46 protein-coding genes and 1 tRNA gene (1 of these 47 cut by a window edge) are annotated in these 57671 nt (G+C 40.2%); 27 read left to right on the top strand and 20 right to left on the bottom strand.

What is annotated here, in order from left to right:
- The 7 genes from alaS to BSCG_RS07265 all read left to right on the top strand — a co-directional run.
- A protein-coding gene (alaS, locus tag BSCG_RS07235) for an alanine--tRNA ligase (RefSeq protein WP_004305396.1) crosses the window boundary here: on the top strand, window positions 1-1710 show its 3' portion. The gene continues 909 nt to the left of window position 1, outside the view; only the last 1710 of its 2619 coding nucleotides appear in the window; its start codon lies off the left edge, out of view; it ends in the stop codon at window positions 1708-1710.
- 338 nt (window positions 1711-2048) lie between these two features.
- Window positions 2049-4286 carry a GH92 family glycosyl hydrolase gene (locus BSCG_RS07240; RefSeq protein ID WP_032849661.1) on the top strand — a complete coding sequence of 746 codons (2238 nt, stop codon included), beginning with the start codon at window positions 2049-2051 and terminating at the stop codon, window positions 4284-4286.
- A 29-nt stretch (window positions 4287-4315) separates the two neighbouring features.
- On the top strand, window positions 4316-4873 hold the full coding sequence (locus BSCG_RS07245; RefSeq protein ID WP_008776778.1) for an RNA polymerase sigma-70 factor: 558 nt from the start codon (window positions 4316-4318) through the stop codon (window positions 4871-4873).
- Between the two features lie 34 nt (window positions 4874-4907).
- Window positions 4908-5915, top strand: coding sequence for a FecR family protein (locus BSCG_RS07250; RefSeq protein WP_032849654.1), 1008 nt, complete (start codon window positions 4908-4910; stop codon window positions 5913-5915).
- A 44-nt stretch (window positions 5916-5959) separates the two neighbouring features.
- Window positions 5960-8266 (top strand): GH92 family glycosyl hydrolase, encoded by a 2307-nt coding sequence (locus BSCG_RS07255; RefSeq protein WP_008776776.1) that lies wholly within the window; start codon window positions 5960-5962, stop codon window positions 8264-8266.
- A gap of 106 nt (window positions 8267-8372) precedes the next feature.
- The gene (locus tag BSCG_RS07260; protein ID WP_008776775.1) at window positions 8373-10643 is read left to right on the top strand and encodes a GH92 family glycosyl hydrolase; all 2271 of its coding nucleotides are present in this window, start codon (window positions 8373-8375) and stop codon (window positions 10641-10643) included.
- Between the two features lie 170 nt (window positions 10644-10813).
- The gene (locus tag BSCG_RS07265) at window positions 10814-11248 is read left to right on the top strand and encodes a DUF6078 family protein (RefSeq protein ID WP_008776774.1); all 435 of its coding nucleotides are present in this window, start codon (window positions 10814-10816) and stop codon (window positions 11246-11248) included.
- Window positions 11249-11608: 360 nt separating this feature from the next.
- Here BSCG_RS07265 and BSCG_RS07270 read toward each other — a convergent pair whose 3' ends face one another.
- The 4 genes from BSCG_RS07270 to BSCG_RS07285 are packed head-to-tail and all read right to left on the bottom strand — an operon-like array spanning window position 11609 to window position 17017.
- The gene (locus tag BSCG_RS07270; RefSeq protein ID WP_032849653.1) at window positions 11609-13195 is read right to left on the bottom strand and encodes a BACON domain-containing protein; all 1587 of its coding nucleotides are present in this window, start codon (window positions 13193-13195) and stop codon (window positions 11609-11611) included.
- Between the two features lie 19 nt (window positions 13196-13214).
- Complete coding sequence (locus tag BSCG_RS07275; protein WP_008776772.1) at window positions 13215-14744, bottom strand: BT_3987 domain-containing protein; 1530 nt, start codon at window positions 14742-14744, stop codon at window positions 13215-13217.
- An 8-nt stretch (window positions 14745-14752) separates the two neighbouring features.
- Window positions 14753-15805 carry a glycoside hydrolase family 18 gene (locus tag BSCG_RS07280; RefSeq protein WP_008776771.1) on the bottom strand — a complete coding sequence of 351 codons (1053 nt, stop codon included), beginning with the start codon at window positions 15803-15805 and terminating at the stop codon, window positions 14753-14755.
- A gap of 27 nt (window positions 15806-15832) precedes the next feature.
- Window positions 15833-17017 (bottom strand): LamG-like jellyroll fold domain-containing protein, encoded by a 1185-nt coding sequence (locus BSCG_RS07285; RefSeq protein ID WP_032849659.1) that lies wholly within the window; start codon window positions 17015-17017, stop codon window positions 15833-15835.
- Window positions 17018-17282: 265 nt separating this feature from the next.
- Here BSCG_RS07285 and BSCG_RS07290 point away from each other — a divergent pair, with 265 nt between their 5' ends.
- The 6 genes from BSCG_RS07290 to BSCG_RS07315 all read left to right on the top strand — a co-directional run bounded on the left by BSCG_RS07290 (window position 17283) and on the right by BSCG_RS07315 (window position 27591).
- Entirely contained in the window at window positions 17283-20609 is a 3327-nt protein-coding gene (locus BSCG_RS07290) for a TonB-dependent receptor (RefSeq protein WP_008776769.1), read from the top strand.
- Between the two features lie 11 nt (window positions 20610-20620).
- Window positions 20621-22243: a SusD/RagB family nutrient-binding outer membrane lipoprotein gene (locus BSCG_RS07295; RefSeq protein WP_004323634.1), complete on the top strand. Its 1623-nt coding sequence runs from the start codon at window positions 20621-20623 to the stop codon at window positions 22241-22243.
- 99 nt (window positions 22244-22342) lie between these two features.
- Window positions 22343-23428, top strand: a complete 1086-nt coding sequence (locus BSCG_RS07300) for a glycoside hydrolase family 18 (RefSeq protein WP_032849651.1) — start codon at window positions 22343-22345, stop codon at window positions 23426-23428.
- A gap of 11 nt (window positions 23429-23439) precedes the next feature.
- Window positions 23440-24606: a DUF1735 and LamG domain-containing protein gene (locus tag BSCG_RS07305; RefSeq protein ID WP_008776766.1), complete on the top strand. Its 1167-nt coding sequence runs from the start codon at window positions 23440-23442 to the stop codon at window positions 24604-24606.
- A gap of 25 nt (window positions 24607-24631) precedes the next feature.
- The gene (locus BSCG_RS07310; protein WP_032849650.1) at window positions 24632-26056 is read left to right on the top strand and encodes a BT_3987 domain-containing protein; all 1425 of its coding nucleotides are present in this window, start codon (window positions 24632-24634) and stop codon (window positions 26054-26056) included.
- Between the two features lie 32 nt (window positions 26057-26088).
- Entirely contained in the window at window positions 26089-27591 is a 1503-nt protein-coding gene (locus BSCG_RS07315) for a BACON domain-containing protein (protein WP_008650576.1), read from the top strand.
- A gap of 267 nt (window positions 27592-27858) precedes the next feature.
- On the opposite strand, the gene BSCG_RS07320 is transcribed toward BSCG_RS07315, so the two are convergent.
- Window positions 27859-29277 (bottom strand): ATP-dependent RecD-like DNA helicase, encoded by a 1419-nt coding sequence (locus tag BSCG_RS07320; protein ID WP_008776764.1) that lies wholly within the window; start codon window positions 29275-29277, stop codon window positions 27859-27861.
- A 95-nt stretch (window positions 29278-29372) separates the two neighbouring features.
- On the opposite strand from BSCG_RS07320, the gene BSCG_RS07325 reads away from it, so the two are divergent.
- Genes BSCG_RS07325 through BSCG_RS07335 form a run of 3 tightly spaced genes read left to right on the top strand, consistent with a single transcriptional unit; the run spans window position 29373 to window position 31353 of the window.
- Window positions 29373-30059, top strand: coding sequence for a hypothetical protein (locus tag BSCG_RS07325; protein ID WP_008776763.1), 687 nt, complete (start codon window positions 29373-29375; stop codon window positions 30057-30059).
- Window positions 30059-30829, top strand: a complete 771-nt coding sequence (locus BSCG_RS07330; RefSeq protein ID WP_008776762.1) for a DUF3822 family protein — start codon at window positions 30059-30061, stop codon at window positions 30827-30829. Before BSCG_RS07325 ends, BSCG_RS07330 begins: the two co-directional genes overlap by 1 nt.
- The gene (locus BSCG_RS07335) at window positions 30820-31353 is read left to right on the top strand and encodes an RsmD family RNA methyltransferase (RefSeq protein WP_004314595.1); all 534 of its coding nucleotides are present in this window, start codon (window positions 30820-30822) and stop codon (window positions 31351-31353) included. The genes BSCG_RS07330 and BSCG_RS07335 overlap by 10 nt, the downstream gene beginning before the upstream one ends.
- 24 nt (window positions 31354-31377) lie before the next feature.
- Here the strand turns inward: BSCG_RS07335 and cls are convergent, their stop codons facing one another.
- The 3 genes from cls to BSCG_RS07350 all read right to left on the bottom strand — a co-directional run bounded on the left by cls (window position 31378) and on the right by BSCG_RS07350 (window position 36359).
- A complete protein-coding gene (cls, locus tag BSCG_RS07340; RefSeq protein WP_004301164.1) occupies window positions 31378-32817 on the bottom strand; it encodes a cardiolipin synthase in 1440 nt (479 codons plus the stop codon).
- 132 nt (window positions 32818-32949) lie between these two features.
- Window positions 32950-35871, bottom strand: coding sequence for a TonB-dependent receptor (locus tag BSCG_RS07345; protein ID WP_004305411.1), 2922 nt, complete (start codon window positions 35869-35871; stop codon window positions 32950-32952).
- Window positions 35872-35954: 83 nt separating this feature from the next.
- Window positions 35955-36359 (bottom strand): hypothetical protein, encoded by a 405-nt coding sequence (locus tag BSCG_RS07350; protein WP_004305412.1) that lies wholly within the window; start codon window positions 36357-36359, stop codon window positions 35955-35957.
- Window positions 36360-36439: 80 nt separating this feature from the next.
- Here BSCG_RS07350 and aroB point away from each other — a divergent pair, with 80 nt between their 5' ends.
- Complete coding sequence (gene aroB / locus BSCG_RS07355) at window positions 36440-37501, top strand: 3-dehydroquinate synthase (RefSeq protein WP_004301156.1); 1062 nt, start codon at window positions 36440-36442, stop codon at window positions 37499-37501.
- A 112-nt stretch (window positions 37502-37613) separates the two neighbouring features.
- Here the strand turns inward: aroB and BSCG_RS07360 are convergent, their stop codons facing one another.
- The 5 genes from BSCG_RS07360 to BSCG_RS07380 all read right to left on the bottom strand — a co-directional run bounded on the left by BSCG_RS07360 (window position 37614) and on the right by BSCG_RS07380 (window position 40681).
- Window positions 37614-38483: a helix-turn-helix domain-containing protein gene (locus BSCG_RS07360; protein WP_004301155.1), complete on the bottom strand. Its 870-nt coding sequence runs from the start codon at window positions 38481-38483 to the stop codon at window positions 37614-37616.
- A 680-nt stretch (window positions 38484-39163) separates the two neighbouring features.
- Entirely contained in the window at window positions 39164-40015 is an 852-nt protein-coding gene (locus BSCG_RS07365; RefSeq protein ID WP_008776761.1) for a 5' nucleotidase, NT5C type, read from the bottom strand.
- A gap of 8 nt (window positions 40016-40023) precedes the next feature.
- Entirely contained in the window at window positions 40024-40233 is a 210-nt protein-coding gene (locus tag BSCG_RS07370; RefSeq protein WP_008776760.1) for a hypothetical protein, read from the bottom strand.
- A gap of 17 nt (window positions 40234-40250) precedes the next feature.
- On the bottom strand, window positions 40251-40457 hold the full coding sequence (locus BSCG_RS07375) for a hypothetical protein (RefSeq protein WP_008776759.1): 207 nt from the start codon (window positions 40455-40457) through the stop codon (window positions 40251-40253).
- A gap of 17 nt (window positions 40458-40474) precedes the next feature.
- Window positions 40475-40681, bottom strand: coding sequence for a hypothetical protein (locus BSCG_RS07380; RefSeq protein ID WP_032844404.1), 207 nt, complete (start codon window positions 40679-40681; stop codon window positions 40475-40477).
- Between the two features lie 209 nt (window positions 40682-40890).
- Here BSCG_RS07380 and BSCG_RS07385 point away from each other — a divergent pair, with 209 nt between their 5' ends.
- From BSCG_RS07385 to BSCG_RS07395, 3 genes are read left to right on the top strand one after another with little or no spacing between them, the layout of a single operon-like run.
- Entirely contained in the window at window positions 40891-41490 is a 600-nt protein-coding gene (locus BSCG_RS07385; RefSeq protein WP_032844398.1) for a hypothetical protein, read from the top strand.
- Window positions 41487-42281 carry a hypothetical protein gene (locus BSCG_RS07390; protein WP_008776756.1) on the top strand — a complete coding sequence of 265 codons (795 nt, stop codon included), beginning with the start codon at window positions 41487-41489 and terminating at the stop codon, window positions 42279-42281. Before BSCG_RS07385 ends, BSCG_RS07390 begins: the two co-directional genes overlap by 4 nt.
- Before the next feature lie 27 nt (window positions 42282-42308).
- Complete coding sequence (locus BSCG_RS07395) at window positions 42309-42575, top strand: hypothetical protein (protein ID WP_008776755.1); 267 nt, start codon at window positions 42309-42311, stop codon at window positions 42573-42575.
- Between the two features lie 294 nt (window positions 42576-42869).
- Here BSCG_RS07395 and BSCG_RS0127660 read toward each other — a convergent pair whose 3' ends face one another.
- The 5 genes from BSCG_RS0127660 to BSCG_RS07410 form a co-directional block, all read right to left on the bottom strand.
- On the bottom strand, window positions 42870-43208 hold the full coding sequence (locus BSCG_RS0127660) for a hypothetical protein (protein ID WP_008776753.1): 339 nt from the start codon (window positions 43206-43208) through the stop codon (window positions 42870-42872).
- Between the two features lie 545 nt (window positions 43209-43753).
- On the bottom strand, window positions 43754-44143 hold the full coding sequence (locus BSCG_RS28340) for a hypothetical protein (RefSeq protein WP_050428051.1): 390 nt from the start codon (window positions 44141-44143) through the stop codon (window positions 43754-43756).
- Entirely contained in the window at window positions 44133-44663 is a 531-nt protein-coding gene (locus BSCG_RS28335) for a phage/plasmid replication protein (RefSeq protein WP_008776752.1), read from the bottom strand. Before BSCG_RS28335 ends, BSCG_RS28340 begins: the two co-directional genes overlap by 11 nt.
- Window positions 44660-45475 carry a helix-turn-helix domain-containing protein gene (locus BSCG_RS07405; protein WP_032849649.1) on the bottom strand — a complete coding sequence of 272 codons (816 nt, stop codon included), beginning with the start codon at window positions 45473-45475 and terminating at the stop codon, window positions 44660-44662. Before BSCG_RS07405 ends, BSCG_RS28335 begins: the two co-directional genes overlap by 4 nt.
- A 10-nt stretch (window positions 45476-45485) precedes the next feature.
- On the bottom strand, window positions 45486-46733 hold the full coding sequence (locus BSCG_RS07410; protein ID WP_008776750.1) for a site-specific integrase: 1248 nt from the start codon (window positions 46731-46733) through the stop codon (window positions 45486-45488).
- A gap of 456 nt (window positions 46734-47189) precedes the next feature.
- Between BSCG_RS07410 and BSCG_RS07415 the strand changes: the two genes are divergently transcribed.
- The 3 genes from BSCG_RS07415 (at window position 47190) to BSCG_RS07425 (ending at window position 49105) form a co-directional block, all read left to right on the top strand.
- Window positions 47190-47264: transfer RNA gene (locus tag BSCG_RS07415), tRNA-Pro, on the top strand.
- A 57-nt stretch (window positions 47265-47321) separates the two neighbouring features.
- Window positions 47322-48542, top strand: coding sequence for an S-adenosylmethionine:tRNA ribosyltransferase-isomerase (locus BSCG_RS07420; RefSeq protein WP_008776749.1), 1221 nt, complete (start codon window positions 47322-47324; stop codon window positions 48540-48542).
- A 44-nt stretch (window positions 48543-48586) separates the two neighbouring features.
- Entirely contained in the window at window positions 48587-49105 is a 519-nt protein-coding gene (locus tag BSCG_RS07425; protein ID WP_008776748.1) for an NUDIX hydrolase, read from the top strand.
- Here the strand turns inward: BSCG_RS07425 and BSCG_RS07430 are convergent.
- Window positions 49083-49625 carry a glutathione peroxidase gene (locus tag BSCG_RS07430; protein ID WP_008776747.1) on the bottom strand — a complete coding sequence of 181 codons (543 nt, stop codon included), beginning with the start codon at window positions 49623-49625 and terminating at the stop codon, window positions 49083-49085. The genes BSCG_RS07425 and BSCG_RS07430 overlap by 23 nt on opposite strands.
- A 210-nt stretch (window positions 49626-49835) precedes the next feature.
- Here BSCG_RS07430 and BSCG_RS07435 point away from each other — a divergent pair, with 210 nt between their 5' ends.
- From BSCG_RS07435 to BSCG_RS07450, 4 genes are all read left to right on the top strand, one after another.
- Complete coding sequence (locus BSCG_RS07435) at window positions 49836-54161, top strand: CusA/CzcA family heavy metal efflux RND transporter (RefSeq protein WP_008776746.1); 4326 nt, start codon at window positions 49836-49838, stop codon at window positions 54159-54161.
- Window positions 54162-54223: 62 nt separating this feature from the next.
- Window positions 54224-55117 (top strand): efflux RND transporter periplasmic adaptor subunit, encoded by an 894-nt coding sequence (locus tag BSCG_RS07440; protein ID WP_008776745.1) that lies wholly within the window; start codon window positions 54224-54226, stop codon window positions 55115-55117.
- Between the two features lie 70 nt (window positions 55118-55187).
- Window positions 55188-56255 carry a sensor histidine kinase gene (locus tag BSCG_RS07445; protein ID WP_008776744.1) on the top strand — a complete coding sequence of 356 codons (1068 nt, stop codon included), beginning with the start codon at window positions 55188-55190 and terminating at the stop codon, window positions 56253-56255.
- Between the two features lie 5 nt (window positions 56256-56260).
- Window positions 56261-57055, top strand: a complete 795-nt coding sequence (locus BSCG_RS07450; protein ID WP_004311025.1) for a LytR/AlgR family response regulator transcription factor — start codon at window positions 56261-56263, stop codon at window positions 57053-57055.
- Between the two features lie 362 nt (window positions 57056-57417).
- Here BSCG_RS07450 and BSCG_RS07455 read toward each other — a convergent pair.
- The coding region (locus tag BSCG_RS07455) for a glycoside hydrolase family 97 C-terminal domain-containing protein (RefSeq protein WP_175285329.1) at window positions 57418-57671 on the bottom strand (254 nt) is incomplete at its 5' end.

The following is a 57671-nucleotide window of genomic DNA, read 5'->3' as shown; positions in this document are numbered from 1 at the left end:
CCTTCTAACGCGAAAGCTGGTTATGTGATCCGCCGTATCCTTCGCCGTGCTGTTCGTTACGGATATACTTTCCTCGGACAGAAACAGGCATTTATGTATAAGTTGCTTCCTGTATTGATTGATAATATGGGAGAAGCTTATCCTGAGCTGGTTGCACAAAAGACACTGATTGAAAAAGTAATCAAGGAAGAAGAAGAATCATTCCTCCGCACTTTGGAAACTGGTATCCGTCTATTGGACAAGACAATGGAAGATACCAAAGCCAATGGAAAAACTGAAATCAGCGGTAAAGATGCTTTTACTTTATATGATACATTCGGTTTCCCGCTCGACTTGACAGAGCTGATTCTCCGTGAAAACGGAATGACTGTCAACATTGAAGAGTTCAATGAAGAAATGCAGCAACAGAAACAGCGTGCACGTAATGCCGCCGCCATCGAAACAGGTGACTGGATTGTACTGAAAGAAGGGACTACTGAATTCGTTGGTTACGATTACACTGAATACGAGGCTTCTATCCTTCGTTACCGTCAGATCAAACAAAAGAACCAGACATTGTATCAGATTGTACTCGACTATACTCCGTTCTATGCAGAAAGTGGTGGTCAGGTAGGTGATACAGGTGTATTGGTGAGCGAGTTCGAGACGATTGAAGTGGTCGACACAAAGAAAGAGAATAATCTTCCGATACATATTACCAAAAAGCTACCCGAACATCCGGAAGCTCCGATGATGGCTTGTGTAGATACCGACAAACGTGCTGCCTGCGCAGCCAATCACTCGGCGACCCACTTGCTGGATGCTGCTTTACGTGAAGTATTGGGTGAACACATCGAACAGAAAGGTTCATTGGTTACACCGGATTCATTGCGTTTCGACTTCTCTCACTTCCAGAAAGTGACCGATGAAGAAATCCGTAAAGTTGAACATATCGTCAATGCAAGAATCCGCGCTAATATCCCATTGAAAGAATATCGCAATATTCCTATCGAGGAAGCTAAAGAGTTGGGAGCTATCGCTCTCTTTGGTGAAAAGTATGGCGACAGAGTTCGTGTGATCCAGTTCGGCACTTCTATCGAGTTCTGCGGTGGTACACACGTAGCTGCAACCGGAAATATCGGTATGGTAAAAATCATCTCCGAAAGTTCTGTTGCTGCCGGCGTTCGCCGTATTGAAGCTTATACCGGAGCACGCGTGGAAGAAATGCTGGATACAATACAAGATACACTTAGCGACTTGAAGGCTCTCTTCAACAATGCTCCTGACTTGGGTATTGCAATCCGCAAATATCTGGATGAAAATGCAGGATTGAAGAAGCAGGTGGAAGACTTCATGAAAGAAAAAGAAGCAGCGCTGAAGGAAAGACTGTTGAAGAATATACAAGAAATTCACGGCATCAAAGTGGTTAAGTTCTGTGCTCCGCTACCGGCAGAAGTAGTGAAGAATATCGCTTTCCAACTTCGTGGTGAGATTACAGAAAACTTGTTCTTCGTTGCCGGAAATATAGATAACGGAAAACCGATGCTGACAGTCATGCTTAGCGACAATCTGGTTGCGAGTGGTCTGAAAGCTGGCAATTTAGTGAAAGAAGCTGCCAAACTAATTCAAGGCGGTGGCGGTGGTCAGCCTCACTTTGCAACCGCAGGAGGTAAAAACACTGACGGACTACCGGCAGCTGTTGAAAAAGTACTGGAGCTAGCAGGAATCTAAAAGTAAATGAAAAGGAGTCTAATAAAAAGATAATAGGCTCGTTTTACATAAAGATTTAAAATTAGGCGCAGATTACGCGAATTACACGGATTTTTTATTCTTAAAACCGTGTAATCTACGAAATCCGCGCCTAAATATTACACTAATCGAGGCACCGATAAGCACTGTCCGGCACCGAGGAATATCGACCGGATGTAGAAGTCTATTTGTCTCTCTTAAAAAATATTAAGCCTATAATTTAGGCTTGTCACAGTTTTTTTCTACCTTTGTGACCAGATTAATTATTTTTCTTATCCTTCAAATAAATAAAATAAGTAATCACTAATACCTAAAGAATGATGAGAACACCTGCTTATCTATGCCTGCTGTTAACCTGCATGCTCATTTCTTGTACCCCTACGCAAGAGAAACACGAAATAGATTACACATCTTATGTAAATCCATTTATCGGAACAGACTTCACTGGAAACACTTATCCTGGTGCCCAAGCTCCTTTCGGCATGGTGCAACTTAGCCCGGACAACGGACTCCCCGGATGGGACCGTATCTCCGGTTATTTCTATCCGGATAGTACGATTGCCGGTTTCAGCCACACGCATCTCTCCGGCACTGGAGCGGGAGATTTGTATGACATCTCTTTCATGCCTGTCACTCTTCCCTACAAAGAAGCGGAAGCACCACTTGGCATCCATTCTAAATTCTCCCACAAGGATGAAAGTGCTCATGCCGGTTATTATCAAGTACGCCTGACTGATTATAACATCAACGTCGAACTGACTGCCACCGAGCGTTGTGGTATCCAACGTTATACGTTTCCGGAAGCCCAATCTGCTATCTTCTTAAATCTGAAGAAAGCCATGAACTGGGATTTTACCAACGATTCTCATATCGAAGTCGTAGACTCCGTCACCATTCAAGGTTACCGTTTCTCCGATGGCTGGGCACGCGATCAACACATCTATTTCCGCACCCGATTCTCCAAGCCTTTTGAGAAAATGGAACTGGACACAACTGCCATCATCAAAGACAATAAACGTATCGGCACAGCTGTTATCGCCCGCTTCGATTTCAACACCCAAAAGGATGAACAGATATTGGTAAACACTGCCATTTCCGGTGTCAGCATGGAAGGAGCAGCCAAAAACCTGCAAACTGAAGTCCCCGAAAATGACTTCGACAAATACTTGGCGGAAACAAAAGCAAACTGGAACCGCCAGCTCGGAAAGATTGAAATAAAAGGTGATAATGAGAACGATAAAGTGAACTTCTACACCGCTCTCTATCACTCAATGATTGCTCCAACTATTTACAGTGATGTAGACGGAGCTTACTACGGTCCCGATAAGAAAGTACACCAGACCGACGGCTGGGTTAATTATAGCACTTTCTCCCTATGGGATACATACCGTGCTGCCCACCCGCTCTTTACTTATACCGAACCCGAGCGTGTAAACGACATGGTGAAATCCTTCATCGCCTTCTACGAACAGAATGGCCGTCTGCCAGTGTGGAACTTCTACGGAAGTGAAACAGACATGATGATCGGTTATCATGCTGTTCCTGTTATTGTAGACGCCTATCTGAAAGGAATCGGCGACTTCGACACAAAGAAAGCCTTGGATGCTTGCATAGCAACGGCTAATCTGGATAATTACCGCGGCATCGGACTCTACAAAGAATTAGGATACATACCTTACAACGTAACAGACCACTACAACGCAGAAAACTGGTCGTTATCCAAAACACTGGAATACGCTTTCGATGACTATTGCATTGCCGAAATGGCGAAGAAGATGGGCAAACAAGACATTGCGGACGAATTTTACAAACGTTCTCAAAACTACAAGAATGTATATAACCCCGCTACTTCTTTCATGCAGCCACGTGACGACAAAGGCATCTTTATCAAGGACTTCAAGGCCGATGACTATACACCACACATTTGCGAAAGCAACGGATGGCAATACTTTTGGTCTGTTCAGCATGACATTAACGGACTGATCGCCCTTGTAGGAGGTAAAAACCGATTTGCCGAAAAACTGGACAGTATGTTCACCTATCATCCGGCAGCAGATGACGAACTTCCGATCTTCAGCACGGGCATGATAGGACAATATGCGCATGGCAATGAGCCAAGCCATCACGTTATTTATCTGTTCAATGCTATAGGACACGAAAATCGCACACAAGAATATGTGGCCAAAGTGATGAACGAGCTCTACAAGAACGAACCAGCCGGTCTTTGTGGCAACGAAGATTGCGGACAGATGTCAGCATGGTATGTATTCAGTGCGATGGGATTCTACCCCGTCAATCCCGTCAGTGGAAAATATGAGATAGGTACTCCCCTATTCCCGGAAATGCAATTACATCTGGCAAATGGAAAGACTTTCACCGTATTGGCCCCCAAAGTAAACAAAGAAAATATCTATATCCAATCCATCAAAATAGATGGAAAACCGTATGACAAAACATATCTTACTCACGAGCAAATCATGAGTGGAGCGACTGTCGAATTCGAAATGAGTAACACCCCTAAAGCAATTGGAGTCATATTCGAAGATAAAAAACCATAAACGAAACATGAACTTAGTCCATCGAGAGAATGAATGAAAACTTTGATGTAACCTATAAAGCACTATTTCGGCGGTACTATCCCAGCCTGATTTTCTATGCAACCCGTTTGGTGGGAGAAGAAGAAGCAGAGGATGTAGTGCAGGACGTATTTGTAGAATTATGGAAGCGGAAAGACCACATAGAGATAGGCGACCAAATCCAGGCCTTTCTCTATCGTGCCGTTTACACCCGTGCCCTTAATGTCTTGAAACACCGCAGTGTGGAAGACGGTTATTGTGTTGCCATGGAAGAAATCAACCAAAGACGCGCAGAATTCTATCAACCGGACAACAACGAAGTGATTCGGAGGATCGAAGACAAGGAACTCCGCAAGGAAATTCATGATGCAATTAATGAGCTCCCTGACAAATGCAAAGAGGTTTTCAAACTTAGCTATCTGCATGATATGAAAAACAAGGAAATAGCCGATATTCTCGGAGTTTCACTCCGCACGGTGGAAGCCCATATGTATAAGGCTTTAAAATACTTGCGTGGCCGACTTGATCCTCTTTGGACGATTCTTTTCTTATTTTTATGGCGATTATAATAAGTGTTTTTGCGTTTTGAATTGTATTACTAATATGAAGGAAAAGAAAATGAGTAATCTGAGTGAAGAAATAATAAACAGATATCTGACAGGACAGTGTTCTGAAGAAGAGCTTATCGAGGTCAATGCCTGGATGAAGGAATCGGAAGAAAACGCCCGCCAGCTCTTTCGTATGGAAGAAATTTATCATTTGGGTAAATTCGACCAGTACACTGATGAACAACGGATACTTCGTGCGGAAAAACAACTCTACAAAAAGCTGGACGAAGAGAAAGGTAAACAGAGCAAAATATTAAGCATGCATCGCTGGATGAAATATGCCGCAGTGATTGCTGTGATGTTAGTCATGGGTGGTGGAGTCGGATATTGGTTCTATCAAAGCGGAAACAATCAACAAATGATGGTTGCAGTAGCCAGCGAAGGCATTGTTAAGGAGGTAGTCTTACCGGATGGTAGCAAGGTTTGGCTGAACAATGCAGCAACCTTGAAATATCCACGTGAGTTCTCCGAAAAGGAACGCAATGTCTACCTGGAAGGAGAAGCTTATTTTGAGGTCACCAAAAACCGCCATAAGCCATTCACCGTTCAAAGTGACGCAATACGCGTACGCGTATTGGGAACTACGTTCAATTTAAAATCCGATAAGCGTTGCCGGATAGCGGAGGCGACACTTATTGAAGGTGAGATTGAAGTAAAAGGCAATAAGGAAGAGGGGCAGATTATCCTCACTCCAGGGCAACGTGCGGAACTGAACAAAAATAATGGACGATTGACCGTGAAACAAGTGGATGCCAAATTGGATGCTGTTTGGCACGATAATCTGATTCCATTCCAAAAAGCAGATATCTTCACTATCACCAAAGCGCTGGAGCGTTTCTATGATGTGAAAATCATTCTGTCTCCTGATATTCAGACAGGTAAAACTTACTCCGGTGTACTGAAAAGGAAATCGAATATCGAGTCAGTGTTGAAATCATTGCAAAACTCTATACCTATTGATTATAAAATTGTCGGAAACAATATCTTCATTTCTCCCAAATAAGAAGTAAAAGATGAACCGGCTAAAACTTAAAAGCTATTAATACCATGAAATTAAAAACATTCCTAATAGTAGGATGTTTAGGAGGTTTATTCACACTTAGCTCCTGCACAGCCCCCACTAATGTAAAAGACTATAGTGCTTACGTCAACCCTTTCATCGGTACCGGTGGACATGGTCATACCTTCCCCGGAGCGGTAGTTCCCCACGGGATGATTCAGCCCAGTCCGGACACCCGGATTGATGGTTGGGATGCTTGTTCCGGTTATTATTATGCCGACTCTACCATCAATGGCTTCTCACACACCCACGTCAGCGGTACAGGTTGTTGCGACTATGGAGATGTCTTGCTCATGCCAACTGTGGGTAAACAACAATATCGTACAACCGATCCCCAAAGCCAACGCCTAGCATACGCTTCCTCTTTCTCACATAAGAATGAAATCGCAGAACCAGGATATTATTCTGTCTTTCTTGATACTTACCAGGTGAAAGCTGAAATTTCATCCACCAAACGAGGAGCAATCCATCGCTATACTTTTCCCGAAAACGCCGAATCCGGATTTATCATCGACCTGGATTACAGCCTGCAACGACAGACTAACTCCGAGATGGAAATAGAAGTAATAAGCGATACGGAAATCTGTGGACACAAGAAAACAACTTATTGGGCTTTCGACCAATATATCAACTTCTACGCTAAATTTTCCAAGCCATTCTCTTATACGCTCGTTACGGATTCTATCACCATGGACAATGGCAAACGGCTTCCTGTCTGCAAAGCATTATTGCATTTCAACACCAGTAAAGACGAGCAGGTTCTTGTTAAAGTAGGTGTGTCCGCTGTCGATATTGCCGGTGCACGGAAGAACGTTGAATCAGAAATTCCCGGATGGGATTTCGAGAAAGTACGTAAAGACGCACGTACGGCATGGAATGAATATCTTTCCAAAATTGATATTACAACTTCCGATAAAGAAGATAAAGCCATCTTCTACACGGCCCTCTATCATACGGGAATCAGTCCAAATCTGTTCACTGATGCAGACGGACGTTATTTAGGAATGGATCTTGAAGTGCATCAAGGAGACACCCTTAATCCGATATACACTGTATTTTCTTTATGGGATACTTTCCGTGCGCTACATCCGCTAATGACTATCATTGATCCTGATCTGAATAATCACTTTATCAATTCGTTAATTAAGAAGCATCAGGAAGGTGGGATATACCCCATGTGGGACTTGGCTTCCAATTACACCGGCACTATGATTGGTTATCATGCTGTTCCGGTCATCGTGGATGCCTACATGAAAGGGTATCGCAATTTTGATGCCAAAGAGGCTTATAAAGCCTGCCTGCGTGCCGCCGAATATGACACTACCGGCATCAAATGTCCGGATTTGGTATTGCCTCATCTCATGCCTAAAGCAAAATATTATAAGAATGCCATCGGATATATCCCTTGTGACCGCGAAAACGAATCAGTGGCCAAAGCTCTGGAATATGCGTATGATGACTGGTGTATCTCTATCTTTGCAGAAGCAATGAGTGATTTTGAATCCAAAGCAAAGTATGAACGCTTTGCCAAGGCGTACGAATTTTATTTCGACAAATCAATCCGCTTCATGCGTGGACTGGACTCAAAAGGTGAATGGCGTACTCCATTCAATCCGCGTGCATCTACTCACCGCAGCGATGATTATTGTGAAGGAACAGCTTGGCAATGGACTTGGTTTGTGCCGCATGATGTAGAAGGATTAGTCAATCTGATGGGTGGAGAAGATGCTTTTGTCCAGAAACTCGATTCCTTATTCTTGGCCGATTCATCACTTGAAGGTGAGACAACCTCATCAGATATCAGCGGACTTATCGGGCAATATGCACATGGAAACGAACCAAGTCACCATGTGATCCATCTATATAACTACGTTAACCATCCTTGGAGAACTCAAGAGTTGGTGGATAGCGTTTACCGAAGTCAGTATACCAACAGTATAGACGGTCTTTCGGGTAATGAGGACTGCGGTCAGATGTCTGCCTGGTATATACTCAACTCTATGGGATTCTATCAGGTATGTCCCGGCAAGCCGGTATATTCCATCGGACGTCCTGCCTTCGACAAAGCAGTTATCAATCTGCCTGAAGGAAAGACTTTCAGTATTGTAGTAAAGAATAATGGGAAAAAGAATAAATACATTGAAAGTGTATTGCTGAACGGTAAAGCTCTAAACATTCCATTCTTTAACCATCAGGATATTGCGAATGGAGGAACGATGGAAATCAAGATGACCGATCATCCTACGAAATGGGGAGTCCTCTCTCCAGCTCTCTCCTCCAAAGAAGAGGAATGAGTTGGTACTAGCTGTTCAAATTGAAATAAAAAAAAACAAAACCTTGAAAAATAAATTGGCTCAATCGATTTCTGATTCGATTGAGCCATAAATAATAAATAAGACCATGAAAAAGTATCTCCTATTAGTATGCGCATTAAGTTGTATCGTCTTTGCAAAAGCCAAAGACTGGACGCAGTATGTCAATCCGCTTATGGGTTCTCAATCTAGTTTCGAGTTATCAACAGGTAATACTTATCCGGCCATTGCCCGTCCGTGGGGGATGAATTTCTGGACTCCACAAACAGGAAAGATGGGAGACGGATGGCAATACACTTATACGGCTAATAAGATTCGTGGATTTAAACAAACACATCAACCCAGTCCGTGGATTAATGATTACGGACAATTCTCTATTATGCCTGTAGTAGGCAAACCGGAATTCAATGAAGAGAAGCGTGCCAGTTGGTTTGCCCACAAAGGAGAAACTGCCACTCCTTATTATTATAAAGTATATCTTGCAGAGCATGATGTAGTGACAGAAATGGCTCCAACCGAGCGTGCAGTTCTTTTCCGTTTCACTTTTCCGGAAAACGATCATTCGTATGTTGTAGTGGACGCCTTTGATAAGGGATCGTATATTAAGGTTATTCCGGAAGAAAACAAGATTATCGGTTACACGACTCGCAACAGCGGTGGAGTTCCCGAAAACTTTAAAAATTACTTTATTATTGAATTCGACAAGCCTTTCACATATAAAGCTACGGTAGTCAATGGCAATCTGCAGGAAAATGTTACCGAACAGACAACAGATCATGCCGAAGCCATTATTGGTTTCCAAACACATAAGGGCGAACAAGTACATGCAAGAATTGCTTCTTCTTTCATCAGTTTTGAACAGGCAGCTTTGAATATGAAAGAGTTGGGCAAAGATAATATCGAACAGCTAGCCCAAAAAGGAAAAGAAGCGTGGAACCAAGTATTAGGCAAAATAGAAGTAGAAGGAGGCAATCTCGACCAATATCGCACATTCTATTCTTGTTTATATCGTTCATTGCTCTTCCCACGCAAATTCTACGAACTGGATGCTGCCGGACAACCTGTTCATTACAGTCCTTATAATGGGCAAGTATTACCGGGGTATATGTATACTGACACAGGCTTTTGGGATACTTTCCGTTGCCTATTCCCGTTATTGAACCTAATGTACCCGTCAGTCAACAAGGAAATGCAGGAAGGTCTGATCAATACATATAAAGAGAGCGGTTTCTTCCCGGAATGGGCAAGTCCGGGGCACAGAGGCTGTATGGTTGGTAACAACTCTGCTTCTGTCTTAGTGGATGCTTACATGAAAGGAGTGAAAGTGGACGATATAAAAACATTGTATGAAGGGCTGATTCACGGAACGGAGAATGTACATCCACAAGTATCATCAACAGGACGTCTGGGATATAAATATTACAATAAACTGGGCTACGTGCCTTATGATGTAAAAATCAATGAGAACGCCGCACGCACGTTGGAATATGCATACAATGACTGGTGTATCTACCAACTGGCAAAGGAACTTAAACGTCCGAAAAAAGAGATTAATCTTTTCGCAAAACGTGCCATGAACTACAAGAATCTTTTCGATAAGGAATCTAAGTTAATGCGTGGACGCAACGAAGATGGTACATTCCAATCTCCTTTCTCTCCGCTGAAATGGGGAGATGCTTTTACGGAAGGAAATAGCTGGCACTATACTTGGTCGGTATTCCACGATCCTCAAGGATTGATTGACTTGATGGGTGGAAAAGAGATGTTTATCACCATGATGGATTCTGTTTTTGCCGTACCTCCTATTTTTGATGATAGCTACTACGGCCAAGTGATTCATGAAATCCGTGAAATGACTGTGATGAATATGGGTAACTATGCACATGGCAATCAACCGATTCAGCACATGATTTATTTATATGACTATGCAGGACAACCTTGGAAAGCCCAATACTGGTTGCGTCAAGTAATGGATCGTATGTACTCTCCTACTCCGGACGGCTATTGTGGCGACGAGGACAACGGACAAACTTCTGCCTGGTATGTATTCTCGGCATTAGGTTTCTATCCTGTTTGTCCGGGAACGGATGAATATATTATAGGTGCTCCGTTATTCAAGAAAGCTACACTCCATTTTGAAAATGGCAATAGTTTGGTTATTGATGCTCCGAATAACAGTAAGAAGAATTTTTATGTCAATTCGATGAATGTCAATGGTGCTGATTACACTAAAAATTATCTCCGACACGAAAATTTGCTCAAGGGAGGTACAATCAGTGTTGAAATGAACAATCAACCTAATCAGAATAGAGGAACTAAAGAAGAAGATATGCCCTATTCTTTCTCTAAGCAACAATAACCCCTATTCATAATCCGAACCATATTCCGTTTTCAGTTATGCAGTTCTTTCCGAAAGCTGCTATTCATCGAAATTACAGTAAAGCAATAGCTTGAAAGCAAAGATATTCGCTTTCAGGCTATTTTTCAATTACTTTTCACTACTTTTGCTCAACAAACGACATATAAATCATGGAAGAAAAAATTGATTTTGCAAAAGTCCCTTACCAGTATGCAATGTGCCTCAACCGACAATGCCCCAAAGCAAACACCTGCCTAAGACAACTCACCGAGCAAAGCGCACCGGAAAATATCAAGCATTGGATTATTATCAGCCCCAAACATCTGGCAAGTGTGGAAGGGGATTGTCCCCATTATCGTTCCAACAGAAAAGTACGATATGCGAAAGGATTTATCGGAATCTTGGAAAACCTCCCCTATAAACAGATGCAAACCGTTATCCTGCATTTGATGAGCTATTTAGGTCGCAGAACCTACTACCGCTCCCGCAAAGGTGAACGTCTGCTCTCCCCTTCCGAACAGCAACGCATATTAAATATTCTTAAGAGCTGCGGAGTTACCGCCCCGCAAGAGTTTGATGCATATGTGGAAGACTACGACTGGTAACAGTATCCCCCAATCGACATAAACGTAACATCAGCCCGGCACAACCGTCACATCCGAATAGAACTGTCGTCACCCAGAATCGACACAAGTGTCACACGGTGATGAAACGACTGTGCCATCGGCTTGGCACAACAGTGACACAGGGATGGCACAGTTGTACCCGACCAGTGGCACATACTGTTGTCTTATTCTCTTATAACCTTTATCCCTGTTTCCTCTATCATACCTCCATATCCAACAAAGATGTCATCAGGTATTCTATCGTTATGATAAAAAAACAAAACCATGTAATCATAGGTTTTAACACCTTATGATTACATGGTTTCTTCCAAACTCACTTTATAGTATACCTAACAAAAACTAAGGAACAACCTCTAATATATCCTCTAATTTCTCGTTTAGCGTAATGAGTAATTGTCCTGCAGCAATTCTGTCTTTCTGCGCCTGCGTCACTTTTATCTTTTTCAAGATGGACACACCACTTTCAGAACGTTTACAGTTCATCTTTTCCAGATTCGGACAACCAGAAATATCAATAACCGTCAATCTATTTTGCACTTCAAAGTCATATCCATAACTAGTCAATGGTATATTAAACGTTTTAAGCTTCGTTCCTGAAACTTTGACTGATTCAGGTGACGGAAATTTATAAGTATCTTTATAACATAAGTTCTCAAAGGCAAGTTCTGTGACAGGATTATCGCCTAACATGATCTCTTCCAATGGATTAAAATCAATAGAAAGTGATGCAACCTTCTTCAGTTTACTTATATCAAATTTCGTCAGATGATTCTGTACACTACTATAAACACTGGCTGCTTCGATTGTAATCCTTTCCAAGTTTTCAAAGACCTCAATACCTTCAACACTCTTGATCTGTTTTTTGTTTTTAGCCCCATCATGATAAATTTCTGTCGCACTTAGTCCTTTTTCTGTCAACAGATATTTATCGCCATCTTGAGATATATACTCCTGTTCAACTAACCATGTACGGAAATTATCATCTACAATCGTAACTTCCGGCAAGTTCTTATTAATTTGGTTAATATCTAAAACAACATCATAAAGAACACTTTCAGGGCAATAGAACCTGATCTTTCCGCTCCGTGTAGTTTCCGACTCTTGAATTTTGAAAACAAAACGATCCGGAGTATCGGTGGATTTTTCGGCTACAATCCAGCTGTCCGATTCAAATTCATAAGGAACGCTCGCATCTACATCGACAGTCAAAGAACCACCTTCCAAACCGAACACAGTTTCATCTTCAGTGCTTAACTTGATATACTTCTTCTTCTCTTGCACAACTAACACTTCTTTAGACAATTCACCATCAGTGAATGTTACTGTACATTCCCTTGGCTCACCAGCGACATTTTCTTCTACCTTTAAAGAAATCACAATGTTACCGTTTACACTTTCTTTACGCAGAGCTTCAGAAATCCAGGTTTGTTCATCAGAATACGAAATACTCAGGTCGTCTTTACCGACTGTTCCATCTATTTTAACTTCGATATATTGCACATTCGAAAGCAATGATAGTTTTTTGGAGGAAACAATTTTCCAAGCACCGTCATCATCATCACCGCCTCCTCCGGAACCATCAGCTTCGGAAGATACCTTTAAAGAGGCGGTTGCCGTTCCCGTGAAGAATTTCAGTATACCCTTCAGTTCTTCTCCACTGGAATTAGGATCGATTGTGACGGTTATCTTATCTCCATTCTGTCCTGAATCGGCAGAGGTATGAACCCATGAGTAGTTGTTGGTCACGCGCCAATTGCCGGAACTTGTTACGACTACTTCTGTTTTAGCTCCTTCAGAGTCTGCATGAAATTTATCTGCCGATATTTCGATTGTATCCGGCACAAGACTCTTCTCATCGTCGTCACTGCAACTAGAAAGCAAAGTCGCAGTGAAAAGAGTAAATAATATAAATATCTTTTTCATCATTATCTTTATTTAGATTTACTTATTTAGGTCTACTCCAAGTATTAAGTTCGCCTAACTCTGAAATTGGATATGCTTTTGCATCGTAGTAGCTGGACAATCCCGCTCCCGGATATTGGTTTTTCTGTTTGTAATAATACTTCGGCATTGCCATCTCTTCATCATACAGTCCGATAGCTACCTCATTCAGAAGTGTCAGAGCATAAGAATAATTTTTGGTTTGAATAGCATAAAGCATCATATAACCATATCCGACATCTTTCACTTTCTTCGACTGAGAGATCATATCACCTAACCATCCCACTCCAAGCTGGTGAGACAGACCTGAACAATTTCTCAATGTCATTCCGGATAGAGGTTGGGTAGCGTATCCATAATCACCTACATAATAATCCACGAAAGAACCAAAAGGATACTCTACCCCTTCATCGACTATTTTTACTTCATTCAGACGGTCATACCTTAATTGTCCCAGCTCGTAGAATGTAACAATCTTATCGGGCATAGCTTTTTTACATTCATAGAGTAATCTTGCCGCGCTTTTCGCGTTTGATGATCCCGCAATATATTCATTTCCACCGCCTCCTCTGGTATATTCGTCGTCAAAAGTCACTCCGTCAAGTTGATAGGTATCACATATCTCTTTCAATTTTTGAGCGTAATACTTCGCTCCGGTATCTGTCAGTTTGGCTACTCCAGCCTGATCATGGTTCCCCAAGATACTCAGAATAACTTTAATACCGGCCTGGCGTAAGGGTTGCAGCAGTTCGTCACTTCTATTGAGCAGTTCTGTAACCTGTGCGTTTAGGTGCACTTTAGGTTTACCGTTTTCTTCGTTAATATTCGCAGAGAATATAACCAGTTGATCGAAAAGCATCTTTCCTGAATCTTTCAGTTTAAATTCCAGTATGTTCAGCGGATTCTCATCATTCACCTCCATATACATCACTAGCTTTACTCTGCCATCATCCGCATCGCCACCCTGACTGGGGACCGTCGGTTTTCTCCACTTATTGGTTACCAGATAAACAGCATGTTGAGTCTCTTCCGGAATGGTTATTCCATTTGTTTGAGGAGTGACTTTGAGAGGAACCATGTAGACCTTGTCTTGTTCAAGCGTCTCTCCTCCGGTGAGGATAATATCTACCCCCGGTGAATTAACGTCGTCAGGCGCAAGTGTCAGTTTTCCATCCAGTCCTATGGAGATGTACTCGGCAGGATAAAGCGGATAGTCTTTATCATTTGCCGCGTTGTATATTTCCTGATAAGTGGGGTCAAGCTCCAGTTTCACATCGACTCCTTTCTGAGGCAGCTTCGTAAGCTGGAAAAAGACGTTCAGTTTCAGCTCGTCACCGGTCAGAACTACTTCACTAAGGTTTTTACCGGTATTGCGGTCGAGCAACATTCCGTCGATACGATAAATGGCACCATAGGCCTGTTCGTCGATTTTAGCGGGCATCTCTATATCTTCCGAGCACGAAGTGAATCCCTGGCAGGCAAAAGCTGACATGACAAGGCATAGAGCATACTTCAAACATTTTTTTGTATTCATATTAACTATTATTTTTGGGGTGCATAATTCATTATACCAATAGCTCCACGAATATTCTTATATATAAATGAACTATTGAAATAGTCATCTTGAGCATTAACAATGGAAATGCCGACCTTGGTGTATTTCTTATCCAGAACAAGAACCCATTGAGCGGCACCTTTTACGGCAGTCAGGCGCACTTTCTTCTCTTCGTCTTCATAATCCGAGAAATAACCGGCATCAGAGTCGGGATCGGATATCGACGGTATTGTTACTCCGATAATAAACCGGTCGGTGGGGACACCTTCTACGGAACTTTGCACGATAGCACGTCCCAGTTCCGCTGCCATAACCGCATCATACTGAGGCACTATAATGTAAATGCATTCAGAAAGCAAATCCTTATCTGACAAATTCTGGGGATTGCCCTGGAAGAACAGAACGTTGTCTTTATGGTTCTTTTTCCACTCCTGAACCAACGATAAGAACGTACGCTGCCGTACTTCATACACCGCTTTTTCTTCTGCCGACGCACTGGATATGTCATTTCCCAGATAAGAAACCACTATGCCGTCGTAGGTGAACTTGTCACATAAACCCAGCATGGCTTGAGTCTGCTCCTTAATGAATAAAAGGAACTTGTCTTCATCCGCCGCCGCGCCTTCCGTTTCTATTTTCTGTGACCACAGTGTTTCTAACGCCTCATAATCAATGTTATAAACAACCCGTGTCCCTTTCTCGCGCACTGACGTGAATTCTTCGACCAATGCCGGATGAAGGTCGCCCGGATTGGCAAGACATATGTAATCCACGCTATCAGGATAGGCTGTCAGATGCTCATTTTGTTTCATGGGAGTCGACGTCGAATTATTAATCGTGATAATAACTACTTTATGTTCCCGCGCTTTATAGTTCCGCAAGTCTTCCATATATTGTCTGTAGAGTTCAGGATTCATTTCTTCAAATGAAGGATAATGAATATCCAGGCTTTTCGGATCCGTCCAGTCACTGCATGCCGTTGCCAGTAAAGCCAGAGTAAATAAAGCTCCTATCGTTATTTTTCTAAGATGTAAAATCATACTGTTCTTTATTAAAAGTTCTGCTAATTATTTTTTCTTCTCCGGTAGAGCTACTTGCGTCCATTTCAGTTCTTTTTCAGCAGTCAGGTCATTTCCATGGACTGTATAATCCTTTATGATTGTACCTGCACCTTCATTGAACTTCCAATATGCGACCAGCCCTTCGGAGTCCGGCTCTACCGTATAGAAATGGTCAGTTGAATTTATTTCTTCCTCGGTCAATGCTTTATTCCAGATACGCACTTCCGAAATCATGCCATCCAAATAGCGGTTATTGTCATAAGAATATCCAATCCAGAAACAGCGTGGCTTGTCTTCCGCTTCATCTGAGTGCTCAACAGAGAAGTCTACAGATGTCGATCCGGCTGTTCCGGTCAGTTTTTGAACTCCGTTAATATAAACAGAAACAGCACCCTTGTCAAAGGTTACGGCTATATGGTACCACTGTTTGGATTGCAGTTTCAGATCACCGGACGTAAGGTTTGTCGTCTTGTCAGTTGCAATCTGAATCTGGTTTGAAGCCAGACCTGCATCTCCCACACGTACCAGAAACTTACCTTCAATTCCCATAATAGTCGATATCTGATTTTTAAATTGATTACCATAGACCAATGCTTCTAATGTAAAAGTCGACATATCCTTTACCGGTTTGCCATTAGTCCACTCAGGCCATGCTCTATTATTCGCAAGTCCTGCCGCCACATTTATTAATGACGCCCCCTTAAAAATATAATATACAGTCTTTGCGCTTGCAAGCAGACCTATTCCCTCTATCGATGAAACTGTAACAGGAAGCACATAACGCATATCATCATCAAGAGAATTTATATTTATAAATTTCACGGTAACCGGATTACTGGTAACACTTCCCGGTGCAATAGCCGCTACCGGTTCTTCTATCTTATAATTATCTTCAGGAAGAATGATTGCTTCGGGGTCATAATACGCCAGTCTATAAGTTTCGAGCAGCGCAGGGGCAGTAGCAAATGATACTTTTACTTCTTTGCCTTCCGGTTTAGCCAAACTTACAGTAATATTGCGTGAAATCTCCGCTGCATCTTTCTGAATTAGCAATTCTTCAACAAAATTTGATGCTGAAATAAAAGCTTTATTATCATAATGTTGCTTGTCTTCGTCACCATCCTTACAAGACATGACTATCAGAGTAGTAATACATATCAAAGTAATACTACAAAAATGATTTATTTTCATGGTTACATTCATTTTTTATAAAAAAGTTTATCAAGAACACATTAGAGAGATTCTAACACATAAGAACACTTAGTACTCTAAGTACTTGGTATATTTTAAATATAGGTTATTCAAGGGGATATCAGATATTTCTTACTTTTTCTAAAAAAAAAGAGAAAATGGACTAAGTGTTTATTATATTAGCATTGTTTTATTAACAAAGGGAGGGAAAGTCGACACTCTTCTTTTTGAGTTTAATAAAATGTATAACCATTAAATTAAATGTATGGAAAGCAAACATTCGCTTCGAAAGTCGAAGTTATTTCGAGCTTTATTGATTCTTTTGTTGATAGCAGTTCCTGTACAATGGGCTGCGGCACAGTTGACCTTATCAACTCCCCGTACAACTTTAGGAACTGTAATTAAACAGATTCAATCACAATCAAAGTACCAATTTTTCTACAATGACAAGCTATCGACTGTCACAGTTGAACCTTTAAAAGTAAAAGATGCTTCTTTAGAGCAAGTTTTAAACACACTTTTGAAAAATAAAGATATCTCTTATAAAATAGAAGAGGATATAATTTATTTATCAGAAAAAGAAAATTCTAATTCGCTACAACAACAAAGCGGGAAAGAACGTACTATAACCGGACAAGTTGTAGATGCTAAAGGAGAACCACTGATTGGTGTTAGTATTTTAGTAAAAGGAACAACAGACGGAGCTATTACCGATTTGGATGGTAACTACAAAATTATGACAAAAAGCAATAACCCTGTTGTTGTTTATTCTTATATCGGATATAAGACACAAGAAATTCCTTTGAAAGGACAGACAGCCATTAATATTACGATGATGGATGACACCCAAGTGATTGACGAGGTGGTTGTTACAGCTTTGGGTATTAAGCGTTCAGAGAAAGCTTTGAGTTATAATGTCACACAGGTCGATGCAGAATCAGCTTTAGCTGTAAAAGATGCGAACTTTATTAATTCACTGAACGGAAAGGTTGCGGGTTTAAATATCAACTCTTCTTCTTCTGGTATTGGTGGTGCAAGTAAAGTTGTTATGCGTGGTTCTAGGGGTATCGAACAATCGTCTAATGCTCTTTATGTTATCGACGGTATTCCAATGTATAACCTGAGCGCTTCTGGTGGTTCTGAAGAGATGCAATCGCAAGGCTCTACAGAAGCTATAGCTGATATAAACCCAGATGACATTGAATCAATGTCAGTTTTGTCTGGTGCTGCTGCTGCCGCATTGTATGGTAGCAATGCATCTAATGGTGCTATTGTGATTACAACCAAAAAAGGAAAAGTGGGTCGTGTAGCCTTGACCGTATCTAGTAATACAGAAATGTTATCTCCATTCGTCATGCCACAGTTTCAGAATCGCTATGGAACTTCTGGAACAGATGCTAGTTGGGGTAAAAGATTGAATGAAGCTAATTACCGCGGATACGATCCTGCAAGTGATTATTTTCAGACTGGGCTTATTGGAACAGAATCTGTAACACTTTCTACTGGTACTGAACACAATCAGACATATCTTTCTGCCGCAGCCGTTAATTCGCGTGGCATTATTCCAAATAACAAATACGACCGCTATAACTTTACATTCCGGAACACCACTCTTTTTCTAGAAGATAAGATGAAACTGGATGTTGGTGCTCAATATATTATGCAGAAAGACCGTAATATGGTGAATCAAGGTATTTATGCAAACCCATTGTCTTCTGCTTACCTGTTTCCGCGTGGAAATGACTGGGAAGATTACAAAATGTACGAACGTTATGATTTAGAGCGTAATATGTATACGCAATATTGGCCTCAAGGAGGGGGATCGTTCCGTTTACAAAATCCTTACTGGATTAATTATCGTAACTTGCGTGAAAATGACAAAGATCGTTATATGTTGAGTGCAGCTTTAAGTTACGATATTCTAAGTTGGTTGAACGTAGCTGGACGTGTACGTCTAGATAATTCATACAACACATATACACAAAAATACTATGCCTCTACCATCGCAACTATTGCTGAAGGTGAAAATGGTTTTTATGGTGTAACAAACACTCGTGACAAGCAAACATATGCAGACTTATTGTTGAATATAAATAAAACATTTGGCGAGGATTGGAGTTTAACAGCTAATATCGGAGCATCTTATTCAGACAATCGTTCTGAAGCTCTTGCCGTTAGTGGACCAATTGCAGCGAATGGACTTCCTAACTTTTTCACAGTTGCTCAATTGGATAAAGAAACTGGGAAACGTGAAGAAACTGGTTATCGTGAACAAACACAATCTATATTTGCATCTGCAGAAGTTGGTTATAGAAGTACTTACTACTTGACTCTTACCGGACGTAATGATTGGCCAAGTCAATTAGCGGGACCGAACTCAAAACAGTCTTCTTTTTTCTACCCGTCAGTAGGAGGCTCTGTTGTTTTGTCTGAACTTTTCAAATTACCTGAAAGTATTTCATACTTAAAACTACGTGCTTCTTGGGCATCCGTAGGTCTACCATTTGGACGCTTCCTTGCTTATCCAACTTTTTCATGGAATACTTCAACAGGAGCATACTCTTCTCAGTCTGCATATCCATTGTATGATTTGAAACCGGAACGTACAGATTCTTGGGAAGTAGGTCTTACTGCACGTTTCCTTAAACATTTCAATTTTGATGTTTCATTCTATAATACCAAGACTTACAATCAAACCATGGATGCAAAGCTTTCTCCAACAGGAGGCTATAGTACATTCTATGCGCAGACTGGTAACGTACGTAACCGTGGTGTAGAACTTTCACTTGGTTACAAGAATACATGGAACAAGTTTTCATGGAGTTCTAACTACACATTCAGTGCCAATAAAAACAAGATTTTAAGCCTGATTGATGGTTACATAAACCCTGTAACCGGTGAAGAAATAACAAAAGACCGTATGGATGTAGGTGGTTTATCAAAGGCACGGTTCATTCTAAAAGTAGGTGGATCTTTAGGTGATCTCTACTCACAGTCTGACTTGCTTCGAGATTCAAATAATAAGATTTATGTAAATGCCGATGGAAATGTAGCAGTGAATGACAAAGCTGATGATATTTATTTAGGATCTGTTTTTCCAAAAGCTAATATGGCATGGCGCAATGACTTTCAATATGGTAACTGGGGACTTGGCTTCCTTCTTACTGCCCGTTTGGGAGGAGTCGTTTACTCTGCGACTCAAGCCGTTCTTGACTCCTATGGTGTATCCGAAGCTACAGCAGCAGCTCGTGATAATGGTGGAGTCGTGATAAACGGTAACGATATGATTGACGCGCAAAAGTGGTATACAGTGGTTGGTGCCGACAGCGGTATTCCTCAATATTATACCTATAGTGCTACCAATTTGCGTCTGCAAGAAGCTTCTGTCAGTTATACTATCCCAAGAAAGAAATTGAAAAACATTATGGATATCACTCTTTCACTTGTAGGTCGTAACCTATGGATGATTTATTGCAAGGCTCCTTTCGATCCTGAATCTGTAGCCACTACAGGTAACTATTATCAGGGAATTGATTACTTTATGATGCCTAGCCTTCGTAGCGTAGGATTCAATTTGAAACTTAAATTCTAAAAACGGAAAAGATGAAGAAAAATACAATAATACAGTTTATAGTCACTGGTATGTTTCTTTTCGGTGCAACTGCATGTACAGGAAACTTTGAAGATTACAATAAAAATCCTCATGAACCAGACCAAAATGACATGGGAGTAGATTGGTATTTGGTAAGATCATTAGCTCTTAATTTACAAGATTTGATGATGCCAGAACAAGAGAACTTTTCTCAATATGTAGACTGTTTGATGGCAGGAGCATTTTCGGGATATGTAGCAGACTCCAATTTGGGTACAGGTTGGTCTGGTCGTTACGCAACTTATAATCCTTCAGACGATTGGAAAAAAATTCCATTCAATGATTTTTATTCAAAGTTTTATCCTGATTACTTCAATTTGAAAAATCAAAGCGATGATGAACTTTTCTTATCGTTGGCCGAGTTATATCGTATCGTCGTAATGTTGCGTGTAACAGATACATATGGTCCCATCCCTTATTCAAAGGTAGGTGCAGCTAATGCGATCAAATCCCCTTATGATTCTCAGCAAGCTGTCTATGCCAAAATGCTAGAAGATTTGGATAATATTATTACAGTATTAGGAAAGTTTGGCAACCAAAGCTTCAGCTCAAGTGCTGATAGAATTTATAATGGCAATACATCAGCATGGTATAAGTTTGCCAACTCTTTGAAGCTAAGAATGGCGATGCGTACTTGCTATGTAGCAGGATTTAACGTGAATGGAAAAACATCACAGCAATTGGCTGAAGAAGCTGTAGCAGCAGGTGTTATGACTGCTGCAACTGATGGCGCTTATCGTAAAGTTGCCGATCATAATCCATGGCAACGTTTTATGGTACTATGGTCAGATGCACGAATTTCAGCGGATTTAACCTGCTACATGAATGCATACAACGATCCTCGTCGCGAAGCATATTATGATAAAAGTACTTTTGGCACCGTGTCGGGAAATGCATATACTGGAGAAGAAAGTTATGTAGGTTTACGTCGGGGTATTCTGCAAGGACAATATAACTCCTGGTCACAAGGCTCTTCTTGTATGAAAGTCACTACGAGTGATAATATAGTTGTGTTCCGTGCATCAGAAGTCGCTTTCTTGCGTGCTGAAGGAGCTCTTCGTAACTGGAACATGGGAGGAACAGCTAAAGACTTCTATGAGGAAGGAATCCGTTTGTCGTTTGAAGAAAACGGAATTACCAGTGGAGTCGAAAATTATCTTGCAAGTACGGGAAAAGTAGAAGCATATAAAGATCCACTGAAAGGACAAAGTGCCCAAACTTATGATTACTCTGGAGCTATTAATACAAATGTAACTGTGGCATGGTCTGGAGGTGATTTTGAAAAAAGCTTAGAACAGATTATTACTCAAAAATGGATTGCAAACTTTCCAAATGGTATGGAATCATGGACTGAGTACCGTCGTACAGGCTATCCTAAATTAATGCCAATGGCAGCAAATGCAAGTGGAGGAATTGTTAATGATGCGGAAGGTGCACGACGCATGCCATATCCAACTGATGAATATCGTGAAAATAGAGAAAGCGTAGAAGCAGCAGTTGCGACATTGACACAAGAGTCCAAGACTAAAAGAGGAGATACGATGGCAACTCACGTATGGTGGGACTGTAAATAAATCAACCAATGAGTAACAAAAAATAAAAATATATACCAAGTACTTAGAGTACTTAGTATATTAAATTATACAAATAAAATTACCTTAATTATAGCATATATGAGAAGAAAAATAAAATATCTCATGCCTGTAATGCTGGCATGTTCTATGATGCAGTTCTCGTGTTCTGACTGGACAGATCCAGAAAGCATCAATATACATACTCCTTCTATGGAGGAACAAAATCCGGAACTTTATGCTCAATACCTGGAATCTCTCAACAACTTTAAAGCAACAGACCATCAGGTAGTAATTGTTTCAGTTAATAATGTAAGTACTGTAACAACCTCACGCAGTCAACATCTTACTGATATGCCTGACAGTCTCGACTATATTTGTCTAAACAATACAATGGAAGTAAATCAGGCAAATATATCTGAGATGAAGGAAGTACGTCGATTGGGTACAAAAGTATTGGGATTAGTTGATTTCGATGCTATAGAAAGTGCATGGAAAAAGATTCTTGAAGAAGAAGCAGCCAACGCTGTACCTAATCCCGAATCTGATGAAACAGAAAATGGAGAAGAAGGAGAAGAGACTGTCGACGATGCAACACGTTTTATTGAATACTGCAAAAGTGAGGTCACTAAACAAATCGCCGCAAGTAACGCTTTAGATGTAGATGGAATTGTAGTGAATTATACAGGCTTCGACCTCAATTCGCTTGTTGAAGAGAATGAAATTGCCGCTGAAACAGCACGTCAAGGAGCATTCTTTGACGCGGTAGCTAACTGGAAAGTTGCGAATACTAATAAGGACTTGCTTTTCAAAGGTTACCCGCAGAACGTTATTGGTAAAAGTCTGCTTTCTGATTGTAAATACATCATTGTCAATGCGCATGGAGCAAAAAACCAATACGAGATGTCTTATCTCATACTCATGGCATCAGTAAAAAACGTACCAACCGACCGCTTCATCATGGGAGTAACAACGCCTTATCTTACCAATTCGGGGAGTTACAATGGTGAACTCGGAGATGGCTCATCTGCCATCATTGGAGCTGCTCAATGGGCAGTGGCAAAGACGCCTGACTACACCAAAGCTGGAATTTCAATTGATGCAGCGGAAAAAGACTATTTTAATGCCAGCAATGTATACCCAACCTTAAAAGAAGCTATAAGTATATTGAGTCCAACCGTTAAATAAAAAACTGCCTTATGAAATTAAACAATTTAATATTTACAGCTCTTGCCGGTTTCTCAATAATTCTTGCCGGTTGCCAGAACAACGATGAAAATGAACAGCATTATGACAATAAACTCTTCATTTCGGCATCGAACTTTACTAAGGAAATACTGTTCAAAGCTGGTGATACAAATGTAGAAACTGGTCTTTCAGTAGCCATAGCAAAGCCTGAAGAACATGATATCAAAGTGACTATGTCACCTGCTCCCGAACTTTTATCAACTTATAAACTGGCATATTACGATGAAACTGCAGTACTTCTTTCTGAAGAACATTATTCAATGCCAGAAACTTTGACTACCATCAAATCAGGTAGTATAGTTAGTCCAGAATTGCCTATTGAATTCATTAATACAGGAGAACTTGATATCAAAACCACTTATGTGCTTCCAGTCACTATTAAATCAGTGGAAGGAATCGGCGTTTTGCAAAGTGCTAAGACATATTATTATGTATTCCGCGGAGCATCACTTATTAATGTGGTATGTAATATCAGTCGTAATCGTGCTTATCCGGACTTCAAGAATGACTCCAAATTCAATAATCTAACGGAGAATACGATGGAGATACTGTTCAAGGCCAATTCATTCCCTAATACTCTGAACACGTTGATGGGTATCGAAAGCAATTATTTGCTCCGTATCGGTGACGCAACCATTCCGAATAACCAACTTCAAGTAGCTACTTCTGTTAACAATTGTACAAGCGCAGACCTTCAACTTGAAAGTGGCAAGTGGTATCATGTAGCTGTCGCATTCAATAAAGGTAATGTCAAAGTATATATCAATGGCGTAGAAAAGCTTTCCGGTTCAACGGGAAAGAGTTCTGTTAGTCTTGGTGCTAAACATACCAATGAGGAAGACGGCTCACGTTGTTTCTGGGTAGGTTATTCCTATAAAGATGACCGCTATTTTGATGGCGTCGTTTCCGAAGTACGAATCTGGAATCGTGCATTAACAGCAGAAGAAATTCAGGCAACAAATCACTTCTACACAATAGAACCTGAATCGGAAGGGCTCATTGCATATTGGAAATTCGACGAAGGTTCGGGTACAGTAGCTAAAGATTACAGCGTGAGTGGCTATGATTTGACAATCGAAAAAGAACCTAAATGGGAATCTGTTTCATTGCCTCAATAATAAATCATTTAACTAAGAATTGAATATGAATATGATAAACAATATCAAATATGCTTTCCTGCCAGTGGTAATGTTCACTATGGCAACCTTCACATCTTGTGAGGAAGACATTGAAATAGGAAACAAGATAGATGAATCTTCTTATTTGGCATCGACTCAACTGAGCGGATTATTATTGGACGAAAATACGAATAAAAACAGTTCGGTAATCGAGCTCCGAAATAATGAATATAGCACTAATGTGGTATTCCGTCTTTCTAAACTACCTCAAAAAGGAGTAGATGTTCAAATAGCTGTCGAGGAATCATATGCAGCTATATACAACACTATCCATGAAACGGATTTCGAAGTGTTTCCTGCCGCTAATGTGAAAATCGCAAATAATGGTACTTTTGTACTTGCCCCAGATGATAAAGTTACCCCAAGCGTGAAAGTTACACTGACTGCGTTTGATGGAATGGAAGAGGATAAAACCTACATAGTACCTTTGACAGTAACATCTTCTACTGAAGGAGTAACATTTACTGAAACGTCCAAGCATATGGTGATTCTCGTTCAAGATTATCGCAACAAACCTAATACTAACAAAGGAGAAGATGCGGTACAAACAGTTCTTTATTTCGAAGTTAATGATACTAACCCGCTCAATGCCCTTGAGTTTCTGACTGAAAGTGGTAAATATTTTTTCGACCATATCGTACTTTTTGCTGCTAATATCAATTGGGATCCAGAGAAACAACGAGTATATTTAGCGAACAATGAAAATGTTCAATTCTTGCTCGACAATAATGATAAGTATCTACAACCATTGCGTAAAGCTGGTATGAAAATTATTATCAGCATCCTTGGTAATCATGACGAAGCTGGTGTCGCTCAACTTTCGGATATGGGAGCTAGGGAATTCGCCCGGGAACTGGCAGCTTATTGCCGTGCTTATAATCTGGACGGCGTCGCTTTCGATGACGAATATTCGAACTCACCAGACCTTTCAAACCCCTGGCTTGCAAGCCCATCAGCTTATGCAGGTTCACGATTAATGTATGAATGTAAAGCTGTCATGCCGGAAAAAATTGTCTCGCTCTATAACCTTGGCAACATGTATTCAAGTAGTCTCCAAGTTATCGATGGTATCGAACCTGGTCAGTATTGCGATTATGCTGTAGCTGACTATGGTGGTGCTGCTGGGCCAGGTACCGGTATGACATTGAAACAGTGTGCTGGTATGTCAATAGAACTAAGACGAGGCAGTGGCAACTCAAGTGAATCTACAGCGCGTTCTAGAAAAGAAGCTGGTTATGGATACTACATGTTCTTCGCACTTGACCCATCATTATATGGTTCACAAGTATATAGATGCCAATCCGTTTGTAAAGGTTTGTACGATGAAACATTAATTTATCCAAGTTACTATTATAAAAAGAATAGTACAGAACGTGAAGCTATTAACTGATTAATGTATATTTTACCTTAAAAAGAATAGATATGAAATTATTTAAGAATTTAATGATAGTGTTATCGGTATCCCTCCTACTATGGGGTTGTTCTGATGATGATGAATCAATCAATAATGGTAATTCAACAATCTCACTATCGACCAATATACTCCAAGTGGATAAAAATGGAGGGGATGCTACAGTTACTGTAACAAGCTCCGATAACTGGCGGTTGTCAGGAATATGTGATTGGGCACATCCGTCAATAACTTCAGGTAAAGATGGTGATGTAGTTACTTTTACCATCGATCCTAACAAATTAGATGAAAAGCGTACTGCAACCTTCAAGTTTTTCACAGGTTCTTCAGTTGTGCCACTACAAGTAGAGTCTCAACCTGCATATATAATGGATTTACTTTCTGACGAAGCTCTTTCTATTACTAAAGAAAAAAGTACTGTGAGAATTCAACTTAATACCAATGTGGCCGACCCAACGATAACATATAGTGACGGTGGCGAAGAGTGGCTGACATTCGATAGACGTAATGAATTCGGTGGCAAAGTAACTTTATCATTCACTGCTGCCGAGAACAAGACATATAAAGATCGTAGTACAAAAATTACAATCTCAAGCCCACTCGTTACTGAAAGTGTCAATGTAGATATTAATCAAAAACAAACAGATGCAATTATCACCGAAAGTAACACTTTAACATATGATCTAACAGCACGAACTATCTCTTTTAAAGTGAAATACAACGTCAATTACGCTATTTCCATAACAAAAGGGAAAGATTGGATTACTGATCAATCAATTTCCGAACCACAAAAAGGCGATGATGGTTTGACTACGGTTACTGTTACTTATAAACTATCCGCATCACCAGCTTCGCGTGGAGGTACAATTCATATTGCCCAAACCAGTGGTACATTAGTAAAAGATATTGCTATTGTTCAAAAAGATCCGGACGCCAGCCCTGTGGAAATTCCAGATGCCGTTCTTCGAGCACTTTGTATATCTAACGGTTGGGCTCTCCCTATTGATGATACCAAATGTATTATTCTTGAAGAAGGATTAAACGCAACTTCATTCTCTAACACCTCATACTCTAACCAGATTAAAGATTTAACCGGAATAGAGTATTTCCCTAACCTGACTTCATTACGTTTAGGTTATTGTTCAAACATGAAAAAGCTTGATATTTCAGGTTTACATAAGGTATCATCACTCACATTTAATAGCCCTACTATTTGTGAAGAGTATAATTTGGGAGATAATCCAATTACTAGTTTCAATGCAGGAGGTAGCTATGTTTATTCGGAGGCAGAAAGTCTTAAAGTCATCAGTAGTAAACTTGAGTCTTTGGATTTAAGTCTTGTTTCCTGGTATGCAAGTTATGATTATGTTACGTCAATTGATGCTTCGGAATGTCCAGCATTAACAAACTTAAACGCCAATCGTAGCAGCAAAATTAAGACTCTTTATTTAAAGACTGGTCAAGTGATACCAAAGTTAACTAAGAATGATGCAACTACTATTGTTTACAAATAATTAATATATAGAGAAATAATTTATAGAGAATCCCTTTATTTACTCTTTCCAAATCTGTGAATAGAGTCAAATAAAGGGATTATTGCTATCTATTTTTATCTAATGCTAGCTCTTATCTTAAAATACTCTTTTCATCTATAAACAAACCACAACCAGTACTCAAAGACTTTTTTGAATCCAACAATATTGAAATCAACTGATTATATAATCAATGTAACCTTAAAACTCTAAATCATATAAAGATTAAGAGTCATTCAAAAAACAAAACTATTCCACCTGCTCTTTCGGGTAATTCACCAAATACAGTGTCTTTGTCGCCCGAGTAAAAGCTGTATACAACCACCGGAAATAATCCGGAGTCAAATACTCATCTGTCATATACCCCTGATCTAAAAATACATTCTGCCACTGTCCGCCTTGCGCTTTATGACAGGTTATTGCGTATGCATATTTCACCTGCAAAGCATTGTAATGCGGATCGGCTTTCATCTTTTTCATCCGGTCTCTTTTGTTTGGAATATCTATATAATCCTCAAGTACTGTATAGAACAACCGGTCATTGTCTTCTTTCGGCAATGCGGGTGAGTCCGAATGCAAAGTATCCAATAATAGATTCGCATCCAATTCAAAATCATTCTGGTCAGGAAAGCGGAGAGTAACTTCGGCAAAACGAAAACCGTATATTTCACGAGTTCGACGAACACGTCGGACAACTGCAATTTCTCCATTAGCGATAAAATCCATCTCCTTATATTTCTCTGTCCAATAGTAATTATTTTTGGCTATCATCAACATATCTCCTGTGTTCAATTCATCTTCACGCCAAAGAATTTGTGCACGTATTCCATTATTATATAAGTTCGCACGTTTATTAGATCGACAGACAACAATCGTTTCATCCATACCATCATGATCGTAACAATTAGTCAGTTCTTCTATCAGTTCAATTCCGGGTACCAGTTTAATATCAGGAAAACCTGTTATTTTTATCTTAGGTAAAGAATAACAATCATCCTCCGCTATCAGTTGCCTCAACTGCGTGGCATTCCACAATATTCCGGATTCTTGCACCTGGCGAACCACTTGGGTAAGATCAATCTCACGTACTTCAAGTCCATAACCTTTCAATGCATCAGCAAAAAGCGCAGGACTCAACTCCTCACCTACCGGGGGAAGCTGTGCTGTATCTCCCATCAACAAGAGTCGGCAACCTTGTCCCGAATACACAAATTGCACCAAATCATCCAATAAACGTCCTGTTCCAAACATACTGCCCGACAGTCCTTCGTTTGAAATCATGGAAGCCTCGTCGACAATAAACAATGTATTGGTAGCTAAATTGTCATTGATCGAAAAGTTACTAAGCTCATTAGAAAAAGATTGTTGTCTATATATTTTTTTATGAATAGTAAAAGCCGGATGTCCTGCATACGCTGAAAATACTTTTGCCGCACGTCCTGTAGGAGCCAACAATACAGATTTCTGCTGCAACTGATCCATGGTTTTCACCAATGCCCCCACTAACGACGTCTTACCGGTACCGGCATACCCTCTTAAGATAAAGACTTCATCTGCCAGTGTGGACAGCAGAAACTTTGAAAGAGATTTTACAGCAATTTCCTGCTCTAAAGTTGGTTGGTAAGGAAAATTTTCCTTAATTTGCCTTTCTAAATAGTTATTTATCATTTTTGTACGAGAAAAAAGTTCGAGGAACTATCGTATTTAAATTTATTTATTCTATTTTTGCGATGCGAATATAACAACTAAAAACATAATTTATCATGAAAACAGTATTTAATATTGTATTGGTGCTTTGTGCTGCTGCACTGATTTACATCTGCTACACCAGCATTATGGGTCCTATCAATTTTGAAAACGCAAAAAAAGACAGAGAAAAAGCAGTCATTGCCCGTTTGATTGACATCCGTAAGGCACAACAGGAATACCGTTCGCTGCACCGCGGAATGTATGCACCTCAATTAGACACATTGATTGATTTCGTTAAAAATCAAAAATTGCCGTTCGTCATGAAGATAGGAATGCTAACTGACAAGCAATTGGAAGACGGACTGACTGAAAAGAAAGCCATGGCTATCATCGAAAAAGCTAAGAAAACAGGCAAATATGATGAAGTTAAGAAATGGGGACTTGAAAACTTCAAACGTGACACTATGTGGGTAGCTGTATTGGATACTATCTATCCAAAAGGATTCAATGCCGACTCTATGAAATATATTCCTCACGGAAATGGTGCTCAATTCGAGATGAATGTGAAAAATGACACTGCTAAGTCTGGTGCTCCGGTATATTTGTTTGAAGTGAAAGCTCCATACGAAACTTATTTGAGCGGACTTGACAAACAAGAAATCATCAACCTAAAAGACCTGGATTCTAAACTTGGCAAATATAGCGGCTTGATGGTAGGTTCTATCGATACTCCAAACAATGGTGCTGGTAACTGGGAATAATGATTGATTTTACTAAATCAAAACAATATACTTTATCCATCCGTCTTAGTACGGATGGATTTTCTTTTTCTATCTATAACCCGATTCATGACGATTCGCTTTCAATAATAGAGAAAGAGATAAATGCGTCTTCATCCCTTACAGCAAATCTAAAAACACTCTTTCACGAATCGGATTTCCTCAGTCATCCTTACAAACGAGTAAACATTATGATGGCAGGCAAGCGTTTTACGATTGCGCCATTAGAATTGTTTGAAGAGGAACAGGCGGAACTTCTGTTTTATCATAATCATCAGAAAAAAGAAAATGAAACGGTGCTCTATAATATTCTAAGAAAGAATAATGTAGCTGTCATCTTCGGCATAGACAAAAGCGCACAGACCTTTTTGAATGAACAATATCCCGAAGCTCGTTTCTATTCTCAATCTACTCCATTCATCGATTATTTTTCTGTAAAAAGCAGATTGGGAAACAGTAAGAAGATGTATGCTTCTATACGCAAAGACGGCATTGACATCTATTGCTTTGAACGAGGACATCTGCTTCTGGCTAATTCCTTTGAATGTACGCACACAGAAGACCGTATTTACTATTTATTGTACGTCTGGAAACAACTGGAGTTTAATCAAGAACGGGATGAGTTGCACCTAACCGGAATACTTCCGGAGAAAGACGTTTTAATGAGTGAATTGAAAAAGTTTATCCTACAGGTATTCATCATGAATCCTGCAACTAATATTGATATGCAAGCCTTATTAACATGCGAGTAATCAGCGGTATTTACAAACGAAGAAGATTTGACGTGCCTCGGACATTTAAAGCACGCCCTACGACAGATTTCGCCAAAGAAAATCTGTTTAATGTACTCAATAACTATATCGATTTTGAAGAAGGAATAACAGCTCTTGATTTGTTTGCCGGGACAGGAAGCATCAGTATCGAACTGGTATCCCGTGGATGCGACCGTGTTATCAGCATTGAGAAAGATCCTGCACATCACTCATTCATCTGCAAAATTATGAAAGAGGTGCAGACAGACAAATGTCTGCCGATACGCGGAGATGTATTCAAGTTTATCAAAAATGGCCGCGAACAGTTCGACTTCATCTTTGCCGATCCTCCCTACGCTTTAAAAGAGTTGGAAACAATACCCGAATTAATCTTTCAGAATAATCTTCTCAAAGAAGGAGGATTATTGGTACTGGAGCATGGAAAAGATAATAATTTCGAAGAAAATCCACATTTCCTTGAGAGAAGGGTGTATGGAAGTGTGAACTTCTCACTATTCAGATAAGATCCAAATACAATTTCATCCTTATTAAAGTAGCGGAGCCAATAAACGCACGATAGACTCCGCAGCTTTTTGTCTCCACGAACGTCTGCCCCAATTCTTCAAAAAGATCTGTGTACTTTCGCGCTGGTCCTGAAGAAATATTTCTTTCATTTCAAGGGCAGTTTCTACGTCATACATAAAAGCATTCACCTCAAAGTTATGCTCAAAGCTACGGAAGTCAACATTGGTAGAGCCTACAGTGGAAAGCATATCATCTGAAACCATCAGCTTAGAATGTAGAAAACCTTTCTTATAAAAATAGACCTTAACACCTGCCTGCATCACATCTGCCAAATAAGAACGCGATCCAAGATGAGTTATCCAGTTATCTGCACGTTCCGGTAACATCAAGCGTATATCCACCCCAGACAATGCTGCTGTTTGCATAGCTGCTAATATTGGTTCTGTAGGCAAAAAATAAGGTGTTTGCATATAGAAATATTTTTTTGCACTGGTAATGGCAACAGTCAATCCCTGCATGATTTCTTTCCAAGGCCCGATAGGCTCACTCGTGACAATTTGCACTAAAGAACTTCCGCAAGAGTCAATCTTCGGAAAATAACGGGAAGCGGTTATCAACGTACGGTCTACAAAATACCAATCAAGCAAAAAAGCCGTTTGTAAACCATGCACTGCCTTGCCTTCCAACATGATATGCGTATCTCGCCAAATCCCCCAAGAAAAGCCACGCATATAACGTTCTGCCAGGTTCATTCCCCCAACGAAGCCCACGCGTCCGTCAATAACGACAATCTTTCTATGGTTGCGGTAATTCACCCTACTGGTAAATAAAGGAAAACGTACTTTCAAAAAGCTCCTGACTTCAATACCGGCATTGCGCATTTCTTCAAAAAAACGATTAGGCACATGCCAGCAACCTACATCATCATAGATAACCCGTACTTCAACCCCGTGAGAAGCTTTTTCTATCAGCACATCCCTGACCATACGCCCGATAGCGTCATCTTCAAAGATGTAATATTCCATGTGGATATGCTGCTTCGCTTTTTGCAGTTCACGCAACAATGATTGAAGTTTGGTATATCCTTCGGTATAGACTGCCACACGGTTCCCCTCAAATGGAAACGCTTGATTCGTTTGCTGGAAAAGCTGAATAAGACGGGAGTATTCATAAGGAACGTCCGAACAATCCTGTGCGAGATATTCGGCCATTGGTTTCTTCAATAAGCGGTCGTAGCTTTTTTGCCCAATGATACGTTCGCGACGTTGACTCCGCCCAAAGAAAAAATAAAAGACAAGTCCGACAATAGGAAGGAAAAGTAATATGAGTATCCATGCCATGGTTTTAACCGGATTCCGGTTGTCAAGAATGATGATGACAATCGTACCGATAATGGCTCCAAAATAAAGAATATCAAAAGCCACTGTTGCTATCTGGCTAAGCATATAGTTCCAATCAATCATAGGAATCTCCTTTCATACGAATACTAAACAACAAATATAGAGTAAATTCTCGGATTAACAAAGAAGTCCCGGCAACAACATTGAATCGTTGTGCCGGGACTTCCTGTTTTTATTTAAACCTATTACTCTGCTTTAGTGTGGTCTGCCACCTCCAAAGCCACCACGCGGGCCACGAGGTCCACCACCATCAAAACCGCCATGACGCATATTGCCGCGAGCTTCTTTATTTCCAAAAACATTCAGACGATAAGAGAAACGAAGCATGCAGTAGCTATTAATTCCGTTATATTCAGAAACAGAACGCATATCGGCTGTTAACGAACGGCTGATATTAGATTGCTGCCGCAGAATATCATATACTTCAAAACTGATGGTTGCGGCATTGCCTTTCAGGAAGTTTTGGGCAATCTGTGCATTCCAAATAAGTTCATTCTTATTCATACTGGCATCACGATAACCACGACGAGCGTTATTAGTGATATTGGTAGACAACGTCATACTCCAAGGTAAAGAGATATTAGTACTTGCACCATAACCAAATGTATAGGGTTCTTGATTGTTTTCCGGACGCAGTTGATTTCGCTCAAAGTTATAGTTGATTGAACCATTCAAGGTAAATTCAAACCAGTCGTTACGGAAAGTTCCATTCAGATTCTCTCCGAAAGTCAGTGTCGTACTAGTGTTCTTGTCATTTATTTTAGTATCGTCATTAAAAAGATAAGAAACTGCATTGGTATAATTAGCACGGGAGAAAGAATTTATGGTAAACCGCTTGTCTCTCAATGCTGTATTGAATCCAAACATTCCCATCGCATTCCAGTTTCCGTTGATATTCTCCGGTTTAACAGTCACTCCACCAGTACTCTGATTATAAGTAGTGGCATTAGTAATGCTATTTTGAGTCATATTCAAGTTTACATGAGCCATCATGCCACGCTGTTTATCTGCATTATAAGTATTATAAAACAAACGCATAGAATGAGAGAAAGAAGGTTTCAATCCCGGATTACCCTTACGGATATTCAACGGATTAGAGTCATCAGTTACATCAAGCAAATTTTCCATACTCGGCTGGCTTGCACGTCCCCGATAGGTAAAGCGCAACTGGCTGACTTTAGAAAATCTGTAACGAAAATCAACGTTAGGAGCAAAATTGAACACATTTCTTTTTACTACAGTATCTACTTCGGCTTTCTTATAATCCAATCTGGTGTTCTGCGGTTGCAAAGATACTCCAAAGTTCAATCTATATTTCTCTCGGATAATATTTAGTCCTGCATTAATATCATGGTTATAATATTTATATTGAGCATACTTACTCAAATCTCTATCTTTATTCTCTTCATATCCTACAGGCAGGCCATCACCAAAATTCCAAAACCAATCCTGTCCTTTATCGGCATCAGGAATCAAGCTGTATGTACTTCTGTCACTTTCACTATATTTATATTGAAATTTATAGCGGAACTGTAAGAAGGTAGCTCTCGCTATCGGTTCGCTATAGGTCAGTTCGGCAGTATAATCATAATTTTTGGTTGGAGAAGTAGTATATTGTTTACGCTCATCATCTTCTTTTTTTGCATTATCATCAAAATAACGCGTCAATGATTCACTAAACTGTTCGCTGTCATTATCTCCATAACTAAATGTACCACGGAAAGTGATGTTTCGTCCCTGATTATTCAATCTACGATTCACTTGCAAAGAAGCATTTGCAGAGAGATTCTGCCCTTCAGATTTTGATTCACTATTACTGGCGTTGACACGAATAGCTTCTAAAGGATCATCCGTACTTCCCCAGAAAATCTTATTCAAAAACTCATTAGGATTAGACACCAAATTAAATGGATCTCCATTAAAAGTTCCCGATTCGGAAATAGAATAACTATTAGACTTTCCATAAGAAACGTTCGGACGGAAAATGATATTTGTCAATGTGTCCGGTTTCCACTCCAACCGAAAGTCTGCATTAAAGTTCGTATTCTTATTGCGGCCTTTACTGTTCGAATTTGAATAAGAATTTCCATTTTGCAGGAAACGTTCCGAGTAGTTTGTAGATGTTGCATCCCGATCACTGAAATTATAACGGGCACTACCTCCCAGTTCCAATTTTTCAGTCTGGGTAGCAAAGTTAGCCCCTAACATCTTGGTAGCAGTCAAACCATTGCTGTTCCGGAAACGAGGTCCGCCACCTCCACCGGAGAATCCCTGATCGTTCACATTATTAGCAGAACCGATTAAAGAGAATTGGCTATTATCGACAAAACGATTCAACATCAAGTTGCTTCCGTAACGATCTTCTGTACCACCGGCAACACTTGCATTACCAAACCAACCTTGATTCATACCTTTCTTCACTTTCAGGTCAAGAACAGTTTCTTCTTCTCCGTCATCTATTCCGGTAACACGTGCCAAATCAGACTTTTTATCGTACGTCTTCAGTTTGTCGATCATGTTGACCGGTAAGTTCTTCAATCCGGTTTTCACATCACCGCCAAAGAACTCTTTACCATCCACCATAATCTTCTTTACTTCTTTACCATTGATTTTGACGTTACCGTCATCGTCTATTTCTGCTCCCGGAAGTTTCTTCACCAACTCTTCGAGCATCGCCCCTTCGGGAGTACGGTAAGCTGTTGAGTTATATTCCAGCGTATCTTCTTTCACGACCACCTGCGGAGCTTCGGCAGTAATCACCGCTTCCTTCAGCATGACAGCATCAGGGTCCAATGTAATGGTTCCCAATTTTTTATCAGTGGCGTTAGCAGATAATTGTACCGGTACGAGCTTGGTTCGGAATCCAATATAGGAAACTTTCAACACATATTTTCCGGCTTTTACTTTGGGGAGAGTAAACCATCCCTGGTTACTACTGGCTATACCGGCGGCATAAGCACTATCAGGTAATGATAGCAATTGAACTGTAGCCTGCGCTGCGGGCTCTTTAGTATCGGATTCCACCACACGTCCCGAAACGGTAATAACCTTATTCTGTGCAAAAATTGAGAAGGTGCATAGCAACATCAGCACCAACCCTGCTGAAAATCTTTTCATTTACCTTATTTACGATTATATTAGTAGCAATAACAATGTCTTTTTGACAAATCGAATCGCAAAAGGTTTAATTGAAAAGAAAATTATCTTTTAAAGAATCGATCAACAAGCGCTTTTTTCAGACCAAACTCCAGACAAAGCACATTAAAAACCAGAAAAGTAAGGAAAGAGGAAGTATCGACGTTTATCACATCTCCTTGCATAACACGCCACAACATACCACCAAAGACGAACAAGAATGTCAAAAAGATAGCATTACGAACAGCCGAATTCCGGATTTGCTCCGTTTCACGGCTTTCATTCTTACTCAATGCAAAGATTATCAACAAGCATCCTGCCATCATCAACAACTTTGTACATTCTTTATAAAACAGCAAATTAGTATCAGTTACTACTCCCTGCATCACCAAAATAAAAGGGATAAACAGAGCTACCAACAAGACAACATATCCTAAAGGACGACAATATACAGGTAATAATGCTTTCATGATTAAACGTTTTAATGAGACAAAAGTAAGTAAAAAAAGATATTTTATATACATTTGCAGAGTAAAAAAGCAAAAGAATCATGAGTAAACAAGAAGTTATTCTCTGCGAAAGCTTGGAAACGAGCCTCGGTCGTGCCATTGAGCTATGTCCGCATGACAAATTATTCGTCCTCACAGACGAGCATACCCAGCGTCTTTGTCTCCCCTCTCTAAAGGAATCGGGGCTGTTGAAAGATGCTGTAGAAATCTGTATCGGAGCAGAAGATGTGCATAAAACTCTGGAAACACTCGCTTCCGTCTGGATGGCATTAAGCACTCAAGGGGCTACCCGCCACTCTTTACTTATCAATCTTGGAGGAGGGATGGTGACAGATCTCGGAGGTTTTGCCGCAGCTACATTCAAACGGGGCATTTCCTATATCAATATACCAACCACCCTGCTCGCCATGGTGGACGCATCAGTGGGGGGTAAAACAGGAATCAACTTCAACGGACTGAAAAATGAAATCGGTGCTTTCGCTCCGGCAAACAGTGTATTGATTGAAACTGAATTCCTACGCACATTGGACACACACAATTTCTTCTCCGGATATGCTGAAATGTTGAAGCATGGTTTGATTAGCAATACGGCACATTGGGCAGAATTGCTCAATTTCGATTCCTCTAGTATTGATTATGCAGCTCTCAAACAATTGGTAGGCCAATCGGTACAAGTGAAAGAAGATATTGTAGAACAGGATCCCTTCGAACATGGAATCCGCAAAGCATTAAATCTGGGACACACCGTAGGACATGCGTTCGAAAGTATGGCACTGGCAGAAAACCGTCCTGTATTACATGGATATGCAGTAGCTTGGGGAATTGTGTGCGAACTGTATCTTTCTCATCTCAAAGTAGGTTTCCCGAAAGAGAAAATGCGGCAAACGATCCAGTTTATCAAGGATAATTATGGCATATTTACTTTCGACTGCAAAAAATATGACCAACTGTATGCATTTATGACGCATGATAAAAAGAATACTTCAGGCACTATCAATTTCACATTACTAAAAGATATTGGAGACATTTGCATCAATCAGACTGCCGATAAGGACACTATCTTCGAAATGCTCGACTTCTATCGCGAATGTATGGGAATTTAACCCATCCTACATCAGATATACCGCATAATAAAAGGGAATGAAATAGACTTCATTCCCTTTCTCTTCCCAATCCCTATAGATATTATTGCCTATTGTGAGGCAATTGTCCGCACTATTGTTCTAAGTTACTCATTCGATATTGTGAAAGCGACATTCCTGTATGCTTTCTAAAAAAACGTCCAAGCGACGATTGATTCGCAAAGTTCGTTTTAATCGCTATTTCCTGAATGTTCAGGCTGGTATTTTTCAGCAAAGCCTTGATTTCTAATATGATGTATTCAACAATCCAGTCTTTGGCAGACTTCCCGCTTGTCTCCTTAATTACCATAGTCAGGTATTTGGAAGTAATACACAGTTTATCCGCATAAAAAGCCACATCCTTATTCTCCTTAAAATGCTTCATGATAAGCCCAAAGAATTTATTAGCCAACTCTTCTTTACGGGTATCCCTGCGGGCAGTCATCAAGGTAGATTCCTTTTGATAAGCATTGAACAGTTCCAGATACAGATACCTCAACAAATGAATAATCAGCTCCCGCCTATATATATCTTGAGAGGTAACTTTATCTTTTATCATACCCAGATAATTATATATCCGGGGAATATCTCGTTCTGACTGCGGATACCAGTAATGAGTCCGCATGTAGAAAAAGAAATGCGGAGAAAATCTGGGCACACCACTTAACGCATCACTAAACAGTGAAGTAGATATAACCATCGTAACGGTCGAGAAATCTTCACTTGGCTCACTAAATGAGACAAATTGTCCGGGTAATAATATAATCAATTCCTCCGGTTGTATCCAATGTACATCTTCATGCACTGTAATTTTGGCCTTTCCACCTAAACAATATATAATCAAAGCTGATTGATTATTAGAAGGATAAGAAGTCAAAGGAAGATACTTCAGATTTTGATAAAATTTAAAATCGTCACCCAGGACGTATATCTCTAATGTCTCTCTATTTTTAATGTCTAACATTTAACACCTTTCTAAACTAAGTCTTTTTACAAATGTATAACTTCCTAATTTACCACGCACCAAAAATGGAAATATAGTATCATACTAAGGAAGTCAAACACCTTTTATTTGCATTAATTTATAAACAAACTATCTGATTGTTAGTTCATTTATCATTTTCCTATTTCGTTTTATTATAGACTGACCTGTTTTTTATAGTGTTTTTAGGACAGGAAAAGGATTAATGCTTTCAAATGAAAAATAAGCAGATTGTTTTCTAATTCAAGCAAAATTAAAGAAATGTACTTTTATATCACATAAGAGGCAATCAAAAAAACTACTAACTCATTGAAATAAAGATTTGTATGTTCACAAGAAAGACTAATAATCAGAATAATAGCTATAAATCGGCACAATTCATACTAGAAAAATCAACGGATTATTTGCTAATTAAAAATTAATCTGTACTTTTGCATCCGCAATTCGGGGTGTAGCTCAGCCCGGTTAGAGTACGCGTCTGGGGGGCGTGAAAAGAGTAAAAGATTTTCATTTTACAATCACATATAAAACAAGGAATTAGATAGTTATCTAGTTCCTTTATTTTTTAGCTCGATTACTCATTCATTACCTCTTTCGGGAAACTTAATCCAAACTAAAGCAAATTGCAGTGCAAAACACCTTTTGCGTTCTTCGTGTTTTTATCACAATAAATACCTTACCACAGACTCCCAATTTGGAAACCGTTCAGAACCGAACAATATAAGCTCACCTTTAAAATCGGCAGCACCATTCTTTTTCCTGTCATCTATTAAATAATCCCCTGCATTCAAGTTTTTGTGGTGCGACAAGATCAAACGTTTATAGCATACTTCACCCAAATAACGCTTCCCCCATTCTAACTTGTCAGACCATGCACTTGGGTTATCCCATGGAGCTGTTGATAAAATGTAAATGTCGTATTTGTCTTTTAAACGATTCATGGCATCTATTGCCCCTTCATTGGGTTGCATTTTTGCAAATATATTAGGGACTTCATCATAACACCCCGCATATCGGCTTTTTAAGTCCTCATCTAAGGCGTCTATGCCCGATTGGAAGTTTACCAATACATTATCCATATCTACATATAAAACTTTCTTATTTGAGCACCGTTCGAGGTACTCCAACGCTTCTTTATATGTTTCCAACTTCCAATGTGCCTTACCATTCAAACGGGTTACATCCATATTATCTTTTAGGTCTTGTATTTTAACCTTTGTAGCCAAACGATTAGTAGAGACACGTTCAATAAACGCTTTATAATCTTCACCCTCTTCTTTAGTCAGACATTTTAAAGCCTCCAGTAACCTGTCATCAACCCCTTCCGCTTTTAAATCCTCAAATGTTATGGAAGTATCTTCTACAACATCATGCAACAATGCTACTATCTTTTCATCCTCTGTTTGACAGTGTAAAGCAACTCTGACTGGATGCAATATATACGGACTGCCACCTTTGTCTAACTGTCCAATATGAGCCTTATAGGCAATCTCCAATGCTTTATTTTGATTCATAAGACAATTTAATCTACAGGTTGTCCATCACGTAACCATTCGTTCTTCAAACGGGTAATTTCCAAGTCTGCGTCATCAGCATCGTTTGGTACATCGTAGCCAAACTTCTTGCGTTCCTCTGGGGAAGCGGCTTGGTACATGCGCTTAAACTTCTTATCACCCTCGTAAATTACAAATTCGTAGGACTTTTCAATGTTGTTTTCTTCTTTCTTTGCCATATTGTAATTTCTATAGATTAATCTACGGGGTTACCGTCACGCAACCATTCATTCGCCAAACGGTTAATCTCCAATTCCTCTGCATCTGCATCGTTTAGTAAGTCAAAACCCATTGTTTTCCGCTTTTCCGGTGATGCGGCTTGGTACATCCGTTTAAACTCCTTGTCGCTTTCGCCAGGAATAAACGTGTAAGCCTTTTCAATGTTGTTGTCTTTCTTTGCCATAGTGTAATTTCTTTAGATTAATCTACTGGTTTACCATCACGCAACCATTCGTTCGCCATTTCCGTAATTATTATATCTTCCATATCAGCGTGATGTGGCACATCATATCCCATCTTTTCCTGTTCCTCGGGGGAAGCCGCTTGATATCTACGCTTGAACGCCTTGTCCCTTTCTGTAATTTCCAACGTGTAGGACTTTTCAATGTTGTTGTCATTCGTTGCCATAATAATATAATTGCATTGATTATACATAAACTTACTAAACTAAATACCCCCATTATCCTTCATATCTACACAGATGAAGCATCAACACAAACTAATTACGACAAATATAATTAAAAATATCCCATTTATATCGTTTTTTAAGATAATATTTGATATATTCGTCGGAAATAAAAGCTAAATATCAATATTTACTCTTAACACCGACAAATATGAAAACTACAGATTACAAACTGTACAGTTATAAAATGAAGCATGACAACCGTTTTGCTCCAAACCCTTTATTTGGAGTACTGACACTTGCAACATGTAAGCCTGCAATGCGTCGCAACACCAAAATAGGAAACTGGATTGCGGGATGGACTTCAAAACAACTAAAGGACAGTCCGACCGAAGTTGGAAAAGAAAAACTTGTCTATTTAGCAAAAGTGACACAAAAACTTTCTTTTGCTGAATACTGGGAAAAGTATGAACAAAAACGCCCTGCAAAAACAGAAGATACTAAAGTTATACAACGTTATGGAGACAACATATATAAACCAAACCCGACTAACCCTAAAGAATTTATACAGATAGAAAATAATTTCCATGGAAAAGACAAAATGGACAAGGATTTGAGAGGGGAATATGTTCTTATCTGTGAAGAATTTTATTATTTCAGTCGTTTGTCCCCGTTGGATATCCCTGTTGAGTTACGTCCCAACATTCCTAAAGTGCAAACAAGCTATGGAGTAATAACAAAGGATGCCGCAGAATTTATAAACTACGTCAAACAACATGTTGAACTATGCAAATACACTGACGCCAAATGAGAGTTATATTAAGTAGAAAGGGATTTGATTCCCAATATGGTGGAATGCCTAGTCCAATATTGCCGGACGGGACATTACTGTCATTGCCGATACCCTCAAAAACAGATATGGAAACAAAGTATAGAGATTTATACTATGGCAATAGTTCATATTACGATATCATCCATACTTTAAGCCCCAACAACAAAATAAAAGAAGAATATAACTGCCATTTAGACCCCGATATCAGAGGAGCAATAAAGGATAGACCAACAGGGTGGAAGCCTACATTCGGACAGGAAAAGACCGCATTACGACACCTGCAAAAACAGGGGGTGGGAATCGGAGACTTGTTTTTATTCTTTGGTTGGTTCAAACAAACGGAGTATATTGCCGGACAATTACGTTATAAAAAAGACGCTCTGGATTGGCATGTTATATACGGCTATCTTCAAATAGGAGAAATCATTGACACTCCTACCAATATCCCCGCATGGTTAAACGGACACCCACATGCAAAAATGGAAAGGTGGAACAGTCCAAATGTCATTTATACGGCTTCTTCCAAACTTTCATTTTTACCTCAACTACCCGGAGCCGGATGTTTGCAATTTTCAAACGGGCTTGTACTTACTAAGGAAAAATGCAGCAGGAGAGTATGGAATTTACCCGATTTTTTCCGGCAAATTCCAATAAGTTATAACGCAAATTCCTGGAAAGAGGACTGTTTTATTTCCGCAGCCAAAGGGCAAGAATTTGTTTTTGAAGCAAACGACAACGCTTTGGAATGGATAAAAGACATAGTCCAGTAATAAAAACATTTATACCCAACAACAATTATGGACAAGAATGCAGAAGAAGTAACTCGGGCAATAGCCATAAAGCTCCTAGGAGGAATAGAAGGATTTAAATTGACTAAGTTGGAAAACTACAAAGACTATATAGTCTATTTTGCTTTTCCAGATGGTGTGACAGGTGAAATAAATGTCGGACGTCCTATTTATGTACTGATTGATAAATTGGGCAAAGCCCGATACGCCACGTACGAAGAAAATCATGAAATATTGATGCGTTCGAATCCTGACGAAGAAGACGACGAGGACTGACAGAGCAATGCGTCACTAGACATTTAGAAGGAGGCTTCGATGAGGCTTCCTATGTCCTTTTTATCACTTTTGCTATTGAGACCTCACAATTAGCTTCAGCACAGACTCAAACACAAAAGTTCGTATTAAAGCGTTTTAGCCATTTTATTCCCTTACCGAGTAAATTATCCCTTTGAAGAATGAAAATGGCAATACGCTTCCAATAGAGATGTTATATATAAGATTTGACCTGAATAATAAATATAAAAAGCAGATTACAAACTAGGATGTCAACTTACATAGGTGGTAATTCTACTAGTCCTCTTTCCCATCCAGAAGTGTATTTCGTCCATTACACAAGCCGGGTAATTCTATATACTCCACGTCCTCGTCCTCGCCGTCTTCCAATTCAGGGTCATTACGATGCCAAATTTCATGCCTTTCTTCAGATGTGGCGTATCGGGCTTTACCCAATTCATCAATCAGAATAAAAATAGGAAGTCCGTTGTATGAATTTCCGCTAGCCAACTTATAAGCTGCAAAATAGACTACATAGTCTTTGTAGTTTTCCTCTTTAATTAATTTAAATTCTTCAGGATGCGTTAGGAACTTCGTGGCTATCGCCCGAGTTACCTCTTCTGTCATTTTACTCATATTGCATTGCGTAATTAGTGATAATATCTAATCTATTTAAAAGTGGATTGTAAATTGGGGCGTCCAGTCTACATTAGCAGGTCTAATATTAGCTTACTAATATCTTCGCTCATTTCCCCATCCCTCCTTGTGCAAAACTACCATCTTTTGACAATGCAAATATAACAAATCCATGGACAAAAGCAAAGATTTCTAGCCATTACAGAGCTACATTACTACAAGATATCTTCACATAGAGTAGATTCTTCCAAATCCATAAAACGAATTAAGAACGAACCCTATATAGTCCATCGATACCCCAACAACAACCTCATCACATACTTCAATCACAGAGGCTCGTTTTAAGGCAGTTTTAGCCATTTTATTCCCATACTGAGTAAATTATACCTTTTAAAGACAAAAGTGGCAACACGCTTCCAATAGAGGAGTTATATATAAGATTTGACCTGAACAATAAACAAAAGGGGGAAAGACAAACGTGCATAACGTTTGGATTTTAGTCTTTTGGTTAGTGTCAGGTCAAATCTTATCAGTTTATCAGTTTATTAGTCAATTAATTCACAAACAGCATCAAATATCTTCTCTTTCAGTTCTTCCGTCGATTCATCAAGTACATATCTCTCTTTCAGCAACTTCATAATCTCCCTCTTCATACGTCTAGCCCTCTTATCTCCTTTTTCACTACAATTATCTATCAATTTCATCAAATCCGTCCCATCCCGATACTGTTTTAAAATAGCCCACTTCCCAAGTCCTGCCATAGTCATATCAAAATTGAACTCCAAATTACCAATCTTCACTATATCGTTATAAATAAAAAACGATTTAGCTACCAACTCGCAATAAACGTCAATCGAGCCATTACATACTTCCCACACCTTTATATCACGCCCGAAATAATTTTTAAGACGATCTCTCCTATACCTATATTTCATATCGTAGGATATTCTTATTTAAAAGTTCTTCCGTTAAATGACAATCGTTATGCTTTTTGGCTTCCGCTATCTTATCATAGAAACATAGTTTACACCACCCTTGCTCATAATATAAACTTCCTCTTCGTATATTCCTATCAAACTTTGCTAAATTACCTAGGGAAGAAAAATAAGAACAAGGAGGATTAACTACTTCCACATCAGTAGCTATATCAATACGACCTATAACAGCTTGCTTTAATGGTAAACCAAATACTGCACTCAACTTATCAATAGCTAACCCCAGTTCTATATGTGATAGAGGCTTTAAATTAGTACCATAGTAGTATTTAGGGAAGCTACCCTCAATACGGACAAAGGTTGGTTCGATATAAACACAAAGATTTTTGTATTTACCAACGACACGAAACTCATTACTTTTTTTGAGGTCGATATTAATTTTAGCACCTATTTCAGACATTAGATTTATATACCCATCAACTATTGACGGAGTATATATTAGAGCAAGTGTATCGATCATTTTTTTAACTTATTTGGGTTATTATAGAAATTGGTAGAACGAGCCGCCAACCGTTCGTTCATTTCATTCACATACTCTTCATTAGTTTCCTGTCGGTGAGCCATCCGCCACTCATAAACCTCATCACGCTTAAAAGACAACTTACGTCCATTACCCTTGCTCCGGTAAAAGGGAATTTCATGGGCACTAGTAAGTTTATAAAGTTTATGTATGGACACTCCTAAAAATTCACTGCAAAGCATAACATCCAATACTTCCGGATAATCATTCAGCTTTTTAAGCACTCTTACGACGCTCTGTTTATCGATTATTGGTTTAACGGAAGCTACTTCAAGCCTGCCTATAATAACATCCTTAAACGACCTTATTTGAGCCAACATCATATTTTCCCAATCCGTCTTTAAGTATCGGACATCATTATTGTCCAACGCCTTCTCCATCGCATCATGATGATAGTCATTTATAAAACCCTTACTGGATATAGCAGCATATAAAGTTTCGGCTGTTAGCAGTCTCTTTCCCTCTTTCCGCCACAATTCCTCTTCAAAATACAATTCGTCCACTTCGTCCATACTACATTTGCCCTCTTCCCATTCTTTTATTTTATCCTCATAACGGGAAATTAAGGAAAGGCTTTTCCAGTTGACAATAGCCTCATCAACAGTTTCCAGCACCTGTTCCAGTTCTTTTTTATCACCATGTGTCAGACTTTCAAGATAAAACCCAAAATCCGTTTCACACCATTCATCCGCTTCCCCTCGGAGCAACTTGTTTATCAAGTCGCCCAGAGGCATAATACAATCATTTTTCATTGTTTTTTAATTATAATAAATTTACTGTTCTGTCTAATATGGTAGTATCAAAACTTGCGAGGTATGTAGCCGTTGTGTCAATATTGGCATGACCCATTACTTGGCTGATAACCTCACGTGGAACATTCTTTCCCTGTAACTGCATTGCCATTGTATGACGGGCAACATAAGTGGTCAGTTTTATTCCAATATTTAATTTTTCACCAAGTTTCTTCATGTTGTTATTAATCCTTTTGTATCTCGTACGTCTATGTTCGTACCATAATTCCTCTTCACCATAATCTTTGGTTATCAAAGGAAGAAGATAGTCCCCCATTAGAGGAGTGTTCGATTTAAACCAATCCAACAGTTCTTTTATAGGTTCATTTATCTTTATTATTATGGGCTTCATTTCTTTGGCATTCTGCGTTTTGTGCCTTTTGTATACAATATGTTCACCCGTCGCCAATACTTTAATATTAGCGGAAGTCAATTTCGCCATGTCCACCATACTCATTCCAAAACAATAGTAGGAAAACAGAAAGAGTCTGCGGGCACGCTCCAAAACAAAATCCTCCTGGGGTGATTCTTTGATAAGTTCCAGTTCTTGCGGAAGCAAATATCTTTTTTCCGTTACCTCTGACAGTTTACCCAGTTCAAAACCACCTTTCCCAAACGGATAGGTATCCAAAGAGCATTTCTTTTCCTTTATAGCCTTATTTAGTATCACACTTAAAGGTTTCAAATAAATCCTTCGGGTATTGCCACAACACCCCCGTTTTTCCAATGCCGCATTAAAAGCACTGACATACTTAAAGTCTATTTCTGCACATGTCCGTTCTTTAATTTTCTTATCATACTTTTCCAGCATCCTAAGAGTACCCTCAAACCTTTTGGCATTTCCTATATGATTGGTACTTTTCAGGAGCTCTATATGTTCAATTATAATATCATATAATTTATTTTCCCTATTTTTACAACAGAACGTTTCTTCAAATTGAATTAATGACCAATTTTGCTGTTTTTCCGCAAACATCAACAAAATTTTCCCCGCACGCTCCTCGCAGGAGTTCAGAAACAAATTATCCCTCTCATAATTGGGACATACACGCTTATCTTTCTTAAAACGGTCGGCATCGTCATTCCACTGCACCCCTTGCGCTGATAGCCCCAAACTGATATATTTCCGTTTTCCATCCTTAGAAATACGCAAACACACAGGGTAACTTCCGTCTCTCTTTTGGTTGCTCTTATAGAGCATAATTTTCATATTTTTCATATTCTATTTTTATTTAGTTATGTAGTATATACGCACATTGCAAAAGTGAACTCGTGCATTTTTGACGATTTTCGACGACTAAATTTACATTTTTCGCACCACCCCACAATGAAAAGTAATCATATTTCTTATATTAAGAAAGTTTAACTATTAATTACCAAGACATACAGCACTACTTCATCGATTACATAATCATTACTTATTCATTACACGTTTTATCCAAATTACTACAACCAAAAGCAAATTATAGAGGTAAATAAATACTAATAGAAATTATAAGGGTGGGGAAACACTCTCTCTTCCAGCCCCATTATCGGAATAATAAAGCACAAATAATCCTACACGCACTTCACTATAAATCAAACGATTAGTAAAACAATCCATTTAATAAGGAAACAAATTTCACACTATTTATTTGCTAATTAAAAATTAATCTGTACTTTTGCATCCGCAATTCGGGGTGTAGCTCAGCCCGGTTAGAGTACGCGTCTGGGGGGCGTGTGGTCGCTGGTTCGAATCCAGTCACCCCGACTGGTTAAAGAGGTTAGAAACCGAATGGGTTCTAACCTCTTTTTATTTTAGAAAACAATGAAAGAAGATCCTAGACATATCCATATCAGTGAATACAGTTATCCTCTTCCGGATGAACGTATTGCAAAATTCCCGTTGCCTACCCGCGACCAGTCCAAACTCTTAATATACCGTCGTGGAGAAGTCAGTGAAGATGTTTTCACTTCTTTGCCGGAATATCTGCCGCAAGGCAGCCTGATGATATTCAATAATACGAAAGTCATTCAGGCACGCCTCCATTTTCGAAAAGAGACGGGAGCACTGATCGAAGTGTTTTGTCTTGAACCGATTCAGCCAAACGATTATGTCTTGAATTTCCAACAGACAGTACATGCCGCCTGGCTTTGCATGATCGGCAATCTGAAGAAATGGAAAGACGGACAGTTGAAACGCGAAATGACCGTCAAAGGATTCCCTATTACTCTGACCGCTACCCGAGGAGAATGTAAAGGAACCAGCCATTGGGTAGATTTTGCATGGGATAATCCGGAAGTGACGTTTGCCGATATCCTTGAAGTATTCGGAGAACTTCCTATTCCTCCTTACTTAAACCGGGATACGGAAGAAAGTGACAAGGAGACTTATCAGACTGTTTATTCTAAGATTAAAGGTTCGGTAGCTGCGCCTACGGCGGGATTACATTTTACTCCACGAGTATTGGATGCTCTTCAAGAAAAAGGGATTGATCTTGAAGAATTAACTCTACATGTAGGAGCAGGCACATTCAAACCTGTAAAAAGTGAAGAAATCGAAGGTCACGAAATGCACACGGAATATATATCGGTCAACCGGAGCACCATCAAAAAACTGATTGACCACGACGGTTGTGCTATTGCAGTAGGGACTACTTCTGTACGGACTCTGGAAAGCCTGTATCACATTGGAGTCACATTGGCTGAAAATCCGTATGCTACGGAAGAAGAACTACGTGTCAAACAATGGCAGCCTTATGAAAAGTACGACCAGATTCCTCCCGTTGTTGCGTTGCAAAAGATATTAGGATATCTCGACAGGAATGGTTTGGAAACCCTTCACACCAGTACACAGATTATCATAGCACCGGGATACAATTATAAAATAGTGAAAGCGATGGTTACTAATTTCCATCAGCCGCAAAGTACCTTGCTGCTTTTGGTTTCAGCTTTTGTAAAAGGGAATTGGCGCACTATTTATGATTATGCACTGGCGCATGATTTCCGGTTCCTAAGTTATGGAGATTCTTCTTTATTAATACCATAAGATATTCTCCTCTCCAAAAGATTTTACGCAATATAAAAGACACTATGCCAAGCGATAATAACCAGGAAATGTTCCCTATCGTAGACGAACAGGGAAATATCACCGGAGCTGCCACTCGCGGAGAATGTCACAGCGGTAGCAAACTGCTTCATCCGGTAGTTCACCTTCACGTATTCAATGCCCAAGGAGACATCTACTTACAGAAACGCCCCGAATGGAAAGACATTCAACCGGGGAAATGGGATACGGCTGTAGGCGGACATATTGATTTGGGCGAAAGCGTAGAAATCGCCCTAAAGAGAGAAGTCCGTGAAGAATTAGGCATCACAGACTTCACTCCCGAGCTTCTCACCAGTTATATTTTTGAATCCAGCCGTGAAAAAGAGCTTGTTTTTGTCCACAAAACCGTTTATGAGGAAGAAATCCATCCCAGCGGCGAACTGGACGGTGGACGATTTTGGAAGATCGAAGAAATAAAAGAAAATCTGGGTAAAGGAATCTTCACTCCCAACTTCGAAGAAGAGCTGAAAAAAGTCTCTCTTATTCCTTCTCTATCCAAGTAATAATCTTTTCAGAGAACGGACTTTCTTTCGGAGACACAACTCCCGCCCAATGTCCGTTCTCATCAATCATAAACTTCTGAAAGTTCCACTGAACCGGTGCACTTTCTTTTCCATTCTGTTTTTTCTCCGTCAACCATTGGTAAAGAGGAGCCATATCTTTTCCTTTAACGGAAATCTTAGCCATCATCGGAAAAGTAACATTATAGTTCAAAGAACAGAACTTGGCTATTTCTTCATTACTACCCGGTTCTTGTCCCATAAAGTTATTCGCCGGAAAACCGATAACAACAAAGTCTTTTTCTTTATATTTCTCATATAGTTTTTCCAGTTGAGCATACTGGGGCGTCAGCCCACACTTAGATGCCACGTTGACTACCAGCACTTTCTTACCTTTCAGTGAAGAAAGAGGGAAGTCCTTACCATCAATAGTTTTCACTGTAAAATCATAAAAAGACTTGTTTTGCGCTTCCGAAGAAATTGCAAACAACAGGCTTACCATCATCAAGACGAATGTTTTCATGCTGAATATACATTTAGTTTGTTTTTATATTAAACGAGTAAACTGAAAGAAATGTTTGTTCAGCAGTGAAACAAGAACTATGATTTTACATCTTTCAATTCCCCAATCCGTCACTTCACCCCACAATCTTTCCGCTTCATTTATTCTTAGTGATAACGGATGAAGATAGGCCGTAATTTTGTACTGTGAAATAATAATACAACGAAAGTCATGTTTACAGCTATTGTACGTTTTTCAATCAAGAAGAAACTATTTGTAGGACTCACTACTCTCTTCCTGTTTATCGGAGGTATCTATGCGATGCTGACACTACCTATTGATGCCGTGCCCGACATTACCAATAATCAGGTACAAATAGTGACCGTATCCCCTACACTCGCACCACAAGAGGTGGAACAACTCATCACTATGCCTATCGAAATAGCGATGAGCAATATTATGAATGTCGAAGATATCCGTTCTGTCAGCCGCTTCGGGCTATCGGTCGTAACGGTCGTTTTTAAAGAAAGTGTCCCCACACTCGATGCACGGCAGTTGATAAATGAACAAATACAAAGCGTAACAAGCGAAATTCCCTCCGAACTCGGAACACCGGAGATGATGCCCATCACTACCGGTCTGGGAGAGATTTACCAGTATATATTGAAGGTAGCTCCCGGATATGAGAAGAAATATGACGCAATGGAACTCCGCACCATTCAAGATTGGATGGTGAAACGTCAGTTGTCCGGTATACCCGGTATAGTAGAAATCAATAGTTTCGGCGGTTACCTGAAACAATATGAAGTAGCCGTCGATCCGGACGCCCTGTTTTCTTTGAATATCACTATCGGCAAAGTGTTCGAAGCACTTAGCAGCAACAACCAAAATACCGGAGGAAGCTACATTGAGAAGATAAAGAATGCCTACTATATCCGGTCGGAAGGTATGATTACCCGCATCAAGGATATTGAACAGATTGTAGTGACCAACCGGAATGGGATTCCGGTACATATCAGTGATGTAGGAGTTGTCCGCTTCGGTTCTCCAAAGCGTTTCGGTGCCATGACCAAGGATGGTGAGGGCGAGTGTGTCGGCGGAATTGCCATGATGCTGAAAGGTGCCAACGCAAATGTAGTGACTCAAGAACTCGAAAAACGGGTAGAAAAAATACAGCAGCTATTACCCGAAGGAGTCAGTATAGAACCTTACTTGAACCGTTCGGAACTGGTAAACCGGAACATCTCTACGGTTGTCAACAACCTGATTGAAGGAGCGGTTATCGTCTTCCTTGTACTCATCCTCTTCCTCGGCAACCTCCGTGCCGGACTGATTGTCGCATCCGTCATCCCGCTGGCAATGCTTTTCGCTTTTATCATGATGCGTGTATTCAATGTCACCGCCAATCTAATGAGTCTCGGTGCCATTGACTTTGGTATTGTAGTAGATGGCTCTATCGTTATATTGGAAGGTATCCTCGCCCACATTTACGGAAAACAATTCCGAGGCCGCACACTGACCCGCAAAGAGATGGACAAAGAAGTGGAAAAAGGAGCTTCCGGCGTTGCACGTTCGGCCACTTTTGCAGTGTTGATTATCCTTATCGTCTTCTTCCCCATCCTTACATTGAACGGGATTGAAGGGAAATATTTCACTCCTATGGCTAAAACACTTGTGTTCTGCATTATCGGAGCCTTAATTCTTTCACTGACTTATGTTCCTATGATGGCCTCCCTCTTTCTGAAGCATACCATTGTTGTGAAACCCACCCTTGCCGACCGCTTCTTCGAGAAACTGAACAAGATCTACCAGCACACCCTGCGAGCCTGTCTTCATCACAAATGGCGTACCGTCATCGTAGCCTTCTCCGTGCTGATCGGTTCACTTTTTCTCTTTACCCGCCTGGGAGCAGAGTTCATTCCTACTTTGGACGAAGGAGATTTTGCCATGCAAATGACACTACCCGCAGGAAGTTCGCTGACCGAAAGTATCGAAGTTTCCCGCTTGGCAGAGAAAGCATTAATGGATAAATTCCCTGAAATCAAACACGTGGTAGCCAAAATAGGAACGGCGGAAGTTCCCACTGACCCGATGGCAGTGGAAGATGCTGATGTGATGATTATCATGAAACCATTCAAAGAGTGGACAAGTGCCGGAAGCCGTGCAGAAATGGTGGATAAAATGAAAGATGCACTTGCTCCGCTCTCCGAACGTGCCGAATTCAACTTCTCGCAACCGATACAGCTTCGCTTCAACGAGCTGATGACGGGAGCAAAAGCAGATATTGCCATCAAATTATATGGAGAAGACACGCACGAATTATATGAAAGAGCCAAAGAAGCAGCTACCTTTGTAGAAAAAGTGCCGGGAGCAGCGGATGTCATCGTTGAGCAAACGATGGGATTACCTCAATTGGTAGTAAAATACAACCGTGGCAAAATAGCCCGTTACGGTATCAACATACAAGAGCTTAACACCATTATCCGAACTGCCTATGCCGGAGAGTCAACAGGTGTAATCTTTGAAAACGAACGGAGATTCGATCTCGTGGTCCGGCTTGACCAGGAGAAAGTGGCCGACTTGAATCTTGATAAGTTGTTTGTACGCACTTCGGAAGGAATTCAAATCCCTGTTGGAGAGGTAGCAAGCATCGACCTTGTCAGTGGGCCACTGCAAATCAATCGGGATGCAACCAAACGGCGCATCGTCATCGGTGTCAATGTGCGTGACGCGGACATCCAGCAAGTTGTCGCCAATATTCAAGAGACACTGGACAAGAACATCAAACTGAAGCCGGGATATTACTTCGAATACGGCGGGCAGTTCGAAAACTTGCAAAATGCCATCAATACCTTACTGGTGGTCATCCCCGTGGCATTAATGCTCATTCTGCTGATTCTGTTCTTCGCATTCAAGGACATCACCTATACCTTGATGGTATTCTCAACCGTCCCCCTATCGCTCATCGGTGGTATCGCCGCACTTTGGCTACGCGGGCTCCCGTTTAGCATATCGGCCGGAGTAGGATTCATCGCCTTGTTCGGGGTAGCAGTATTGAATGGTATCCTGATGGTAAATCACTTCAACGAACTTCGTAAACAAAATACCTATTCCATGACTACAAACCAGATTATCAAAAGAGGGACTCCACACTTGCTCCGTCCTGTATTCCTGACAGGACTGGTTGCATCTTTGGGATTCGTCCCGATGGCAATAGCCACTTCAGCCGGCGCAGAAGTACAACGTCCGTTGGCAACAGTGGTCATCGGTGGCTTGATTATTTCTACCGTACTGACTTTGCTCATCATTCCGGTGTTTTACAAAATTGTAAATTCATTTGCTACCTGGAGACGTCCGGGAATCAAACTGCGCCGGCCTTTCAGAGGATTGTGTCTCCTGTTCTTGTTTCTTCCCGCGTTCGTTTCCGCTCAACAGACACAAACAGTCAGTCTCGAACAGGCGATAGAAATAGCCAAACAAAATCACCCTCGCCTGAAAATAGCCAATAATGCTATTCAACAAGCCAAAGCCACTCGCGGAGAAGTGATAGAAGCACCCCCTACCTCGTTCAGCTATTCCTGGGGGCAACTTAACGGAGAAAACAAAAAAGACAAGGAACTGGCTTTCGAGCAAAGCCTGGGCTCTCTTCTAACGCCATTCTACAAGAATGCGTTAGTCAACCGTCAGGTAAAAACGAACACCTATTATCGGCAGATGGTAGAGAAAGAAATCACAGCAGAAGTGAAAAGGGCGTGGGCCTACTACCAATATGCCACTAATCTCTGTTCAATGTATCGGGATCAGGATAAAATGGCAGAAGAACTGCAGCGCATCGGAGAATTACGATACCAACAAGGAGAGATTACCTTGCTCGAAAAAAATATGATGACCACCATAGCTGCCGATCTGCATAACCGCTGGTTCCAAGCAAAAGAAGAAGAGAAAATGGCATTGGCACGTTTCCAATGGAGTTGCTACTCCAACGATCCCATTGTTCCGATGGATTCCACTTTATCCTTATTCTATACCGGCATTTCGGATGGAAGCCTGTCGGGAGCACATACTGCCTACTTTCAAAGCCAGGCAGATGAAGCGAAAGCAATGCTTCGTGTAGAGCAGAGCCATTTCTTTCCTGAAATCAGTGTGGGGTATACACGTCAGGACATTCTCCCACTTAAGAATCTGAATGCCTGGATGATCGGGGTTTCTTTCCCCATCTACTTCCTGCCACAAAAGAGCAAAGTGAAGCAGGCACGGCTAACTGCCACTTCAGCGCAAATACAGGCAGATGCCAACATCCGGGAGTTAAGAAATAAAACACTCGAACTAGAAGCATCCCTCCGCAGATATAATGAGAGTTTACGATATTATACCTCATCGGCCTTGAAAGAAGCGGACGAACTGACAAAGGCAGCCAACCTGCAATTGCAGCAGAGCGAAACAGGCATTGCCGAATATATACAGTCGATTACCACCGCCAGAGAGATCCGCAGAGGCTATATTGAAACAGTCTACCAATACAATATTGCTGCACTGGAATATGAACTTTTCAAGTAGGTGGAAGATCGAGACATTGAATGACATACATCACCCAGAATAATTATTATAAAACATAAGATATGAAAAAGATAGTTTATCCCATCCTTTTACTAGTTCTAACGGCTTGCAAAGGAAACCAGCAAACTACAAATAACGAATCCGCCGCAATTCCCGTTACCGAAACGATAGCAGATACCATCGCACAACCCGAAGTGGATGCCATCACTTCAGCTACCTCAAAACCTAATCAGGTTTCGTTCAACGGACGAATCGTTCTTCCTCCTCAACGTCAGGCAACCATTGCTTTAACCATGGGAGGCATTGTAAAAAAAGCTTCTCTGCTTCCAGGGCAATGGGTGGCTGCAAACAGTGTAATCGCCACGTTAGAGAATCCGGAGTTCATCACCCTGCAACAAACTTATCTGGACAGCCACGCACAGACCGAATATCTCTTAGCTGAATACAAACGGCAAAAAAATCTGTCTGCCGAACAAGCAGCTTCTCAAAAGAAATTCCAGCAAAGTAAAGCGGACTTTCTCTCCATGAAGAGTCGCCAGGACGCCGCTGCTGCACAACTTTCTCTTTTAGGCGTTCAAACGGAGGCATTACTTAAGAACGGAATACAACCGCTACTGGAAGTCAAAGCCCCCATTAGTGGTTATGCCGCTAATGTAGCGATGAATATCGGCAAATATATCAATCCGGGAGAAGCACTTTGCGAACTTATCGATAAAAGCAGCCCGATGCTTTGCCTGACTACTTACGAGAAAGATCTTGCAGACATACAAGTCGGCAGCCCGGTACAGTTTCGTGTAAACGGAATGGGGACACAAACCTTTCACGGCATCGTGATTTCCATCGGACAAAAAGTAGACGAAACCAATCGTTCGCTCGAAGTGTATGCTTCCATCAAGGAGGAAAATGTACAATTCCGCCCCGGTATGTATGTCACGGCACACATTCAGAAACAATAATTGACCAACTGTGACAACAGCATTGACATTTTATAACCGGTAACTCATAATTTACCACTATCTTTGTTGTATGATAGCCCAAGCAATAAAAAAAGATAAATATATACTTTCCACAGTCATCATCTCCTTAGCGGTTGCTGTACTGATTCATTTTCCTGAATCAGTATCTCTTTTCGACCGTTTCGAAAGTCATTCCTTATTCCCAGGGATGAAGTTTATAGATGTGGCAAACGAAATACTTTTTACCTTTCTGTCGCTATTGTTACTTTTTGCCATCAATACCCGTTTGTTTCATTTCAATCAGGCTTCCATTAAAATTACAGGGACAAAGATTTTGCTTTCCTTTATCGTGACATGGATATTGAGTAACTTGTCAGGACAGTTTTTTGTTTTCCTTCACAGAACATTTGATATTCCGGCCATCGATGCCATGGTACATCATTATTTGCATCCATTGCGGGATTTTATTGTGGCATGTCTCGTCACCAGTAGTTGCTGTATCATTCATCTTATATTCAAGCAGCAACTGGTACTTATTGAGAACGAACAGCTTCAGGCAGAGAATCTCCGCAATCAGTATGAAGTACTGAAGAATCAGCTGAACCCACACATGCTGTTCAACTCGCTGAATACCCTGCGTTCACTGGTACGCGAAAATCAGGATAAAGCACAGGATTACATTCAGGAACTCTCCCGGGTACTAAGGTATACTTTGCAAAGTAATGAGTCACAATGTGTCAGTCTCCGGGAAGAAATGGAATTTGTTTCCGCTTATATATTTCTATTAAAGATGCGTTTTGAGAACAATCTACAATTCGACATACAGATAAGCAATGCCTACGAAGAATATCTCCTCCCTCCAATGGCGGTGCAAGTGTTGATTGAGAATGCAGTAAAGCACAACGAAATCAGCAACCGGAAGCCGTTGACCATTCATATCACGACGGACGATAACGGCAATTTGTCTATCAGCAACGACATTCAGCCCAAATGGACTGCAACTTCCGGAACCGGTATCGGACTTGCCAACCTTGCCAAGCGATACAGGCTCTTGTTTAAACGGGATATACAAATAACGGAGGACAGAGAGTTTACAGTTTGTATTCCTTTGATTGAAAAATCACAACTAGAACAATAATCACCATGAAGATTGTCATTATAGAAGACGAAAAAGCAGCAGTACGAAACCTGACTTCACTGCTTAATGAGATAAAACCGAATGGAGAAATCGTGACCATACTGGATAGTATCAGTTCCACTATCGAATGGTTCAGTTCTCATCCGATGCCGGAACTGGTATTCATGGATATTCATCTGGCAGATGGTTCCGCCTTCGAGATATTCAATCATATCAATATTACTTGTCCGATTATCTTTACAACTGCCTATGATGAATATGCGTTACGTGCATTCAAAGTAAACAGCATCGACTACTTATTAAAACCCATCGGTAAGGAAGACATAGAACACGCTTTCGATAAGCTCCAAGGTTTACAGGATGCTGCTGACAAACACCAGTTTCCTTTTCCACAACAGGAGAATGAGCTACTGAAACTAATACATTCACTCCAAAAGCAAGAAAACTATAAAAGTCATTTCCTTATTCCTACCAAAGGAGACAAACTATTGCCCGTTTCTGTAGATATGATACAATTGTTTTATATTAAGGACTGTCAGGTCAAAGTAGTCTTAACCGATGAAACCGAATACTGTTTTTCTCAAACATTAGATGAACTTACGGAGTGTCTCAATCCTTCTCTTTTCTTTCGAGCTAACCGCCAATATCTTATTTCGCGAGAAGCTATCAAAGATATTGACTTATGGTTCAACAGCCGACTGTCCATCAACTTGTATTATTCAGGAATCAAAGAAAAAATACTTGTCAGCAAAGCCCGAGTAGCAGAGTTTAAAGAGTGGTTCTCTAAGAGAAAACGTTGATTCCGAGACATTGCCTTCTTAGAACAAATAGCAAAACAAAGTGTTTCATGCCGTGAAACGATTGGTTTCAACGCTTGAAACAAAGAGTTTCAAGCCGCAAAACACTTTGTTTCAAGCCTATGAAACTGCAGTTTCCCGCCTTGAAACCAAAAGTATCCCCTGTTGAAACTTCTATTTACATACCAGCTTATGTTTATATGCAGGCATGTTCATTTCAAACGGTGATAGATGAAGATTAGGTGATAGATGGAGAACAACCTATCACCACCCTGAAAGTTCGATGAACAAGGTGTTTCAGAAGGATGGTGATAGATTGAAAGATGATTTCCATTTTTACGTATGGAAAGTTAGAATATGTGCCATCATTCAATGACAGCTGCAAAGCCACCATTTCTAACCATCTTTATAGTTAGCTGCTCCCCGGCTTTCACTTGGGCTGACTTGCAACGATAATCCATCGCCTGACGTCCTGCGTTGATACCATCCTCAAAAGATGTCATTTGATAAGAGCGATCTTTATTCAAGAAATCTAACTTTATGGTAAATTCACGTTCCTTTTCACCATTGTTAGTCATTCCTCCTATAAACCACTTATCGCCTTTCCGTTTTGCTACAA

The sequence above is a fragment of the Bacteroides sp. 2_2_4 genome (genome assembly GCF_000157055.1).
Lineage (GTDB): Bacteria > Bacteroidota > Bacteroidia > Bacteroidales > Bacteroidaceae > Bacteroides > Bacteroides ovatus.
The sequence above is the reverse complement of the archived record's forward strand: the minus strand, read 5'-3'. Positions and strand labels throughout refer to the sequence as shown.

Excerpts from the sequence above, each read along its gene's own strand:
- BSCG_RS07240 (WP_032849661.1), top strand. The coding sequence starts at position 2,049 with ATGAGAACACCTGCTTATCTATGCCTGCTGTTAACCTGCATGCTCATT.
- BSCG_RS07245 (WP_008776778.1), top strand. The coding sequence starts at position 4,316 with ATGAATGAAAACTTTGATGTAACCTATAAAGCACTATTTCGGCGGTAC.
- BSCG_RS07250 (WP_032849654.1), top strand. The coding sequence starts at position 4,908 with ATGAAGGAAAAGAAAATGAGTAATCTGAGTGAAGAAATAATAAACAGA.
- BSCG_RS07255 (WP_008776776.1), top strand. The coding sequence starts at position 5,960 with ATGAAATTAAAAACATTCCTAATAGTAGGATGTTTAGGAGGTTTATTC.
- BSCG_RS07260 (WP_008776775.1), top strand. The coding sequence starts at position 8,373 with ATGAAAAAGTATCTCCTATTAGTATGCGCATTAAGTTGTATCGTCTTT.
- BSCG_RS07265 (WP_008776774.1), top strand. The coding sequence starts at position 10,814 with ATGGAAGAAAAAATTGATTTTGCAAAAGTCCCTTACCAGTATGCAATG.
- BSCG_RS07270 (WP_032849653.1), bottom strand. The coding sequence starts at position 13,195 with ATGATGAAAAAGATATTTATATTATTTACTCTTTTCACTGCGACTTTG.
- BSCG_RS07275 (WP_008776772.1), bottom strand. The coding sequence starts at position 14,744 with ATGAATACAAAAAAATGTTTGAAGTATGCTCTATGCCTTGTCATGTCA.
- BSCG_RS07280 (WP_008776771.1), bottom strand. The coding sequence starts at position 15,805 with ATGATTTTACATCTTAGAAAAATAACGATAGGAGCTTTATTTACTCTG.
- BSCG_RS07285 (WP_032849659.1), bottom strand. The coding sequence starts at position 17,017 with ATGAAAATAAATCATTTTTGTAGTATTACTTTGATATGTATTACTACT.
- BSCG_RS07290 (WP_008776769.1), top strand. The coding sequence starts at position 17,283 with ATGGAAAGCAAACATTCGCTTCGAAAGTCGAAGTTATTTCGAGCTTTA.
- BSCG_RS07295 (WP_004323634.1), top strand. The coding sequence starts at position 20,621 with ATGAAGAAAAATACAATAATACAGTTTATAGTCACTGGTATGTTTCTT.
- BSCG_RS07300 (WP_032849651.1), top strand. The coding sequence starts at position 22,343 with ATGAGAAGAAAAATAAAATATCTCATGCCTGTAATGCTGGCATGTTCT.
- BSCG_RS07305 (WP_008776766.1), top strand. The coding sequence starts at position 23,440 with ATGAAATTAAACAATTTAATATTTACAGCTCTTGCCGGTTTCTCAATA.
- BSCG_RS07310 (WP_032849650.1), top strand. The coding sequence starts at position 24,632 with ATGAATATGATAAACAATATCAAATATGCTTTCCTGCCAGTGGTAATG.
- BSCG_RS07315 (WP_008650576.1), top strand. The coding sequence starts at position 26,089 with ATGAAATTATTTAAGAATTTAATGATAGTGTTATCGGTATCCCTCCTA.
- BSCG_RS07320 (WP_008776764.1), bottom strand. The coding sequence starts at position 29,277 with ATGATAAATAACTATTTAGAAAGGCAAATTAAGGAAAATTTTCCTTAC.
- BSCG_RS07325 (WP_008776763.1), top strand. The coding sequence starts at position 29,373 with ATGAAAACAGTATTTAATATTGTATTGGTGCTTTGTGCTGCTGCACTG.
- BSCG_RS07330 (WP_008776762.1), top strand. The coding sequence starts at position 30,059 with ATGATTGATTTTACTAAATCAAAACAATATACTTTATCCATCCGTCTT.
- BSCG_RS07335 (WP_004314595.1), top strand. The coding sequence starts at position 30,820 with ATGCGAGTAATCAGCGGTATTTACAAACGAAGAAGATTTGACGTGCCT.
- cls (WP_004301164.1), bottom strand. The coding sequence starts at position 32,817 with ATGATTGATTGGAACTATATGCTTAGCCAGATAGCAACAGTGGCTTTT.
- BSCG_RS07345 (WP_004305411.1), bottom strand. The coding sequence starts at position 35,871 with ATGAAAAGATTTTCAGCAGGGTTGGTGCTGATGTTGCTATGCACCTTC.
- BSCG_RS07350 (WP_004305412.1), bottom strand. The coding sequence starts at position 36,359 with ATGAAAGCATTATTACCTGTATATTGTCGTCCTTTAGGATATGTTGTC.
- aroB (WP_004301156.1), top strand. The coding sequence starts at position 36,440 with ATGAGTAAACAAGAAGTTATTCTCTGCGAAAGCTTGGAAACGAGCCTC.
- BSCG_RS07360 (WP_004301155.1), bottom strand. The coding sequence starts at position 38,483 with ATGTTAGACATTAAAAATAGAGAGACATTAGAGATATACGTCCTGGGT.
- BSCG_RS07365 (WP_008776761.1), bottom strand. The coding sequence starts at position 40,015 with ATGAATCAAAATAAAGCATTGGAGATTGCCTATAAGGCTCATATTGGA.
- BSCG_RS07370 (WP_008776760.1), bottom strand. The coding sequence starts at position 40,233 with ATGGCAAAGAAAGAAGAAAACAACATTGAAAAGTCCTACGAATTTGTA.
- BSCG_RS07375 (WP_008776759.1), bottom strand. The coding sequence starts at position 40,457 with ATGGCAAAGAAAGACAACAACATTGAAAAGGCTTACACGTTTATTCCT.
- BSCG_RS07380 (WP_032844404.1), bottom strand. The coding sequence starts at position 40,681 with ATGGCAACGAATGACAACAACATTGAAAAGTCCTACACGTTGGAAATT.
- BSCG_RS07385 (WP_032844398.1), top strand. The coding sequence starts at position 40,891 with ATGAAAACTACAGATTACAAACTGTACAGTTATAAAATGAAGCATGAC.
- BSCG_RS07390 (WP_008776756.1), top strand. The coding sequence starts at position 41,487 with ATGAGAGTTATATTAAGTAGAAAGGGATTTGATTCCCAATATGGTGGA.
- BSCG_RS07395 (WP_008776755.1), top strand. The coding sequence starts at position 42,309 with ATGGACAAGAATGCAGAAGAAGTAACTCGGGCAATAGCCATAAAGCTC.
- BSCG_RS0127660 (WP_008776753.1), bottom strand. The coding sequence starts at position 43,208 with ATGAGTAAAATGACAGAAGAGGTAACTCGGGCGATAGCCACGAAGTTC.
- BSCG_RS28340 (WP_050428051.1), bottom strand. The coding sequence starts at position 44,143 with ATGAAATATAGGTATAGGAGAGATCGTCTTAAAAATTATTTCGGGCGT.
- BSCG_RS28335 (WP_008776752.1), bottom strand. The coding sequence starts at position 44,663 with ATGATCGATACACTTGCTCTAATATATACTCCGTCAATAGTTGATGGG.
- BSCG_RS07405 (WP_032849649.1), bottom strand. The coding sequence starts at position 45,475 with ATGAAAAATGATTGTATTATGCCTCTGGGCGACTTGATAAACAAGTTG.
- BSCG_RS07410 (WP_008776750.1), bottom strand. The coding sequence starts at position 46,733 with ATGAAAAATATGAAAATTATGCTCTATAAGAGCAACCAAAAGAGAGAC.
- BSCG_RS07420 (WP_008776749.1), top strand. The coding sequence starts at position 47,322 with ATGAAAGAAGATCCTAGACATATCCATATCAGTGAATACAGTTATCCT.
- BSCG_RS07425 (WP_008776748.1), top strand. The coding sequence starts at position 48,587 with ATGCCAAGCGATAATAACCAGGAAATGTTCCCTATCGTAGACGAACAG.
- BSCG_RS07430 (WP_008776747.1), bottom strand. The coding sequence starts at position 49,625 with ATGAAAACATTCGTCTTGATGATGGTAAGCCTGTTGTTTGCAATTTCT.
- BSCG_RS07435 (WP_008776746.1), top strand. The coding sequence starts at position 49,836 with ATGTTTACAGCTATTGTACGTTTTTCAATCAAGAAGAAACTATTTGTA.
- BSCG_RS07440 (WP_008776745.1), top strand. The coding sequence starts at position 54,224 with ATGAAAAAGATAGTTTATCCCATCCTTTTACTAGTTCTAACGGCTTGC.
- BSCG_RS07445 (WP_008776744.1), top strand. The coding sequence starts at position 55,188 with ATGATAGCCCAAGCAATAAAAAAAGATAAATATATACTTTCCACAGTC.
- BSCG_RS07450 (WP_004311025.1), top strand. The coding sequence starts at position 56,261 with ATGAAGATTGTCATTATAGAAGACGAAAAAGCAGCAGTACGAAACCTG.